43 protein-coding genes (2 of these 43 running past the window's edge) are annotated in these 57,671 nt (G+C 70.1%); 32 read left to right on the forward strand and 11 right to left on the reverse strand.

Annotated elements, in window-relative coordinates; genetic code table 11:
• The 4 genes from dapF to hflX all read left to right on the forward strand — a co-directional run.
• On the forward strand, positions 1-612 hold the 3' portion of the coding sequence (dapF, locus tag AC07AG_RS36275) for a diaminopimelate epimerase (RefSeq protein ID WP_478760725.1). Its footprint begins 267 nt before the window's first position; the window shows 612 of its 879 coding nt (coding positions 268-879); the start codon falls outside the window, past its left edge; the stop codon is at positions 610-612.
• 142 nt (positions 613-754) lie between these two features.
• A complete protein-coding gene (locus tag AC07AG_RS36280; protein WP_478760727.1) occupies positions 755-2,908 on the forward strand; it encodes a RelA/SpoT family protein in 2,154 nt (717 codons plus the stop codon).
• 111 nt (positions 2,909-3,019) lie between these two features.
• Positions 3,020-4,507 (forward strand): M1 family metallopeptidase, encoded by a 1,488-nt coding sequence (locus tag AC07AG_RS36285; protein ID WP_478760728.1) that lies wholly within the window; start codon positions 3,020-3,022, stop codon positions 4,505-4,507.
• A gap of 170 nt (positions 4,508-4,677) precedes the next feature.
• Positions 4,678-6,177 carry a GTPase HflX gene (gene hflX, locus AC07AG_RS36290; protein WP_478760730.1) on the forward strand — a complete coding sequence of 500 codons (1,500 nt, stop codon included), beginning with the start codon at positions 4,678-4,680 and terminating at the stop codon, positions 6,175-6,177.
• A 122-nt stretch (positions 6,178-6,299) separates the two neighbouring features.
• Here hflX and AC07AG_RS36295 read toward each other — a convergent pair whose 3' ends face one another.
• A complete protein-coding gene (locus tag AC07AG_RS36295) occupies positions 6,300-7,526 on the reverse strand; it encodes a trypsin-like serine peptidase (RefSeq protein ID WP_478760732.1) in 1,227 nt (408 codons plus the stop codon).
• Positions 7,527-7,774: 248 nt separating this feature from the next.
• Positions 7,775-9,016, reverse strand: coding sequence for a trypsin-like serine peptidase (locus AC07AG_RS36300; protein ID WP_478760734.1), 1,242 nt, complete (start codon positions 9,014-9,016; stop codon positions 7,775-7,777).
• 583 nt (positions 9,017-9,599) lie between these two features.
• Between AC07AG_RS36300 and AC07AG_RS36305 the strand changes: the two genes are divergently transcribed.
• The 5 genes from AC07AG_RS36305 to AC07AG_RS36325 all read left to right on the forward strand — a co-directional run bounded on the left by AC07AG_RS36305 (position 9,600) and on the right by AC07AG_RS36325 (position 18,304).
• Positions 9,600-11,138, forward strand: coding sequence for a diaminobutyrate--2-oxoglutarate transaminase family protein (locus AC07AG_RS36305; protein WP_478760735.1), 1,539 nt, complete (start codon positions 9,600-9,602; stop codon positions 11,136-11,138).
• A 98-nt stretch (positions 11,139-11,236) separates the two neighbouring features.
• Positions 11,237-13,279: an IucA/IucC family protein gene (locus AC07AG_RS36310; protein ID WP_478760737.1), complete on the forward strand. Its 2,043-nt coding sequence runs from the start codon at positions 11,237-11,239 to the stop codon at positions 13,277-13,279.
• Positions 13,280-13,325: 46 nt separating this feature from the next.
• On the forward strand, positions 13,326-14,210 hold the full coding sequence (locus tag AC07AG_RS36315; RefSeq protein WP_478760739.1) for a GNAT family N-acetyltransferase: 885 nt from the start codon (positions 13,326-13,328) through the stop codon (positions 14,208-14,210).
• A 169-nt stretch (positions 14,211-14,379) separates the two neighbouring features.
• Positions 14,380-16,212 (forward strand): IucA/IucC family protein, encoded by a 1,833-nt coding sequence (locus AC07AG_RS36320; protein WP_478761032.1) that lies wholly within the window; start codon positions 14,380-14,382, stop codon positions 16,210-16,212.
• 40 nt (positions 16,213-16,252) lie between these two features.
• Positions 16,253-18,304 (forward strand): ATP-dependent DNA helicase, encoded by a 2,052-nt coding sequence (locus AC07AG_RS36325; protein WP_478760741.1) that lies wholly within the window; start codon positions 16,253-16,255, stop codon positions 18,302-18,304.
• 100 nt (positions 18,305-18,404) lie between these two features.
• Here the strand turns inward: AC07AG_RS36325 and lexA are convergent, their stop codons facing one another.
• The gene (gene lexA, locus AC07AG_RS36330) at positions 18,405-19,187 is read right to left on the reverse strand and encodes a transcriptional repressor LexA (protein ID WP_249587324.1); all 783 of its coding nucleotides are present in this window, start codon (positions 19,185-19,187) and stop codon (positions 18,405-18,407) included.
• A gap of 494 nt (positions 19,188-19,681) precedes the next feature.
• On the opposite strand from lexA, the gene nrdR reads away from it, so the two are divergent.
• Together nrdR and AC07AG_RS36340 are read left to right on the forward strand one after the other, a co-directional pair.
• Positions 19,682-20,236: a transcriptional regulator NrdR gene (gene nrdR, locus AC07AG_RS36335; protein ID WP_478760742.1), complete on the forward strand. Its 555-nt coding sequence runs from the start codon at positions 19,682-19,684 to the stop codon at positions 20,234-20,236.
• A 135-nt stretch (positions 20,237-20,371) separates the two neighbouring features.
• Positions 20,372-23,269, forward strand: a complete 2,898-nt coding sequence (locus AC07AG_RS36340; RefSeq protein WP_361058608.1) for a vitamin B12-dependent ribonucleotide reductase — start codon at positions 20,372-20,374, stop codon at positions 23,267-23,269.
• Between the two features lie 109 nt (positions 23,270-23,378).
• Here AC07AG_RS36340 and AC07AG_RS36345 read toward each other — a convergent pair whose 3' ends face one another.
• Complete coding sequence (locus tag AC07AG_RS36345; RefSeq protein ID WP_478760744.1) at positions 23,379-23,906, reverse strand: TerD family protein; 528 nt, start codon at positions 23,904-23,906, stop codon at positions 23,379-23,381.
• Positions 23,907-24,090: 184 nt separating this feature from the next.
• On the opposite strand from AC07AG_RS36345, the gene AC07AG_RS36350 reads away from it, so the two are divergent.
• The 5 genes from AC07AG_RS36350 (at position 24,091) to AC07AG_RS36370 (ending at position 29,208) form a co-directional block, all read left to right on the forward strand.
• A complete protein-coding gene (locus AC07AG_RS36350; protein WP_478760745.1) occupies positions 24,091-24,936 on the forward strand; it encodes an arylamine N-acetyltransferase family protein in 846 nt (281 codons plus the stop codon).
• 33 nt (positions 24,937-24,969) lie between these two features.
• Positions 24,970-25,575: a YdbC family protein gene (locus tag AC07AG_RS36355; RefSeq protein ID WP_478760747.1), complete on the forward strand. Its 606-nt coding sequence runs from the start codon at positions 24,970-24,972 to the stop codon at positions 25,573-25,575.
• Between the two features lie 116 nt (positions 25,576-25,691).
• Positions 25,692-26,351, forward strand: coding sequence for a histidine phosphatase family protein (locus AC07AG_RS36360; RefSeq protein WP_478760749.1), 660 nt, complete (start codon positions 25,692-25,694; stop codon positions 26,349-26,351).
• 12 nt (positions 26,352-26,363) lie between these two features.
• On the forward strand, positions 26,364-27,272 hold the full coding sequence (locus AC07AG_RS36365; protein WP_478760751.1) for an ADP-ribosylglycohydrolase family protein: 909 nt from the start codon (positions 26,364-26,366) through the stop codon (positions 27,270-27,272).
• 127 nt (positions 27,273-27,399) lie between these two features.
• On the forward strand, positions 27,400-29,208 hold the full coding sequence (locus AC07AG_RS36370) for a DUF4153 domain-containing protein (protein WP_478761034.1): 1,809 nt from the start codon (positions 27,400-27,402) through the stop codon (positions 29,206-29,208).
• A gap of 173 nt (positions 29,209-29,381) precedes the next feature.
• Here the strand turns inward: AC07AG_RS36370 and AC07AG_RS36375 are convergent, their stop codons facing one another.
• Positions 29,382-30,944, reverse strand: a complete 1,563-nt coding sequence (locus AC07AG_RS36375; RefSeq protein WP_478760752.1) for an MFS transporter — start codon at positions 30,942-30,944, stop codon at positions 29,382-29,384.
• A 123-nt stretch (positions 30,945-31,067) separates the two neighbouring features.
• Here AC07AG_RS36375 and AC07AG_RS36380 point away from each other — a divergent pair, with 123 nt between their 5' ends.
• The 3 genes from AC07AG_RS36380 to AC07AG_RS36390 all read left to right on the forward strand — a co-directional run bounded on the left by AC07AG_RS36380 (position 31,068) and on the right by AC07AG_RS36390 (position 33,180).
• Positions 31,068-31,682, forward strand: a complete 615-nt coding sequence (locus AC07AG_RS36380) for a TetR/AcrR family transcriptional regulator (protein ID WP_478760753.1) — start codon at positions 31,068-31,070, stop codon at positions 31,680-31,682.
• Positions 31,683-31,729: 47 nt separating this feature from the next.
• Positions 31,730-32,431 (forward strand): ribonuclease HII, encoded by a 702-nt coding sequence (locus AC07AG_RS36385; protein WP_478760755.1) that lies wholly within the window; start codon positions 31,730-31,732, stop codon positions 32,429-32,431.
• Positions 32,432-32,508: 77 nt separating this feature from the next.
• Positions 32,509-33,180, forward strand: coding sequence for a hypothetical protein (locus tag AC07AG_RS36390; protein ID WP_478760757.1), 672 nt, complete (start codon positions 32,509-32,511; stop codon positions 33,178-33,180).
• A 225-nt stretch (positions 33,181-33,405) separates the two neighbouring features.
• Here the strand turns inward: AC07AG_RS36390 and AC07AG_RS36395 are convergent, their stop codons facing one another.
• Both AC07AG_RS36395 and AC07AG_RS36400 read right to left on the reverse strand, forming a co-directional pair.
• Entirely contained in the window at positions 33,406-34,044 is a 639-nt protein-coding gene (locus AC07AG_RS36395) for a hypothetical protein (RefSeq protein ID WP_361052388.1), read from the reverse strand.
• A 212-nt stretch (positions 34,045-34,256) separates the two neighbouring features.
• Entirely contained in the window at positions 34,257-36,446 is a 2,190-nt protein-coding gene (locus AC07AG_RS36400) for a RecQ family ATP-dependent DNA helicase (protein ID WP_478760759.1), read from the reverse strand.
• 133 nt (positions 36,447-36,579) lie between these two features.
• Between AC07AG_RS36400 and AC07AG_RS36405 the strand changes: the two genes are divergently transcribed.
• From AC07AG_RS36405 to AC07AG_RS36435, 7 genes are all read left to right on the forward strand, one after another.
• Positions 36,580-38,001: a DUF4192 domain-containing protein gene (locus AC07AG_RS36405; RefSeq protein WP_478760760.1), complete on the forward strand. Its 1,422-nt coding sequence runs from the start codon at positions 36,580-36,582 to the stop codon at positions 37,999-38,001.
• A gap of 369 nt (positions 38,002-38,370) precedes the next feature.
• Positions 38,371-40,275 (forward strand): glycogen debranching N-terminal domain-containing protein, encoded by a 1,905-nt coding sequence (locus AC07AG_RS36410; protein ID WP_478760761.1) that lies wholly within the window; start codon positions 38,371-38,373, stop codon positions 40,273-40,275.
• Between the two features lie 120 nt (positions 40,276-40,395).
• Positions 40,396-41,157, forward strand: coding sequence for an NUDIX hydrolase (locus tag AC07AG_RS36415; protein ID WP_478760762.1), 762 nt, complete (start codon positions 40,396-40,398; stop codon positions 41,155-41,157).
• A 190-nt stretch (positions 41,158-41,347) separates the two neighbouring features.
• Positions 41,348-43,357 carry an ATP-binding cassette domain-containing protein gene (locus tag AC07AG_RS36420; RefSeq protein WP_478760764.1) on the forward strand — a complete coding sequence of 670 codons (2,010 nt, stop codon included), beginning with the start codon at positions 41,348-41,350 and terminating at the stop codon, positions 43,355-43,357.
• A gap of 161 nt (positions 43,358-43,518) precedes the next feature.
• Positions 43,519-44,406, forward strand: coding sequence for a FadR/GntR family transcriptional regulator (locus tag AC07AG_RS36425; protein WP_478760766.1), 888 nt, complete (start codon positions 43,519-43,521; stop codon positions 44,404-44,406).
• A gap of 420 nt (positions 44,407-44,826) precedes the next feature.
• Positions 44,827-46,371, forward strand: coding sequence for an RNA polymerase sigma factor (locus tag AC07AG_RS36430; protein ID WP_383324051.1), 1,545 nt, complete (start codon positions 44,827-44,829; stop codon positions 46,369-46,371).
• A gap of 164 nt (positions 46,372-46,535) precedes the next feature.
• A complete protein-coding gene (locus AC07AG_RS36435; protein ID WP_478760768.1) occupies positions 46,536-47,366 on the forward strand; it encodes a S1 family peptidase in 831 nt (276 codons plus the stop codon).
• 169 nt (positions 47,367-47,535) lie between these two features.
• Here AC07AG_RS36435 and AC07AG_RS36440 read toward each other — a convergent pair whose 3' ends face one another.
• Positions 47,536-47,763 carry a DUF7455 domain-containing protein gene (locus tag AC07AG_RS36440; RefSeq protein ID WP_478760770.1) on the reverse strand — a complete coding sequence of 76 codons (228 nt, stop codon included), beginning with the start codon at positions 47,761-47,763 and terminating at the stop codon, positions 47,536-47,538.
• Positions 47,764-48,203: 440 nt separating this feature from the next.
• On the opposite strand from AC07AG_RS36440, the gene AC07AG_RS36445 reads away from it, so the two are divergent.
• From AC07AG_RS36445 to AC07AG_RS36470, 6 genes are all read left to right on the forward strand, one after another.
• Positions 48,204-50,327 (forward strand): DNA gyrase/topoisomerase IV subunit B, encoded by a 2,124-nt coding sequence (locus AC07AG_RS36445; RefSeq protein ID WP_478760771.1) that lies wholly within the window; start codon positions 48,204-48,206, stop codon positions 50,325-50,327.
• Between the two features lie 249 nt (positions 50,328-50,576).
• On the forward strand, positions 50,577-51,089 hold the full coding sequence (locus tag AC07AG_RS36450; protein ID WP_478760773.1) for a DUF1453 domain-containing protein: 513 nt from the start codon (positions 50,577-50,579) through the stop codon (positions 51,087-51,089).
• Positions 51,086-52,228 carry a sensor histidine kinase gene (locus tag AC07AG_RS36455; RefSeq protein ID WP_478760774.1) on the forward strand — a complete coding sequence of 381 codons (1,143 nt, stop codon included), beginning with the start codon at positions 51,086-51,088 and terminating at the stop codon, positions 52,226-52,228. Before AC07AG_RS36450 ends, AC07AG_RS36455 begins: the two co-directional genes overlap by 4 nt.
• Positions 52,225-52,917 (forward strand): response regulator transcription factor, encoded by a 693-nt coding sequence (locus AC07AG_RS36460; RefSeq protein ID WP_478760776.1) that lies wholly within the window; start codon positions 52,225-52,227, stop codon positions 52,915-52,917. The genes AC07AG_RS36455 and AC07AG_RS36460 overlap by 4 nt, the downstream gene beginning before the upstream one ends.
• A gap of 125 nt (positions 52,918-53,042) precedes the next feature.
• Entirely contained in the window at positions 53,043-53,594 is a 552-nt protein-coding gene (locus AC07AG_RS36465; protein WP_478760778.1) for a DUF485 domain-containing protein, read from the forward strand.
• Positions 53,591-55,183, forward strand: a complete 1,593-nt coding sequence (locus AC07AG_RS36470) for a solute symporter family protein (protein ID WP_478760779.1) — start codon at positions 53,591-53,593, stop codon at positions 55,181-55,183. Before AC07AG_RS36465 ends, AC07AG_RS36470 begins: the two co-directional genes overlap by 4 nt.
• A 19-nt stretch (positions 55,184-55,202) precedes the next feature.
• Here the strand turns inward: AC07AG_RS36470 and AC07AG_RS36475 are convergent, their stop codons facing one another.
• The 3 genes in view from AC07AG_RS36475 to AC07AG_RS36485 are tightly spaced (at most 28 nt apart) and all read right to left on the reverse strand, a layout consistent with a single transcriptional unit that may run on beyond the window.
• Positions 55,203-55,883 carry a response regulator gene (locus AC07AG_RS36475; RefSeq protein ID WP_478761035.1) on the reverse strand — a complete coding sequence of 227 codons (681 nt, stop codon included), beginning with the start codon at positions 55,881-55,883 and terminating at the stop codon, positions 55,203-55,205.
• A gap of 11 nt (positions 55,884-55,894) precedes the next feature.
• Positions 55,895-57,535 carry a sensor histidine kinase gene (locus tag AC07AG_RS36480; RefSeq protein ID WP_478760781.1) on the reverse strand — a complete coding sequence of 547 codons (1,641 nt, stop codon included), beginning with the start codon at positions 57,533-57,535 and terminating at the stop codon, positions 55,895-55,897.
• A 28-nt stretch (positions 57,536-57,563) separates the two neighbouring features.
• On the reverse strand, positions 57,564-57,671 hold the 3' end of the coding sequence (locus AC07AG_RS36485) for a sucrase ferredoxin (protein WP_478760783.1). Its footprint extends 840 nt past the window's final position; the window shows 108 of its 948 coding nt (coding positions 841-948); its start codon lies off the right edge, out of view — the gene reads right to left on this strand; its stop codon occupies positions 57,564-57,566.

Genomic DNA, 57,671 nt, shown 5'->3' on the forward strand with positions numbered 1-57,671 from the left:
CGCGTCTTCGCCCGTTACCTCCAGCGCGCCGGACTGGTGGGCGAGGGTGACCTGGCCATCGCCACCCGGGGCGGCGTGAAGACCGTGCACATCGCCAAGGCCGCGGCCGGCGGCGACATCACCGTCGGCATGGGCAAGGCGCTCCTCCCCGAAGGGGACGTCACCGTGTCCGTGGCCGACCGGCACTGGCCCGCGCGCAACGTGAACATGGGAAACCCGCACGCGGTCGCCTTCGTGGACGACCTGGCCCACGCGGGCAACCTGTACGACCCCCCGCCCTTCAGCCCCGCTGCGGCCTACCCGGACGGCGTGAACGTCGAGTTCGTCGTCGACCGCGGCCCGCGCCACGTCGCCATGCGCGTGCATGAGCGCGGCTCGGGCGAGACCCGCTCGTGCGGCACGGGCGCGTGCGCCGTCGCCGTCGCGGCGGCCCGCAGGGACGGGGCGGACCCTGCTGCCACCGGTTCGCCGGTGACGTACACCGTCGATCTGCCTGGTGGGAGCCTGGTGATCACCGAGCGGCCCGACGGAGAGATCGAGATGACGGGTCCCGCGGTGATCGTCGCCGAAGGCGAGATCGACGCGGAATGGCTCGAAACTGTAAACCCGTGAACTGTCGCTCGAATGGGTGATCCGTTTCACGCTCGGCGAGAGGCGGTCAGCGGCGCGTGATGGGCTCGGTAGCATCAAGCACCGGCCCGGACGGAGCACGCCGTCGTCCGCTCACCGCCGGTCGAAGCAGCCGGAGGTGCCCATGAGTGCGGAGGCCACAAACCCCGCGATGCCTGGTCCCGTGACGCCCGCCGCGCAGCGCAGGCGCGGCCGTCCGCGGCTCGACCTGCGCAGGCTCGGCCGCGCGGCCCTGCTGGGGCCCGCCACCCGGGACCGGCTGCCGGACGCGATCGGCCATGTGGCGGAAGCCCATCGCGCCCACTATCCCGACGCGGATCTGGAGCCGCTGCGGCGAGCGTGGGTCCTCGCGGAGTCCTCCCACCGCGGCCAGATGCGCAAGAGCGGTGAGCCGTACATCACACATCCGCTCGCGGTGACCCTGATCCTCGCCCAGCTGGGCGCCGAGACGACGACCCTGACCGCGTCCCTGCTCCACGACACCGTCGAGGACACGGATGTGACGCTCGATCAGGTGCGCACGGAGTTCGGCGACGACGTCTGCTATCTGGTCGACGGCGTCACGAAGCTGGAGAAGGTCGACTACGGAGCGGCAGCGGAGCCCGAGACCTTCCGCAAGATGCTGGTGGCCACCGGCAACGACGTACGCGTCATGTCGATCAAACTGGCCGACCGCCTGCACAACATGCGCACGCTCGGCGTCATGCGCCCCGAGAAACAGGCGCGGATCGCCAAGGTGACGCGTGACGTGCTCATTCCGCTCGCCGAACGGCTCGGCGTGCAGGCGCTCAAGACCGAGCTGGAGGACCTCGTCTTCGCGATCCTCCACCCGGAGGAGTACTCCCAGGTCCAGGAGTTGATCGCGGCCAACGCGGCGGGCGGCGGAGACCCGCTGGAAGGGACCGCGGACGACGTCCGCGCGGTGCTGCGCGAGGCGGGCATCGCGGCCGAAGTCCTCATCAGGCCACGGCACTTCGTCTCCGTCCACCGGGTGCACCGCAAACGCGGCGAGATGCGCGCGGCGGACTTCGGGCGCCTCCTGGTCCTGGTGAACGAGGACGCGGACTGTTACGGCGTCCTCGGCGAGCTGCACACCTGCTTCACGCCGGTGGTCTCGGAGTTCAAGGACTTCATCGCCGTACCGAAGTTCAACCTCTACCAGTCGCTGCACACGGCAGTGGCCCGCCCGGACGGAGAGGTCGCCGAAGTCCTCATCCGTACGCACCAGATGCACAAGGTCGCCGAAGCCGGCGTCGTCGCGCTGCGCAATCCGTACGCTCCTCCTTCGGAGGAGCAGTCCGGCGCCGGTCCTGACGCCCCTTCCGTGGACGCCTTCGAGGGCGAGCGCGCGGACCCGACCCGGCCCGGCTGGCTCTCCCGGCTGCTCGACTGGCAGGAAGCGGCCCCCGACCCGGACACGTTCTGGTCCACGCTCCGCGAAGACCTCGCCCAGGACCGCGAGATCGCCGTCTTCCGCCCCGACGGCGGCACGCTCGGACTGCCCGCGGGTGCGAGCTGCGTCGACGCCGCCTACGCCCAGTACGGCGAGGACGCCCACGCCTGCATCGGTGCACGTGTCAACGGCCGCCTCGCGACACTGAGCACGGTCCTGCGGGACGGCGACACGGTCCAGCTGCTCATGGGGCAGGACGCGGCGTCCGGGCCCTCCCGCGAGTGGCTCGACCACGCGCGCACCCCCGGCGCCCGTATCGCCATCCGACGCTGGCTCACGACCCATCCCACCCCGGCGTCGGCTCCCGCGGCCTCGACCCCGGAGAAGCCCTCGCCCCCGCCGCAGACCTCCGACTTCCCGCGCCCCGCGGCGGCCAACGCCGTCGTGGACAGGGAAGGCGCGAGCGTCCGCCTCGCCGGCTGTTGTACGCCCGTGCCGCCCGACGAGGTGACCGCCTTCGCCGTGCGCGGCGGCGTCGTCACCGTGCACCGCGTCGAGTGCCCCGCGGTGGGGCGCATGAAGGAAGTGGGGCGCGCCGAGGTGGGAGTGCGCTGGGGAGACAGCGCCGAGTGCCGGGTCACGCTGATCGCCGAGTCGTTCGGGCGGGCGCATCTCCTTGCCGACCTCACCGAAGCCATCGCTCTGGAGGGCGTCGAGATCATGTCGGCGACCGTCGAACCGCCGACCCAGCAGCGCGTGCGCCACACGTACACGCTGCAACTCCCGGACGCGGCCCACCTCCCGGGGCTGATGCGCGCGATGCGCGCGGTGCCCGGGGTGTACGACGTCAGCCGTGCCCAGCATCCGGCGGCGGCGACTTCGTAGCCGCGTGCCAGGGGGCGTCGGCGTCGCCCTGGCCGCCTCCTGGCGACTCGTTCGAGTGGCATGGCGCGCGCCGACACCGATGCGGAAGCTCCGCGCTGATAGCGGTAGTTCATGCTGCTCACCCCCCGGGTCAAGGCCTCGCGGCCGAAGACTCTTCGCATCGCGACCGCGCTCCTGGCCGCGGCCACCTCCGCCACCCTCCTCGCCGCGACCGCGCCGTCACCGGCCAGACCGCTCGGCATCGGCGACCGGCTCTTCCCGCACCTGGGCAATCCCGGGTACGACGTCATGGCGTACGACATCGCCTTCACGTACCGCGGCGACAACAAGAAGCCGCTCGACGCCGTGACGCAGATCGACGCCCGTGCGACCTCACCGCTGAAGCGGGTCAACCTCGACTTCGCCCACGGCAAGGTCCGCTCCGTCGCCGTCAACGGCGCCCCCGCCCGCTTCGAATCCACCGGTGAGGACCTGGTCGTCACGCCGTCGCGGCCGGTGGACCGGGGCGAGCGGATGCGGATCACCGTCCGGCACACCAGTGACCCCAGGCCCACGAAGGACCAGGACGGCGGCTGGGTGCCCACGGCGGACGGCCTCGCCATGGCCAACCAGGCCGACGCCGGGCACCGCGTGTTCCCGTCCAACGACCACCCCGCCGACAAGGCACAGTTCACGTTCCGCATCACCACCCCGAAGGGGCTCACTGCCGTCGCCAACGGCCTGCCCGTCGCCACGGCGCACAGGGGGGCCACCACGACCCGGGCCTTCCGCACCCGCCACCCCATGGCGACGGAACTGGCGCAGGTCTCCATCGGCCGCTCCACCGTGGTGCACCGCCACGGGCCGAACGGCCTCCCCGTACGCGATGTGGTGCCCACCAAGGACCGCAAGGCGATGGAGCGCTGGCTGAAGAAGACGCCGGACCAGATCGACTGGATGGAAGGGAAGGTCGGCCGCTACCCCTTCGAGACGTACGGGCTGCTGATCGCCCAGGCGCGGACCGGCTTCGAGCTCGAGACGCAGACCCTCTCGCTCTTCGAGCGAGACCTGTTCAAGCGGCCCGAGTTCCCCGAGTGGTACGTGGACTCGATCATGGTCCATGAGCTGGCGCACCAGTGGTTCGGCGACAGCGTGAGCCCGAGCTCCTGGTCCGATCTCTGGCTCAACGAAGGGCACGCCACCTGGTACGAGGCGCTCTTCGCCGAGGAGAGGTCGAAGAAGCCCCTCCAGAAGCGGATGCGTGAGGCCTACCGGCAGTCGGACGGCTGGCGTCAGGCGGGCGGACCGCCGGCCGCGCCGAAGGGTCCCGCGCCGGGCCAGAAGATCAGCATCTTCCGGCCGGTCGTGTACGACGGCAGCGCTCTGGTGCTCTACGCGCTGCGCCAGGAGATCGGGCAGCGGGACTTCGACCGCCTGGAGCGGGACTGGGTGCACACCTACCGTGACGGGAACGCGACGACCGCGGACTTCGTGCGGATGGCTTCGTCGACCGCGGGCCGCGACCTGAGCGGTTTCTTCGACGCCTGGCTGTACGGCGCGAAGACGCCGCCGATGCCGGGGCACCCGGACTGGCGTAAGGCCGCTCCCGCCGGGAAATAACCCACGTGACGAGACGGGCCGTTCCGTGCAACCATCTTCAGGTCGGCGCCGCTGCGGGTCCGGGCAAACCCCTCGGGGTGATCTCAGGGCCCCGGCAGGCCGGCCCGGGGAATCTCGGGGCGGCCCCGAGCGTTGTGCACTATGACGAATCCCATCGACGTAAGGATCCAATGACCTCCTCTTCTTCCCCTTCCCAGGACGCGCAGAGCCTCGCGCAGAACTACCCCGAAGGTCTTCGGGCCGATGCCCTGATGGAAGAGGACGTCGCCTGGAGCCACGAGATCGACGGAGAGCGGGACGGCGAACAGTTCGACCGCTCCGAGCGCGCGGCTCTGCGCCGCGTCGCCGGACTCTCCACCGAGCTCGAGGACGTCACCGAAGTCGAGTACCGCCAGCTCCGTCTGGAGCGCGTGGTCCTCGTCGGCGTGTGGACCTCGGGCACAGTGCAGGACGCGGAGAACTCGGTCGCCGAGCTGGCCGCCCTCGCCGAGACGGCGGGTGCGCTGGTGCTCGACGGCGTCATCCAGCGCCGCGACAAGCCCGACCCGGCGACGTACATCGGATCCGGCAAGGCCTTGGAGCTGCGTGACATCGTCCTCGAGACCGGTGCGGACACCGTCGTCTGTGACGGTGAGCTGAGCCCCGGGCAGCTGATTCACCTCGAAGACGTCGTCAAGGTCAAGGTGGTCGACAGGACCGCCCTGATCCTCGACATCTTCGCCCAGCACGCCAAGTCCCGAGAGGGCAAGGCGCAGGTCGCCCTTGCCCAGATGCAGTACATGCTCCCGCGCCTCCGTGGCTGGGGTCAGTCGCTCTCCCGTCAGATGGGCGGCGGCGGATCCAGCGGTGGCGGCGGCATGGCGACACGTGGTCCCGGTGAGACCAAGATCGAGACGGACCGGCGTCGGATCCGCGAGAAGATGGCGAAGATGCGCCGGGAGATCGCGGAGATGAAGACCGGCCGCGAGATCAAGCGCCAGGAGCGCAAGCGCAACAAGGTGCCCTCGGTCGCGATCGCCGGTTACACGAACGCGGGCAAGTCCTCCCTGCTCAACCGCCTCACGGGCGCGGGCGTCCTGGTGGAGAACTCCCTGTTCGCCACCCTCGACCCGACCGTGCGCCGGGCCGAGACGCCGAGCGGCCGGATCTACACCCTGGCCGACACCGTCGGGTTCGTACGGCATCTGCCGCACCACCTCGTCGAGGCGTTCCGCTCCACGATGGAAGAGGTCGGCGAGTCCGACCTGATCCTGCACGTGGTGGACGGTTCGCACCCGGTGCCGGAGGAGCAGCTGGCCGCCGTGCGTGAGGTGATCCGCGATGTGGGCGCGACCGACGTGCCCGAGATCGTGATCGTGAACAAGGCGGACGCCGCCGATCCGCTGGTCCTCCAGCGGCTGCTGCGCAACGAGAAGCACGCGATCGCTGTCTCCGCGCGCACGGGCGCGGGCATCGAAGAGCTGCTCGCGCTGATCGACGCCGAACTGCCGCGGCCCGAGGTCGAGATCGAGGCCCTCGTGCCGTACACGCAGGGCCAGCTCATCTCGCGGGCCCACGCCGAGGGCGAGGTGCTCTCCGAGGAGCACACCGCCGACGGCACGCTGCTCAAGGCGAAGGTGCACGCGGAACTCGCGGCGGATCTCGCGCCGTACGTCCCGGTCGCCGGCTGAACGCAGGACCGGACAGGCGCGGTTCGCGCGGTTCGGTTCGCATGACGAAGGCCCGCTCCCTCTCGTAGGGGGCGGGCCTTCGCCGCGTCATGTGCGAGGTGCGGGGGTCGCCCGCCGTGCGGCTACTTGGAGCCGTACTTCTCGCTCATCATGTCGTAGACCTGCTCGGCGCCCTTGCCCAGCTGCGGTCCTGCCAGCCAGGTGTTCTCGGCCGGGCCGATCGAGGTGTTCGAGACCAGGCGGGTCTTGTCGCCCACCATCCGGAACCAGCCGCCGCCGGACGAGCCACCGGTCATGGTGCAGCCGATGCGGTACATCGTCGGCTGGGCGGAGGTCAGCGAGAGACGGCCCGGCTTGTCGACGCACTTGTGCATGATCTGGCCGTCGAACGGGGGAGCGGCGGGGTAGCCCCAGGCGCCCATCGAGCTCACGCTCTGCGCCGACGGAGTCGAGAAGTCGACGTCCAGCGCGTTGCCGACCGTCTCCTCGAGGGACTTGGAGCCCTGCTCCGGCTTCACGTGCATCACGGCGTAGTCGTACGGCGCACCGGCACCGCCCGAAGCGGCGCCCTGGTCGATCCACTCGGCGGAGGTCGAGACCCAGTCGGCCCAGTACTGGCCGTAGGGGGCGACTTCCTGCGGGGCGGCGTTGCTCAGCTCGGCCTCGGACTTGCCGAGGTCGTTGTAGGCCGGCACGAAGGTGATGTTGCGGTACCAGCCACCGGCGGAACCGGCGTGCACGCAGTGGCCCGCGGTCCACACGAGGTTGGACTTGCCCGGGTTGCGCGGGTCCTTCACGACTGTGCCGGAGCAGACCATCGAGCCCTCGGGGGAGTCGAAGAAGATCTTGCCGACCGGGGCGGCGTTCTCGTGGTACGGCGTCTTCTCGCGCTTGGCCTGGACCGGCGACGGCTCGGGGTCGGTCGCGCCCTGATCGGAGGGGGCGTCCTTCGCCGCGATCGTCTTGTTCGGGTCCTTGGCCTTCTTCATCCGCTCGGGCTTCCAGAGCCCTTCGATGACCGGATTGACGAAGTCCTTGGACTCGCGGAGCCAGTCGTCCTTGTTCCAGTTCTTCCAGGCCCCGTCCTTCCACTTGTCCGGGTCGATGCCATGGTCCTTCAGCTTGTCGGCGATGTCGCCGGGCAGCTTGGCATCGGAGCCGGTGTCGGAGCCTGTGTCGGAACCCTTGTCCGCACCCTGGGAAGTACCGGAATCAGCCTTGTCGCTTGCCTTGTCGTCGCTCGGACCGCAAGCCGTGGCGGTGAGTGCCAGGGTCGCGGCGAGCCCGGTGGCGGCGAGTGCGAGACGTCGCCCGCGACTGCGCGCGAAGGGCGCACGAGTGGAAAGCATGGTGCTGTAACCCCCGTATTGAACGTGTAATTGCTGTAGTTGGCTGCATTTGCCATGTACTTGTCATGTGTCGGCGTGGAAGTTCCACGAGCGTCCCGCCGAACGCGACACCCCACTATGCCTGTGTGATGGGGGACGAATGACGGCGGGGTCGTGAAGGTTTGCGGTGACCCCGCCGTCGTGCATCAGACGCCTGCCGGTCGTCTGCTGACCGGTTGCCGACCGGCTACTGACCGGTTGCTGGTCGTCTACTGGTCGGCGAACTTCTTGCTGACCGCGCCGTAGATGCCCTTGGCTTCCTTGCCGAGCCGCGGACCGGCGAGCCAGCCCGCCGTCACCGGGCCGATGGAGGTGTTGGACACGAGGGCGGGCTTGCCGTCCGAGCCCTCGGCGACCCAACCACCGCCGGACGAACCGCCGGTCATCGTGCAGCCGATGCGATACATCGTCGGGTCGGGCTTGCTGATCGAGAGCCGGCCCGGCTTGTCGGCGCACTGGAACGCCTTCTGGCCGTCGAACGGCGGAGCCGCCGGGTATCCGGTCGCCGTCATGTCGGCGATCTGGGGCACGGCCGGGGCGTTGAAGTCCACCGGGAGGGCCGAACCGACCTGCTCCTCCAGGGACTTGCCCTCGCTGCCCTTCTCGGGCGTCACGTGGATGACCGCGAAGTCGTACGGCGCGCCCGTGCCGCCCGTCGGGCCGCCCTGCTCGATCCACTGGTCGGAGGTCTGTGCCCAGTCGCCCCACCAGACGCCGTGCGGTGCGACTTCTTCCTTGGGGGCGTTCTGCAGCTCGTCGGCCGACTTGCCGCTGTTGTTGTACGAGGGGACGAAGGCGATGTTGCGGTACCAGCCGCCCTTCGCGCCCGCGTGCACGCAGTGGCCCGCGGTCCACACCATGTTGGACTTGCCCGGGTGCGCAGGGTCCTCGACGACCGTGGCCGAGCAGACCATCGAGCCTTCGGGGCCGTCGAAGAACAGCTTGCCCGAGGCGGGGGCGCTGGCGTCGTACGGCGTCTTCAGGGCCGCCGCCTCCACCGGCTCGGGCGTCGGGTCGGTCACGCCCTGGTCACCGGAGATGTCGTTGTCGTCGACACCGCGGTCGGGGTTCTTGTCCGCGTCCCGCATGCGGTCCGAGTCCCACAGGCCGTCGATGATCGGGTTGACGTAGTCACCGGCCTCGCGGAGCCAGTCGTCCTTGTCCCAGTTCTTCCAGGCCCCGTCCTTCCACTTGTCCAGGTCGATGCCGTGCTCCTTGAGCCGGTCCTGGATGTCCTGCGGAATCTTGACCTTGTCGTTGCCGTTGCCGTTGGCGTCGTCGGCGGGCTGGGAGGCGGACGGTTCGTCACCCGCGTTGTCCTCGCTGGGGCCACAGGCCGTCGCGGTCAGAACGAGCGCCGCGCCGATCGCGACAGCGGCCGCCACAGGGGAGGTTCTGCCGCGCGCGCTCCTCCCACGACGGTCGGTCTTGAGCGGGCGTATGGGTCGCATAGAGAGATTCCCCCTGGGCTTCGAGATGGTTCACATGCCGGACACCGCGTGCCGCACGGTGCGTTGCGGCGCCGTGTTCGCGTGGCGCCGCACACCCTGCCGCGGTGGAACGGCACCTCACACTATGCCGGTGCCGTGGGGGACTGCCGACGGAACGGCAACGGTTTCGCTACGACCTTGCTGACCTGGCAATTGTCCGGAGACCTGCCGATTTGGCGGCCCCTTGACCCAGCCGCGTCCGCCTCGACGTGATGAGGTCTGTGGAAGGTCCTGACGTCTTCGTCATCCCCGACCAAGGCGCCCTTGACCTCACCGGGCGTATCGCGTGTCAGAGCTGCCTGTTGGTAACTCTCGTCCACCTGTGACGCGGCCCGGACTCCTGCCGGGTGGTGGCGACCAGGTCCTGGACCGGTAACCGTTCCGCCACGCCAAGGATCTTGCGCCGACCCGTGTTCCTCCGCAGCCCTCGTCGTTGGTACGTACGGGGGACTGGCGGCCTGCGCTCATCTCCCCTGTCAACTCGAAGGCGCGCTGGCCCGGATCGAGGGGGAAGCGCCCGTTCCCAGCGGGAGGACCAACAGTCGTGGCCGTGACCGAGCCGGCGCCCGCGGCGATTTCCGCGGCGCACTCCGCAGCACACGAGGGGATCCTGCGACGCCAGTCGGCGCGCGAGTCGGCTGCGCGCACCTATGCGCGCGCCCTGCCGATCGTGCCCGTGCGGGCGCGCGGTCTGACGATCGAGGGCGCCGACGGGCAGCGCTATCTCGACTGCCTCTCGGGTGCGGGGACCCTGGCCCTCGGGCACAACCATCCGGTCGTGCTCGAAGCGATCAGAAAGGTCCTCGAATCGGGGGCACCGCTGCACGTCCTCGATCTGGCCACACCGGTCAAGGACGCTTTCACCACCGAGCTGTTCCGCACACTGCCCCGCGCACTCGCGGACCGCGCCCGGATCCAGTTCTGCGGCCCCGCAGGCACGGACGCGGTGGAGGCCGCGCTCAAACTCGTGCGCGCGGCGACCGGGCGCGACGGCATGCTCGCCTTCACCGGCGCCTACCACGGGATGACCGCAGGGGCGCTCGACGTGTCCGGCGGCGCACAGGACGTACGCGTCGCGCGCCTGCCCTATCCGCAGGACTACCGCTGCCCGTTCGGCATCGGCGGCGCGGACGGCGCCGAACTCGCGGCCCGCTGGACCGAGAGCCTCCTCGACGACCCCAAGTCGGGCGTACCGCTGCCGGCCGGGATGATCCTCGAACCGGTGCAGGGCGAGGGCGGAGTCATCCCCGCCCCCGACGACTGGCTGCGCCGGATGCGCGCGATCACCGCCGCCCGCTCGATCCCGCTCATCGCGGACGAGGTCCAGACCGGCGTCGGGCGCACCGGCACCTTCTGGGCCGTCGAGCACAGCGGCGTCGTCCCGGACGTGATGGTGCTCTCCAAGGCCATCGGCGGCAGCCTGCCACTGGCCGTCGTGGTCTACCGCGACGACCTCGACGTCTGGCCGCCCGGCGCCCACGCGGGCACCTTCCGCGGCAACCAGCTCGCCATGGCGGCGGGCGCGGCCACCCTTGAGTACGTCCGTGAGAACGGCCTCGCGGAACGCGCGGGAGTCCTGGGCACCCGCATGCTCACCCAGCTGCGCTCCCTGGCCGCCGAACACCCCTGCATCGGCGACGTCCGCGGCAAGGGCCTGATGATCGGCGTCGAACTCGTGGACCCGGCCGCCGCGGACCAATCCGTGCCGGGCCAGCGCTCGGTGAACCACGGGCCGCTTCCGTCGGCGGGCGTCGCGGGCGGCGCGAGCAGCGCGGGTGCATCGGGTGGCGCGGGTGCATCGGGTGGCACGTCGGCCGGTCAGCCCCTGCCTGCCGGAGCCCCCGGAGCCTCCGGCCCGCCGGCCCTTGACCGCTTCCCGCGGCCGCTTCCCCCGGCGCCCGAACTCGCCGCCGCGGTGCAACGGGAATGTCTGCGCCGCGGACTCATCGTCGAGCTGGGCGGACGGCACTCCAGCGTCGTACGCCTCCTTCCTCCTCTCACGATCACGGACGAGCAAGCGGCCGCAATCCTGGACCGCCTCGCCGACGCGATCTCCGCGGCAACGCGTCCGTACCACGGATAGCCACGCCGGACCCGGGCCGTCCCGCGGACGGCCAAGAGACATCAGCACAGCTCCGGCCCGTCGCCCTGGAGCCCGAACGACCTCACAAGGAAGCCCTCTTGAACGCCACCCCCGCATCCGAAGGTCCACCCCACCCCCACGTCCCAGGCGCGTGCGGCAAGCAATCCTCCCTGGTGGCGGAGCCCGGTACGGTCCCCCGGCAGAAGGGAGGCGGCCGGACCGAGCAACTGCGAGGCGCGACCGCCGACCTCCTGGAGCACCCCGATCCGCACACCGCCGCGCAGGTGGCGGCCATCGAGAACCTCCTGCGCTGCTGGGTACGCGAGAACGACTTCCCCGCCCCCGAGCAGGGCGCCCTGCGCATTCCGCTCGACGCCAGCGGCACGGCTCTCCTCGTCCCCGTGTACTACTGGTCGGCCACCGGCTGGCACCGGTTCGGCCTCCCGTACCTGGAGGACGGCCCCCAGACCGCACCCCCGGCCGACGCCGTCACCGTCGCCGCGCTCCTCGGACGCGAGACGGGCCGACCGAGCCAAGCCGCCGAACCGGACGGGCAGGGGGAGAGGCAGCCACAGGAGCGGCCGGACGGGCACGGAGAGGCCGACGCGCACCCCGAGCCCGGCCACACCGGTGCCAGTACCGACGTCAGCGCTGACGTCGGCTCCGGCAGCGACGGCGAGCGGGTCGAGGGAGGGGACCTCGTCGGCCGCGTCGCCGACTCGGTGCGGCGCACCGCCACCTTCATCGCCGACCGCAGGAACAACCCCGGCGACGAGCCCGACCTCTTCCTCGCCGCCGAACAGTCCCTGCTCCTCGGCCACCCACTGCACCCCACCCCGAAGAGTCGCGAGGGACTCTCCGACACCGAATCCCGGCTCTACTCCCCGGAATTGCGTGGCGCCTTCGCGCTGCACTGGCTCGCCGTCGACCCCTCCGTGCTCGCCACGGACTCGGCCTGGACCGAGCGGGGCCGCACCCTCCCGGCCGAGCAGCTCACCGCCCGCCTCGCCGGCCAGGACCTGCCGCTGCCGGAAGGCCACGCCGCGCTGCCCCTGCACCCCTGGCAGATCCGTGAGCTCAGGCACCGCCCCGCGACCGCCGCGCTCCTGGAAGCCGGCCTCCTCCAGGACCTCGGCCCCCACGGAGCACCGTGGTACCCGACCTCGTCCGTGCGCACCCTCTACCGCTCCGGCGCCCCAGCCATGCTGAAGCTCTCCCTCGGCCTGCGCATCACCAACTCCCGTCGTGAGAATCTCCGCAAGGAACTCCACCGCGGCGTCGAGGTCCACCGGCTGCTGCGCAGCGGCCTCGCCGAGCAGTGGCAGACAGCTCACCCGGGCTTCGACGTGATCCGCGACCCGGCCTGGCTCGCCGTGACCGGCCCCGACGGCGCGCCCGTCTCCGGACTCGACGTCATGATCCGGCACAACCCCTTCGGCCCCGGCGACGACGCCACCTGCATCGCCGGACTCGTCTCGCCCAGGCCGTCACCGCACTCCACCGGGCAGGACCGCGCCCCGATGCGCTCCCGGCTCGGCGAGATCGTCACCCGCCTGGCCGGACGGACGGGCCGTCCCCGGGGAGCCGTCGCCACGGAGTGGTTCCTGCGCTACCTGGAGAACGTCGTACGCCCCGTTCTCTGGCTGGACAGCGAGGCGGGTGTCGCCCTGGAGGCCCACCAGCAGAACACGCTCCTGCTGCTCGACTCCGACGGCTGGCCGGTGGGCGGCCGCTACCGCGACAACCAGGGCTACTACTTCCGCGAGTCCCGCCGCGCCGAACTCGAGCGCAGGCTCCCCGGTATCGGCGAACACAGCGACACGTTCGTCTCCGACGAGGTGGCGGACGAGCGCTTCGCCTACTACCTCGGCATCAACAACGTCCTCGGCCTCATCGGAGCGTTCGGCGCCCAACGCCTGGCCGACGAGAAGCTGTTGCTCGCGGGGTTCCGCCGCTTCCTCGGCGACGTCGTCTCCGGCCCAGCTCCTCTGCGTTCGCCGCTGCCCGCCCTGCTTCTCGACTCACCGGTGCTGCGCTGCAAGGCCAACCTGCTGACCCGGCTTCGCGGGCTCGACGAGCTCGTGGGCCCGGTCGACACCCAGTCCGTCTACGTCTCCATCGCCAACCCCCTTCATTCCTGAGGAACATGACCCAGCCTTTCTGACCCTTTCCGAGAGGAGCGACGCCGTGCCTCCGCCTCCCCCCGATGCGAGCACCGACGCCGGAACCGAGACCACCCCCGAGTCCGCCACCGAGTCCTCCAACGCCGACAGAACAGCGGGCAGAGCAGCCGACAGGGCAGCCGACAGAGCGGACGTCCAAGACACCCTGGACCTGCGCCTCCCGGACGAGCTCATCGCCCTGTTCGGCACGACCGGCACGGCTGATGCAGAGGCCGCCCAGGGCGTGCAGGCCGCGCAGGGCGTGGGCGCAGGGCGTGCCGGTGCCGGCGTGCGCACGGCGAACCGTGCCCCGGCACCGTCGGCCGCCTCGTCAGCCGACGATCTGCTCGACAACGTGGCCGACTGGGGCCCCGCGACCACCGCTGCCGGTGTCTTCCAACTCGTACCCGTACGCGTCGAACGCGACCTCCCTCTCATCAGCCGGTGGATGAACGACCCCGCCGTAGCGGCGTTCTGGGATCTGGCCGGCGCCAATGACGTCACTCAGAGGCATCTGCGCGAGCAGATCGACGGAGACGGACGCAGCGTCCCGTGCCTCGGAGTTCTGGACGGCACACCGATGAGCTACTGGGAGGTCTACCGCGCGGACCTCGACGCCCTGGCCCGCCACTACCCGGCCCGCCCGCACGACACCGGTCTTCACCTCCTCATCGGCGGTGTCGCCGACCGCGGCCGGGGGCTCGGCACCTCTCTGCTGAGGGCCGTCGCCGACCTTGTGCTCGATCACCGCGCCGCATGCGCACGCGTCATCGCAGAACCCGACCTGCGCAACACCCCCTCCGTCTCCGCGTTCCTCAGCGCCGGATTCCGATTCGCCGCCGAGGTGGATCTTCCCGACAAACGCGCGGCGCTCATGGTCCGTGACCGGGCCCTGCGCGCAGTGCTCTGACCCGCTCACTCTTGGTACACCGCTCGACCTGATCCGGTTCCCTCCCTCAGGAGTCCCCGTGCCGAATCCGTCCGTCCCTCCGACGTCCCGCGAACCGTCCGCTCTCTACGACCCGCCCGAGCTGACCCCGGACAGGTGGGCGAGCGGCGGGCGCCGTCTCCTCGCCAAGATGGTCGGTGAGTTCGCCTATGAGGAGATCATCAAGCCCGCCCCCGCCGGACCGGGCGACACGGACAGATACAGCCTCGGCCTCGACGGCGGTGACGACGATGGCGAAGACAGCGACAGCAGCGGACACGGCGAAGGCAGCGGAGACGGCGAAGACAGCAGGCATGGCGAAGGCAACAGGCACGGCGACCCCGGGCGGCCGAGAGCGTCCCGCCTCCACTTCCGTGCCCGCCGCGGCTCGTACGGCAGTTGGCACGTCGACCCGGCCAGCCTGGCCCTGGCCGAGGGCGAAGGGCCGCCGCTCCCCTTCAGCGACCCCCTCCGCTTCCTCACCGGGGCCCGCCGCACCCTGGGAATCGACGGCGCCACGCTCGGCCACCTCATCCGCGAGCTGACCGTCACGCTCTCCGCCGACGCCCGGCTCGACCAGACCGCCCTCAGCGCATCGCAGCTCGCCGACCTCGGCTACGCGGAACTCGAAGGGCATCAGACCGGCCACCCCTGGCTCGTCCTCAACAAGGGCCGCATCGGCTTCTCCGCGAGCGACGCCGCGCGCTGGGCGCCCGAGGCCCGCCGCACCGCGCGGCTTCCCTGGATCGCGGTCCACACCGATCTCGCCGCCTACCGAGGCGTCGTCGGCCTGGACACGGCGGAGCGGCTCTACTCACGTGAGCTCACGCCCGCCACCCGGGAGTCCTTCGCGGACATACTCAGGGCACGCGGCCTCGACCCGCACGCCTATCTCTACCTGCCGGTCCATCCGTGGCAGTGGGACGACGTCGTCCTGCCCCTCTTCGCCCCTTCCGTCGCCGCGGGGACGATCGTGCCCCTCACCACCGACGGCGATCTGCGGCTGCCCCAGCAGTCCATTCGTACGTTCCTGAACGTGTCCCGTCCCGACCGGCACACCGTGAAGCTGCCGCTCTCGGTCCTCAACACCCTGGTGTGGCGCGGACTCCCGACCGAGCGCACCCTGGCCGCCCCCGCCGTCACCGCCTGGATGCACGCCCTGCGCGAAGCGGACCCCTTCCTGCGTGACGAATGCCGGGTGATCCTGCTCGGCGAGGTCGCGTCGGTGACCGTCGCCCACCCGCTGTACGACGACCTTCCCGAGGTCCCTTACCAGTACAAGGAACTGCTCGGTGCGATCTGGCGTGAACCGATCACCCGGTATCTCGCTCCCGATGAGCGCGCCCGCACGCTTGCCTCCTTGTTGCACACCGACCCGCAGGGCAAGGCCTTCGTCGCCGAGTTGGTCGAGCGCTCAGGCCTGGCCCCCGAGGTCTGGCTGCGGCACCTCTTCGCGGCGCTGCTGCCTCCGCTCCTGCAGTTCCTCTACCGGTACGGCACCGTGTTCTCCCCTCACGGGGAGAACGCCATCGTCGTCTTCGACGACAAGGACGTGCCCGTCCGGCTCGCGGTGAAGGACTTCGTCGACGACATCAACGTCAGCGCCGAGGCCCTTCCGGAGCACGCGTCGATGCCGGACGACGTCCGCGACGTACTGCTCACCGAACGCCCCGACTTCCTCACGCAGTTCATCCACGCCGGGCTCTTCGTGGGCGTCTTCCGCTACCTCGCCCCGCTCTGCCACGAGCAGCTGGGCATCCCGGAGAGCGACTTCTGGTCCCTCGTCCGCGCCGAGATCCTGCGCCATCAGGCGCGCGCCCCGCAGCTCAAGGAGCGGTACGAGATGTTCGACCTGCTGACCCCGCGCATCGAGCGGCTCTGTCTGAACCGGAACCGCCTTCACCTCGACGGATACCGCGACCGCCCCGAGCGCCCGCACGCAGCTGTGCACGGGAGCGTGCCGAACCCCCTCCACCGGCCTTGATCGAGGGATTGTCAGTGGAGACCCGTAGGGTAGTCGCGCTATGACAAAGCCCTCCCTTCCCGAGCTCCTGCACGCCGCCGTCACCGCCGTCGGCGGCACAGAGCGCCCTGGCCAGGTGACCATGGCCGAGACCGTCGCCGAGGCGATCGACGACGGCTCCCACCTGCTGATCCAGGCCGGTACCGGCACGGGCAAGTCCCTCGGCTATCTGGTGCCCGCCCTCGCGCACGGCGAGCGCGTCGTGGTCGCGACGGCCACACTGGCGCTGCAGCGCCAGCTCGTGGAGCGTGACCTGCCGCGCACGGTGGACGCCCTGCATCCGCTGCTGCGCCGCCGCCCCCAGTTCGCCATGCTCAAGGGCCGCTCGAACTACCTGTGTCTGCACCGTCTCCATGAGGGAGTGCCGCAGGAAGAGGAGGAGGGCCCCGGTCTCTTCGACCAGTTCGAGGCCGCTGCCCCCACCAGCAAGCTCGGCCAGGACCTGCTGCGGATGCGCGACTGGGCGGACGAGACCGAGACGGGGGACCGGGACGCCCTCACGCCCGGCGTCTCCGACCGCGCCTGGTCCCAGGTGTCCGTCTCCTCCAGGGAGTGCCTGGGCGCGACGAAGTGCGCGTACGGAGCGGAGTGCTTCGCCGAGGCGGCGCGTGAGCGGGCCAAGCTCTCCGATGTCGTGGTCACGAATCACGCGCTGCTTGCGATCGACGCCATCGAGGGCGCTCCGGTCCTTCCCCAGCACGAGGTGCTGATCGTGGACGAGGCCCATGAGCTGGTCTCCCGGGTCACCGGCGTCGCCACCGGAGAGCTCACCCCGGGCCAGGTCAACCGCGCTGTGCGCCGAGCCGCCAAGCTCGTCAACGAAAAGGCGGCCGATCAGCTCCAGACCGCGTCCGAGAGCTTCGAGCGGGTGATGGAGCTGGCCCTGCCCGGCCGCATCGAGGAGGTCCCCGAGGACCTCGGGTACGCGCTGATGGCTCTGCGTGACGCCGCACGCACGGTCATCTCGGCGCTCGGCTCGACCCGCGACAAGTCGGTCCAGGACGAGGACGCCGTACGCAAACAGGCCCTCGCCTCCGTCGAGTCGATCCACGACGTGGCGGAGCGCATCGCGAACGGCTCCGAGTGGGACGTCGTCTGGTACGAGCGCCACGACCGCTTCGGAGCCTCCCTGCGGGTGGCGCCCATGTCCGTTTCGGGCCTGCTCCGCGAGAAGCTCTTCAGCGACCGCTCCGTGGTCCTCACGTCGGCCACCCTCAAGCTCGGCGGCGACTTCAACGGAGTGGGGGCTTCCTTGGGGCTCGCTCCCGAGGGCACCGAGTCCGAAGACGCCCCGGTGTGGAAGGGCCTCGACGTCGGCTCGCCCTTCGACTACCGCAAGCAGGGAATTCTGTACGTCGCCCAGCACCTGGCAAGGCCGGGCCGTGAGGGCACGCGCAGCGACATGATCGACGAGCTCGCGGAGCTCATCGAGGCGGCGGGCGGCCGCACGCTCGGCCTCTTCTCGTCCATGCGTGCCGCTCAGAACGCCGCCGAGGAGCTCCGCAGCCGGCTCGACGTGCCCATCCTGCTGCAGGGCGAGGAGACGCTGGGCGAGCTGATCAAGAACTTCGCCGCGGACGAGCAGACCTGTCTGTTCGGGACGCTTTCGCTGTGGCAGGGCGTCGATGTGCCGGGTGTCAGCTGCCAGTTGGTGGTCATGGACAAGATCCCCTTCCCGCGTCCCGACGACCCGCTGATGAGCGCCCGACAGAAGGCGGTGGACGACAACGGAGGCAACGGCTTCATGGCCATCGCCGCGACGCACGCGGCGCTCCTGATGGCGCAGGGCGCGGGACGCCTCGTGCGGGCTTCAGAGGACCGTGGAGTGGTCGCCGTCCTGGACCCACGGCTCGCGACCGCGCGCTACGGCAGCTATCTCCGGGCCTCGCTTCCCGACTTCTGGTACACGACGGACCGTAATCAGGTGCGCCGCTCCTTGTCCGCGATCGACGTGGCGGCCAAGGCCGGACCCAAGGCTGCCGCTGAGGACAAGGCCGCTGACGACAAGGCCGTCGAGGAGCAGGCCACCGAGGAGTCGGCCGCCGAGGCTTAGGGCTTCGGCGCGGGCGAGCGCGGCCCTCGTACCGCCCCCGGACGCAGCAGGGCCCCGGAACCGGCGCAGTTGGTTCCGGGGCCCGGTCAGGGGCGGAGGCTCACACCCGCCGCAGCACCGCCACCACCTTGCCGAGGATCGTCGCCTCGTCACCGGGGATGGGCTGATACGCGGAGTTGTGAGGCAGTAGCCACACGTGTCCGTCCTCGCGCTTGAACCGCTTGACCGTCGCTTCCCCGTCGAGCATGGCGGCGACGATGTCGCCGTTCTCCGCGACGGGCTGGCGGCGCACCGTCACCCAGTCGCCGTCACAGATCGCGGCCTCGATCATCGAGTCACCGACGACCTTGAGGACGAACAGCTCACCGTCTCCGACCAGCTGCCTGGGGAGCGGGAAGACGTCCTCCACCGACTCCTCGGCGAGGATCGGACCACCGGCCGCGATGCGGCCGACCAGCGGGACGTACGAAGCGGCGGGCTTGCCTGCCGTGTCCGTGGGCTGGCTGCTCGGCTGGTCCGAGCCGCGCACCTCGTACGCACGCGGGCGGTGCGGGTCGCGGCGCAGGAAGCCCTTGCGCTCCAAGGCCATCAGCTGATGGGCCACCGACGAGGTGCTGGAGAGGCCCACCGCCTGCCCGATCTCCCGCATCGACGGCGGGTAGCCCCGCCGCTGCACCGAGTCCCTGATGACCTCGATGACCCGGCGCTGCCGGTCGGTGAGCCCCGAGCTGTCGGCGCGGATACCAGGAGGTCGGCCCGGTAGGGAGCGTGTGGGCTTGGGGCCCTCCTGGTTCGTGCTTGCGTCATTCATGGCATGCACCGGCTCGAGTCGGCTCTGGCGGTCCTGGGCAGTGATGGTGGCGCTGTCTGCGGTGGTGGTCACGTCTGTCGGCCCCTCTCGAGATGTTCTCCCTAGTTAGCCAACGGTAGTTGCTTTCGAAAGGTTGCGCCAAACACACGTTCGAGTGAAAAATCGCAGAATGCCTGCCGGGATCATGCGTCTGGGTGTATGGCTAACGTTCGAGCCGAATGGCATTTCGGTTCATTACGGTACGCTTCACCGCCGAGGTCGTGGCCCCCTCGGTGGGGCTCCCATACTGCCACTCATCGCCCGGTCAACCCGGCACCGCCCCCTTCTCGTGCGGCGCGCGGGGTGGGCTCGTAACCTTCACGGCGAGCCGTGGGTGTGCGACACGCGATGGGGTCGAATTTACGGCCAAACCCCAGATCTAGTGGTTGGATTGCAACCACGGCCCAGAAGTTGTGGTCCCCGGTCTTTCCAGGCCTCGGGCATCGCCTATGCTTGGGGCTGCTTCGAGGGCCTCATGGGCCTGTTGAGGCCTATGAGTCGTGTCTTGAAGGAGGGTTGGGAGTTCCATGCACTGCCCCTTCTGCAGGCACCCCGACAGTCGCGTAGTCGACAGTCGCACCACCGACGACGGCACGTCGATCCGCAGGCGCCGTCAGTGTCCCGACTGCTCCCGCCGTTTCACGACGGTGGAGACGTGTTCGCTGATGGTGGTCAAGCGCTCCGGCGTGACCGAGCCTTTCAGCCGTACGAAGGTGATCAACGGCGTACGCAAGGCGTGCCAGGGGCGGCCGGTGACCGAGGATGCCCTCGCCCTGCTCGGCCAGCGGGTCGAAGAGGCGGTGCGGGCCACCGGAAGCGCGGAACTGACCACGCACGACGTGGGTCTGGCCATACTCGGTCCGCTGCAGGAGCTGGACCTCGTGGCCTACCTGCGCTTCGCGTCCGTGTATCGGGCGTTCGACTCGCTCGAGGACTTCGAGGCTGCCATCGGGGAGCTGAGGGACCAGCGGGAAAAGCGGCTCGACGATGAGCCGCAGGGCGCCGGCGGCGAGCACGGCGCGAAAGACTGCGGGCCCGGAGGGACTGTCGAAGTCCCGGTGCCCGCCACTGCCGCCGACTGACCGGCTGAACGGCCGACGGCGGCACACACAGACCTGTTGCGGTGACCTTCGCGGGTTTCCGCGGCACCAGACAACACCGTGTCACGGGAAGAACGTGGCACTTCAGGGCGTTTTAGCCTGATACAGGGAGGCGGCATGACCGAGACGACGAGCGGCCCGGCACGAGGTTCCCGCGCCAAGGGATCCAAGGCCAGCAAGGGTCTGCGTATCGAGCGCATCCATACGACGCCCGGCGTGCATCCGTACGACGAGGTGGTCTGGGAGCGCCGAGACGTCGTCATGACCAACTGGCGCGACGGCTCGGTCAACTTCGAGCAGCGTGGCGTCGAGTTCCCCGACTTCTGGTCGGTGAACGCGGTCAACATCGTCACCAGCAAGTATTTCCGCGGGGCCGTTGGCACCCCGCAGCGCGAGACCGGCCTCAAGCAGCTGATCGACCGCATCGTGAAGACGTACCGGAAGGCAGGCGAGGACTACAGCTACTTCGCCTCGCCCGCCGACGCCGAGATCTTCGAGCACGAGCTGGCGTACGCCCTCCTGCACCAGATCTTCAGCTTCAACTCGCCGGTCTGGTTCAACGTCGGCACGCCCCAGCCGCAGCAGGTCTCCGCCTGCTTCATCCTGGCCGTGGACGACTCCATGGACTCGATCCTGGACTGGTACAAGGAAGAGGGGATGATCTTCAAGGGCGGCTCCGGCGCCGGCCTGAACCTCTCCCGCATCCGCTCCTCCAAGGAGCTCCTGTCCTCGGGCGGCAACGCCTCGGGTCCGGTCTCCTTCATGCGCGGTGCCGACGCCTCCGCAGGAACGATCAAGTCGGGTGGCGCCACGCGCCGCGCGGCCAAGATGGTCATCCTCGATGTCGACCACCCCGACATCGAGGGCTTCATCGAGACCAAGGTGAAGGAAGAGGAGAAGATCCGCGCCCTGCGTGACGCGGGCTTCGACATGGACCTGGGCGGCGACGACATCACGTCCGTCCAGTACCAGAACGCCAACAACTCGGTCCGCGTGAACGACACGTTCATGAAGGCGGTCGAGGAGGGCGGCAAGTTCGGCCTCACGTCCCGCATGACGGGTGACGTCATCGAGGAGGTCGACGCCAAGTCGCTCTTCCGCAAGATGGCCGAGGCCGCCTGGGCCTGTGCCGACCCCGGCATCCAGTACGACGACACCATCAACGCCTGGCACACCTGCCCGGAGTCCGGCCGGATCAACGGCTCGAACCCGTGCAGCGAGTACATGCACCTGGACAACACGTCCTGCAACCTCGCCTCGCTGAACCTGATGAAGTTCCTCAAGGACGACGGCCTGGGCACCCAGTCCTTCGACGCCGAGCGCTTCTCCAAGGTCGTCGAGCTGGTCATCACCGCGATGGACATCTCGATCTGCTTCGCGGACTTCCCGACGCAGAAGATCGGCGAGAACACCCGCGCCTTCCGCCAGCTGGGCATCGGCTACGCCAACCTCGGCGCCCTGCTGATGGCCACCGGTCACGCGTACGACTCGGACGGCGGCCGCTCCCTGGCCGGCGCCATCACCTCGCTGATGACGGGCACGTCGTACAAGCGCTCGGCCGAGCTCGCCGCGGTCGTCGGTCCCTACGACGGCTACGCGAAGAACGCCACGCCGCACAAGCGCGTCATGAAGCAGCACTCGGACGCCAACGCCACGGCGCCCCGCGTCGACGACCTGGACACGCCGATCTGGGCCGCCGCCACGGAGGCCTGGCAGGACGTGCTCCGCCTCGGTGAGAAGAACGGTTTCCGTAACTCTCAGGCGTCCGTCATCGCCCCGACCGGCACCATCGGTCTCGCGATGTCCTGCGACACCACGGGCCTGGAGCCCGACCTGGCCCTGGTCAAGTTCAAGAAGCTCGTCGGCGGCGGCTCGATGCAGATCGTCAACGGCACCGTGCCGCAGGCCCTGCGTCGCCTGGGCTACCAGGAGGAGCAGATCGAGGCGATCGTCGCCCACATCGCCGAGAACGGCAATGTGATCGACGCCCCGGGTCTCAAGACCGAGCACTACGAGGTCTTCGACTGCGCGATGGGCGAGCGCTCCATCTCCGCGATGGGTCACGTCCGGATGATGGCGGCCATCCAGCCGTGGATCTCCGGCGCGCTCTCCAAGACGGTCAACCTCCCGGAGACGGCCACCGTCGAGGACGTCGAAGAGGTCTACTACGAGGCCTGGAAGATGGGCGTCAAGGCGCTCGCCATCTACCGCGACAACTGCAAGGTCGGCCAGCCTCTCTCCGCCAAGAAGAAGGGCGACGGGAACGCCGAGGTCACCGAGAAGGCCGAGGACACGATCCGTGCCGCGGTCGAGAAGGTGGTCGAGTACCGCCCCGTCCGCAAGCGCCTTCCCAAGGGTCGCCCGGGGATCACCACCTCCTTCACCGTGGGTGGCGCCGAGGGCTACATGACCGCCAACTCCTACCCGGACGACGGTCTCGGCGAGGTCTTCCTGAAGATGTCCAAGCAGGGTTCGACCCTCGCGGGCATGATGGACGCCTTCTCGATCGCCGTCTCCGTGGGCCTGCAGTACGGCGTTCCGCTGGAGACGTACGTCTCGAAGTTCACGAACATGCGCTTCGAGCCGGCCGGCATGACGGACGACCCGGACGTGCGGATGGCGCAGTCGATCGTCGACTACATCTTCCGCCGCCTGGCGCTGGACTTCCTGCCCTTCGAGACGCGCTCCGCCCTCGGCATCCACTCGGCCGAGGAGCGTCAGCGTCACCTGGAGACCGGTTCGTACGAGCCCTCCATGGACGAGTCCGAGGTCGACGTCGAGGGTCTGGCCCAGTCGGCCCCGCGGCAGCCCGAGGTCCTGAAGTCGGTCGCCGTGCCGAAGGTCGAGGCCGAGAAGCCCGCTCCGCAGCAGGCGCACACCAGCGCCGAGCTCGTGGAGATGCAGCTGGGCATCCAGGCCGACGCGCCGCTGTGCTTCTCCTGCGGGACGAAGATGCAGCGTGCCGGCTCCTGCTACATCTGCGAGGGCTGCGGCTCGACCAGCGGTTGCAGCTGATTGCCGCACCGGCCTGACCTCCGGGCACTGACCGGGAGTGAAGCCTGAACGCCAAGGGCGGTGGCGCCGAGAAATCGGTGCTGCCGCCCTTGGCGTTTCTCGTGAGCCGTCAGAACTCGGTCCCCATCACCGAAGCGAAGGACGTCGGGTCGGCGTCGAACCCGCGGATGAACTCGTGGAAGGACCATGCACCCGACTCGCCCCGGGTGAACTCGGCGATCGTCGCGGCCGTATGCCCGGAGACCGCGGAGAGGTCGCTCTGTGCGAGGTCCCGGTGTCCTTCACGGATGCGCACCGCGGTGTTCGCGATGTCGCCGAACACCTTGTGCCCCTCGTGAGGCTGTATGGCCACACCGACCACCACGCGCGCGTACGTCGCCGCGAGCCGGTCGAGCTCCAGGGTCATGACCTCGTCGAAGCCGAAGCCCTGCCCTGTCTTGCTGTCCCTGTTGAGGGTGATCGTCCCGTCGGGGGCGCGGCTGTCGAAGTGCACCAGGTACACCGGGCTGTCGTACGGGGCGTCCGCGGTGTAGGTCGCGGCGATGATGTCGAGATCATGCGGCGGTGTGCCGACAGGGCTCGGATCCCACTTGAGCCCCACCTCGACCTTCTTGATCCCCTTGCTGACACTGCTCACGGAGTTCCCCCTCCTGCTGGTCCCGGCTGACGCTCACGCACAAGGCATGTCCACACGGCACGCCCTACAGACACGCTACGACGGATGACTGACATCGCTGAAGTTTCGTGGTCGGCAGGGCCGTTGGGCCCGCCGCGGGCATTTCCGGTGGCGCACGTGCACAGGCGCGACGATCATTGGACCCATGACATGGAACGGGGAAGAACTGGACATCGAGGCCTACTTGGCCAGGATCGGTCACGCAGGAGAGGCGAAGCCCGACTTCGAGACACTCCGTGCGCTCCATCGGGCGCATGTGGCGGCGATCCCCTTCGAGAACCTGGAGATGATGCTCGGCCGGCCCGTGCCGCTGGACCTGGCCGCGCTGCAGGACAAACTGGTGCGGCAGCGCAGAGGTGGCTACTGCTACGAGCAGAACCTCCTGTTCGCGGCGGTTCTGGAGCGGATCGGCTTCGCCGTCACGGGACTTGGCGCGCGGGTCAGGGCGGGCGCCTCGTCGCGTCGCGCGGTGACGCACATGCTCCTGAAGGTCGAGGCGGACGGGCGGCAGTGGCACTGTGACGTCGGTTTCGGCGCCGAAGGGCTGCTCGAACCGATCCCCATGGGGGGCGAGGGCGACGTACAAGAAGAGGTATGGCAAGACGTACGACAAGGAGAGTGGCGGTTCGGGATCGTCCAGGAAGCAAGCGGTGCGCGGGTGTTGCGGACCGAGCATGCGGACGGCTGGTTCGATCTCTATGAATACACCCTGGAAGAACGCCTTCCCGTCGACTACGTAGTGATGAACCACTACACATCGACCCACCCCAGGTCGTCGTTCATCCGCCGCCCGGTGATCCAGAGGGCCGCTCCGGAGGTGCGCCGCACCTTGGTCGGTGAGCACCTGACGGTGACGCGACCGGACGGCACATCGGACGAACGCGACGTATCCGCCGCCGAGTTGGGAGAGGTCCTCGTCCGGGAGTTCGGTATTGAACTGAACGCCGACGATTGCGCCGCGCTGATCCGGGCGCACTACGCCGGAGCGTGACCCGGGCCACGCTCGGCGCCGTACGATGGCGCGGTGCTGGTCAAGTGGATTCGCTGCACCGTGGTGGACCGACGGGGGTTCGAGCGGGGACAGCGAAAGTGGGCGGGGCTTCTGGGGGAGCCGGGGTTCCGGGGACAGGGCGGAGGGTGGAGCCGTGAGCGGCCGGGCGTGGCGCACGTCTTCGGCTTCTGGGAGAGCAGGGCCTTCTACGACTCCTTCATGGCGCGCTCCCATGACCGGCTCGCCGCCACGCAGGCAGGCACCTTCAAGGACATCCAGATCAAGCTGTTCGACCACCGTTTCGACGTGAAGACGGGCTTCGAGCCGCGCTTCGCGGACGCCGACGTGGTGCGGGTGGCGCACTGCCGGGTCCATGAGGCGCGGGTGGAGCACTTCGCGCTGATGCAGGAGAAGGTCTGGAACCCGGCGATGGCGGGCTCTCCGGGGATGGTGCGCGGGCTCTTCGGAGAGGCGCCCGGACACGAGTTCCTCGTCCTCTCGATGTGGTTGTCGGCCGCCGAGCACGGCAAGTACCGCAGGGAGCGGGTGGAGCGCCTCTCGCTGCGCGCCCAGACCGAGGCGGATGTCGCGGCGCTGGCCGGTGACATCGTGGAACTGGAGCCGTCGTGGACGGTGTGACGTCGCGCAGGATGACCTGCCGTGGCGCCGGCGGGGGTGGCGGCCGTCTACGCCGGATGGAGCCCGGACGGACGGCCGGTTGAGCCGCCCGGGAAGGGCCGATCTAGGGTTTCCTTATGGCACGTCCGCGGCGCATCTTCCTTGTCCGGCACGGCGAGTCGGCCGGAAACGCCGACGACACCGTGTACGAACGCGAGCCCGACCACGCGCTGGCGCTCACCGAGAAGGGGTGGCGGCAGGCGGACGAGACGGGCGAGCAGCTACGGGACGCAGTCGGCCAGGAGCGGGTGAGCGTGTACGTCTCGCCCTATCGCCGCACCCACGAGACCTTCCGGGCCCTGCGGCTCGACCCCGACCTCGTGCGCGTGCGTGAGGAGCCGCGGCTGCGGGAGCAGGACTGGGGGAACTGGCAGGACAGGGACGACGTCAGGCTGCAGAAGGCGTACCGCGACGCGTACGGACACTTCTTCTACCGCTTCGCCCAGGGCGAGTCGGGGGCCGACGTGTACGACAGGGTGGGGGCGTTCCTGGAGAGCCTGTACCGGAGCTTCGAGGCCCCGGACCATCCGCCGAACGTCCTCCTGGTCACCCACGGCTTGACCATGCGGCTTTTCTGCATGCGCTGGTTCCACTGGTCGGTGGCGGACTTCGAGTCGTTGTCCAACCCCGGAAACGGCGAGATGCGGACGCTGGTGCTCGGCGACGACGGCAAGTACACACTGGACCGGCCGTTCGAACGCTGGCGCGAACCCGAACCGTACGGCGTCACCGGATAGAGTGGCAGAGCGATGACCGCTGACTCCTCTCCCGACCGGCGCCTGGCCCGCGCTCTGGCCAGCCTGCGTGGACTGGCGGTGGGGGACGCGCTGGGCTCTCAGTTCTTCGTGCCCGCGAACTACCCGCTGCTGAAGCGACGGGAAGCGCCCCCAGGCCCCTGGCAGTGGACCGACGACACCGAGATGGCCTGCTCCGTGTTCACGGTCCTGGTCCGCCACGACCGGATCGACCAGGACGCGCTCGCCCTCTCCTTCGCCGAGCACCATGACTTCGACCGTGGCTACGGCCCCGCCGTGAACCGGCTGCTCAGGCAGGTCCGGGAGGGCGGGGACTGGCGGGAGCTTGCCTCCGCGCTGTTCAAGGGGCAGGGCTCCTGGGGCAACGGAGCGGCCATGCGGATCGCGCCGCTGGGCGCCTGGTACGCGGACGATCCGGAGCAGGCGACGCACCAGGCGGAGATCTCCGCGTACCCCACGCATCAGCACCGTGAGGCGGTCGTGGGGGCCATGGCGGTGGCCGCAGCCTCGGCGCTGGCCGCCGACCCCGCGGGACCGCCCGCGCCGAAGGCGCTGCTCGACGGTGTCATCGACCTGGTGCCCCGCAGCGCCGTGGGAGCGGGTCTGCGCCGGGCCCGGGACATGCTCGACTACGGAGACGCCGCGACGGTCGCCGCGGTCCTCGGCTGCGGTCGTCGAACGACCGCTCATGACACGGTGCCCTTCGCGCTGTGGTCGGCCGCTCGTGGCCTCGGCGCCTATGAGCAGACCATCTGGTCCACCGCTCAGGTGGGTGGCGACATGGACACGACCTGCGCCATCGTGGGCGGAGTGGTCGCTTCCGGCGCGGGCGGTGCGCCCTCCGCGGAGTGGCTGGAGCGGACCGAGGCGTTGCCCGGCTGGGTGCCGGTCGCGGCGGGCTGACTCCGGGGTTCCGGTGTGACTGTCACGGTCATGCCACAGCATGGCCGATGCGGCGGCCGTCGACGGTCTCGCGGCTACTGTTACCGCCAGGCCGCGAGTTGATCATGACTTGCGTGTCCTCGACGAGATGCCGGTCGCCCGGCGGCCCCGCCACGCGTGCGTGCCGTCCGCTGCACGTGCGGACCGGCCGGGAGGGGGTCCCGTGTCCGATACACCGTCCACGCCAGAGCCGTCAGATGCGGCAGATCTGCGAAAGGATCCGCCACAAGATCGCCCGGTGGATCCACCGAGAGATCCGCGGGGAGAGCCATCCGAGGCACCTGAGGAGTTCGCGGAGTCCGAGGAGCCCGAGGATTTCGAGGCACCTGAGGAGCCCGAGGACGCAGCAGCGCCCCGGCCGCGTGCCGCGGAGGGGAGACCGCAGCCTCGCGCCGACTGGGCGTACCCGGCGGGCGCGTACAAGCACGAGCCGTTCCTGGCCGACCTGCGATCGGATCCGCCCGCTCCGGTCCGGACGGGCACGCTCGGCGCGGTGCTCGCGACCGGCCTGCTGAGCATGCTGCTGCTCGGCGACGGGCTTGCACTCAACCTGCTGATCGCCGCCGTGCCCGCCGCGCTCGCCGCGTACTTCGCCGCCGAACAGGCTGGTCGCAGACCCCGGCCCTGGACGCTGGCCTGGGCGATCGGTGGCCTCGCGCTCCTTGCCGTGCCCGCGCTGCGGGACGCGGGCTGGCCCTCGTTCCTCGCCATCATCTCCGCCGTCGCGCTCGGCTCGCTCGCCCTGCACGGCTGCCGCACCTGGCCCGGAATCCTGCTCGGCCCGCTCGGTCTCTTCGACGCCGTGCTCTCCGGCCTTGGCTGGGGCTGGCGCGGGGTGCGGGGCCGCGCGAGCGGGTCCAGGAGCGGGCCCGTCCTGCGGGCGGTCGCGGTGACCGCCGTGCTGCTGCTGGTCTTCGGCGCGCTGTTCGCCGGGGCCGACGCCGCATTCGCGGGGCTGCTGGGCGATCTGATGCCCGATGCTTCCGTTTCCGACGGGCCGTGGCGTGTGCTGCTCTTCGCGGCCGGTGTCGTCGGAGCGCTCGCAGCGGCGCACACCGCTGCCTCGCCCGTGCGCTGGGACCGCCTCGTCGTGGGTCCTGGCCGGGAGCGGGGCCGCGTCGAGTGGGCGCTGCCGCTGATCGTCCTGAACTTGCTGTTCGCCGCGTTCAACGTGGTGCAGCTGGCCGTGCTCTTCGGTGGGTACGACAAGGTCCTCGAGAAGACCGACCTCTCGTACGCCGCGTATGCGCGCCAGGGGTTCTGGCAGCTGCTGCTCGCCACGCTGCTCACCCTGGTCGTCATCGTCCTCGCCCTGCGCTGGGCGCCGCGTGACGGCTCACGCGACCGTGGTCTGGTACGGGCCGTGCTCGGCACGCTCTGCGCCCTCACGCTCGTCGTGGTGGCGTCGGCGGTGCGGCGCATGGACATGTACGTCGACGCGTACGGCCTGACCCGGCTCAGGGTGTCGGTCGTGGCCGTGGAGCTCTGGCTCGGCGTGGTCATCGTGCTGATCATGGCGGCGGGGGTGTGGGGCGCCCGGTGGCTGCCGCGCGCCGTCGCCGCGAGTGCCGCGGCCGGAGTGCTGGCCTTCGGGCTCCTCTCGCCCGACGGACTCATCGCCGAGCGCAATGTCCAGCGCTACGAGGACACCGGGAAGTTCGACCTGGAGTACGCGCGAGGCCTGTCCGCGGATGCCGCACCGGCCGTCGACGGGCTGCCGGAGCCGCTGCGCTCCTGCGCCCTTGAAGGCATCGCGAACGGCCTCGGGTCCGAGCGTGCCCCTTGGTACGCCACCAGCCTGGGGGAGGCGCGGGCCAGGGAGATCATCGAGGAACGGCCGTCCGAGGCAAGCGTGCTGGACTGCGACCGTGCAGGCCTGGAGGCCTCACGCCGCTGAGGTGCGCTCTCGCGAGCCGGTCGCGAGCCGGTGGCGAGCGGGGTGGCGAGTCGGCGGCGTGGCGTGGGCGGCTTCGCTTGGGCGCGGGTGTGTGGCCGTCCACCCTCGGGTGAGTGCCGGGCCGCCCCCCCCGAGGTGGACGGCCCGGCACGTACGCTCCCGTCGTCGCGCAGTCAGCCGCTCGCGGGACCGGCCGCGCTCGCCGTGCCGGACAGTGCGTCCAGGTCGCTCTTGCGCACCCGGATCACCACCACGGCCACGACCAGGGCGAGCAGGGCCATCGCGACGGCCGGTATGAAGGCCGTCGATATCCCCTGGGACAGGACTTCGTGGCCCCAGGGCGCCGGCAGCTCGCCGGTCTTGGCGAATTCGGCCTTCTGTTCCGGCGATCCGTTCGCCATGAAGTCCGCCATCTGTTCCTTGCCCTCGTCCCGGCTCGCCGTGCCGAACACCGTGGTGAGGATGGAGAGGCCGAGTGAACCGCCCACCTGCTGCGTCGCGTTGAGCAGGCCTGATGCCGCGCCCGCCTCGTGCGGGGCGACTCCGGAGACGGCCGTCAATGTAAGGGTCACGAAGTTCAGACCCATGCCGAAGCCGAACAGCATCATCGGGCCGAGCACTCCGCTCACATACGTGCTGTCCGGGCTGACAAAGGTCTGCCAGCCCAGTCCGAGGGCGACGAGGGCCGAGCCGGTCACCATGAACGGCTTGGGACCAAGGACCGGAAGCAGCCGCTGGGAGATGCCCGCGCCCGCCACGATCGCGACCGTGACCGGCAGGAAGGCGAGACCGGCCTCGATCGGTGTGTAGCCCAGTACGTTCTGGACGAAGAGCACGATGAAGAAGAACATGCCGAACATCGCCGCGGCCAGGCTCAGCATGATCACGTACGAGCCCGAGCGGTTGCGGTCGGCGAACATCCTCAGCGGAGTGATCGGTTCCTTCGCCCGGGTCTCGATCAGGGCGAAGGCCAGGAGCAGCACGATCGCCGCGCCGAACGACCCCAGGGTGAGGCTGTCGCGCCAGCCGTTCTCGGCCGCCCGGATGAATCCGTAGACGAGGGAGGCCATGCCGAGGGTCGACGTGAGGGCACCCGCGATGTCGAAGCGGCCCGGATGGCGCTCGGACTCGCTGATGTAGAGCGGGGCGAGGAAGGCGATCAGGATGCCGATGGGTACGTTCACGAACAGCACCCAGCGCCAGTCGAGCCACTCCGTGAGCATGCCGCCGGTCAGGAGGCCGATGGCGCCGCCGCCCGCCGATACGGCCGCGAAGACACCGAACGCGCGGTTGCGCTCGGGGCCTTCGGGAAAGGTCGTGGTGATGAGTGCCAGGGAGGTGGGTGATGCGATCGCGCCACCCACGCCCTGCAGGGCACGCGCCGCAAGCAACTGCCAGGGTTCCTGAGCGAATCCACCCAGGAGCGAGGCGAGGGTGAAGACCAGGATGCCGGTCATGAAGACCCGGCGGCGGCCGAGGATGTCACCGGCGCGGCCACCGAGAAGCAGCAGGCCACCGAAGGTGAGGGTGTAAGCGCTGACGACCCAAGTGAGGTCGGTGGTGGAGAATTTGAGAGCGTCCTGAATGTGCGGGAGCGCGATGTTCACAATCGTCGCGTCGAGGACCACCATGAGCTGGCAGGCCGCGATGACGGTCAGGGCGATACCGGGTCGGCCTTCTCGGCGGGCGGCGCCGGGCCTCGGTCCTTGATCTTTGCCTAACTGAGAGGTTGTCACTATGGGTCCCCCACAAGTGCGTTAGTGAACGTCACCGTTCACTGTCTCCTCAACGGTAGCGACTCCCTATTAGTGAACGCAACCGTTCACTGACGCTGCCTCGAACCCAACGGAGTGAATTCCATGGCTACTTCGCGCTGGAGCGCCGCTACCGCTCAGACGGCCTCCCTGCGTCGGCGGGGCCCTGTCCTCGAACGTGCGATCCTCGAGGCCACGCTTGAACAGCTCAGCACCGTCGGCTGGAACGGCCTGACGATGGAAGGTGTGGCCGCGGGCGCGCAGACCGGCAAGGCCGCGGTCTATCGCCGCTGGCCGTCCAAAGAGGACCTCGTCGTGGACGCGCTGCAGGCGGGTCTGCCGAAACTGGACTCCGCGCCGGACTGCGGCGGGGTCAGGGAGGATCTCCTTCAGTTGTGCCGGCAGATGCGCGAGGCGATGTTCTCGCGGCCTGGATTCGCTCTCCGTGCCGTGCTTCACGAGTGCGACACGGTGGCGGCCGAGCGATTCCACGGGGTGATCTTCGACGGGGTCATCGCGCCGAGCGTGGAGCTGATCAAAGAGGTCGTACGCCGTGGAGTCGAGCGCGGAGAGGTGCGCCCCGAAGCCATGGGGCCCTACGTATGCGATGTCATTCCGGCGATGATGATGTACCGCTCCAAGGTGTGCGGGAGCGAATGGGGGGACGAGGAGTTCACCGAACTGATCGATCAGGTCATGGTTCCGCTGCTGCGTCGGTAGGCCTGGGTGTCGCGGGTGGCTTCGGGCGGCGTACGCTATGTGGCGCCATGCCGTACGAACCACCCACCCACACCGTCGAGCGCTCCCTTCGCGCTACCACCGGAGCGAAGATCGTTGCCGGAGTCGACGAAGTCGGGCGCGGAGCGTGGGCGGGACCGGTCACCGTCTGTGCGGCGGTCACGGGACTGCGCAGGCCGCCCGAAGGGCTCACCGATTCCAAGCTGATCACTCCCAAGCGGCGCACCACGCTCGCAGGGGAGCTGGAGAGCTGGGTCACGGCCTATGCCCTGGGGCATTCCTCGCCCGAGGAGATCGACACCATGGGGATGACCGCCGCGCTGCGGCTCGCCGCGGTGCGCGCCCTGGAGGCGCTGCCGGTGCGTCCGGAAGCCGTGATCCTCGATGGGAAGCACGACTATCTCGGGACTCCTTGGCAGGTTCGTACGGTGATCAAGGGCGATCAATCCTGTGTGGCCGTCGCCGCGGCGTCGGTGATCGCCAAGGTTCGGCGCGACAAAATGATGGCCGAACTGGGTATCGAACATGCAGACTTCGGTTTTGCGGCCAACGCCGGCTATCCGTCGCCGGTGCACAAGGCCGCGCTGGCGGAGCGGGGGCCCACCCCGTACCACCGGATGTCGTGGGCGTATCTTGATGCGCTGCCCCAGTGGCGGCATCTCAAGAAGGCCCGCAGCTGGGCGGATGGAAGCGTTCCGGAAATCGAGGGCCAGCTCGGCTTCGACTTCTGACGCTTTCGGCAGTTCCACTCGCACTCATGTGCCACCCGCTGATGCCACGCGCATCGGCATTTGATAGACAACAACGCATGCCTCTCAGTCCCGAGGAGCCTCAGATTCACGAGAGTGCCCAGGGTCCCCGCGTGACCCCGGCCAGTGGCCGCATCACGCCGACCCCCCGCCCCGTACCCGGCCCGCGTCCTGCGGCTGTGCCGCGTCCTGGCCGACCGGGCCCCGCCCGGCCGACGCCGCCGGCGCAGCGCACGCCGCGTGAGCCGGCCGCCAAGCCCGGACTGTCCGCCCAGGCTGCTTCCGGACCCGCCACCGCTCCTGCCGCACCCGCGGGTGCCGCCACGGATGCCGGTGCTTCGGTTCCGCAGATCCAGCTGATCCCGGCTTCCGTCGAGGGGGCGCTCGACGCCGCCGAGGAAGCCGTCGACCTGCTGCTCGACTCGGGCCGTGCTCCGGGTGAGGTCCTGGTGGTCACCACCGGAGACCCGCACCCGTGGGCCACGCACGAGCTGTCGTTCGGCGATGCCTCCTACTGGGCTCAGCACGACGCGGGCGACGACGTCTTCTATGCGGACGCCGCCGCCCTGGACCGTGCCGTGTCCCGCCCCGTGGTCGTCGTCGCCATCAACGGCGGCAGCGAGGAGACCGCGGTCGGCGCGCTGCCGACGGCGCTCACCCGGGCCGGAGCCCTGCTGATCGTCTGCGGTGACCCGCAGCGGATCAACGCGATGCTGGGCGCGGGCGTCTGACGTTCACCGTCTGACACCTGCGCTCCGGCTGCCGCTGTCCGACGTCCGTTGTCCGGCAGTCCCTGCCGAGGCAGGGTGTCGGGTGGTCGGCGTCGGGTGGCCGGTGTCCGTGGCATGGCCGGGTGAGCCTCGATCCGCGTGCGTTGCGCACCGCGCGACGCGCAAGCGGCGACGCCCGCCGGCCCATGCCTGTGGCCCGCCTTGCGGCGGGGGACGGCGGACGCCTCAGCGTGCCGCCGCTCGGCGCAGTACGTCGGACGCGGCACCGCCGGTGCGCGGTGGCGGCGGATCGGTTTCGGCGAAGGCCTCAGGGCTCGAGCCGGAGCTGGGCCGACGGCCGCCGCGGTTCTCGCCGAGCACCTGCCAGCCGTCACGGGTCAGCGTGATGTAGGCGCCGCACCGTAGCCCGTGCAGTGTGCAGGCGTCCCGAAGGCCCCACATCCACGCCCCGTCCTCCTGCGTCCAACGCGCGTCACCGTCACGGCAGTAGAGCAGGACGGCGGTGCGCACCGGGGTGCGGCGCCGCAGGTCGTGCGGGATGACCCGGCGCAGCTGCGCGAGCAGCGCGTTGCGGAAGACCCACCCGTCCGCCGCGCTCGGCCGCCGGGTGAACGAAGCGCTCGCCCGAAGCCGTTCCTCCGGATCGAGAACCGCGACGACGGCTGTCGCGGGCGTCGGACGATGCCGGGCATGCAGGCCGCTGACGACCTCACGCGGATTGCGCAGCAGGGGAATTCCCGCGGCTGACCACTCCGCGGGCTCAAGCATCCGGGCCAGTCCGTTGGCGGAATCGGCGGACATCTCAGCCGACGTCGAAGACTCCGACATCGATGCCGCAGCGGACGGAGGAAATCCGAAGGTCACGGTCCTCCCTTCGGCTACGCGCCCAGAGGGCGGGGTGGACTGGGGGAGCGCACCGCGGCACAGACCTGCCGGGCCACGGAAAGCCGCGCGGGAGCGGTACCAATTCTTCCCGTCGTACTGCCTTGCGGCAACGAGCAATTGGGACTGCCGACCGGTATCTGGCGATGCGCCGCCTATATCCCTGCCCATGGCGCCCCGCATCGACGCCTCCGTCAGCCTTGCACGGCCAGGACCAGCGGCAACACCCCCTTGGCTCCGGCCCGGCGGAGCATGCGCGCGGCCACCGCCAGGGTCCAGCCGCTGTCCGTCAGATCGTCGACGAGCAGAACGGGACCGCCCGCTTCCTGGAGCGCCGCGGCCAGTTCGGGAGGCACGGTCAGCGTTCCGTCGAGGGCGCGCAGGCGCTGGGCGCTGTTGCTCCTCGGCACATGTGCCGTATCGGCTCCGGCGGCGTACTCGATGGAGCCGAGCAGGGGCAGGCGGCCGATCTCGGCGATCCGGGCGCCCAGCGACTGGATCAGCTGAGGCCTGGTGTGCGACGACATGGTCACGACGCCTGCCGGCCGGGTCTGGGCGTCGGCGCCGCCTGATGCCCACCCGCCGGGACCCTTCGCCCAGTCCGCGAGGACGCCGACCACGGCCTTGGCCACGTCGTCGGGCACCGGCCCGTCAGGGGCCTGCGGGGCGAGCATCGGCCGGAGCCGGTTGCCCCATCCGATGTCCGAGAGACGCCCCAGGGCCCGGCCTTGGGAGGCCTGTTCCCCCACGGGGATACGTCCCTTGAGGTCGACGCCGACCGCGGCGAGCCCGGTCGGCCACATCCTCCGCGGCTCCACATCGACACCCGCGCGGACCAACTCGCCCTGTGCCGTGTCCAGTGCCCCGGAGGACACGGCGTCGGTGAAGCGCGCGCCCGCGCAGTTGTCGCAGCGCCCGCAGGGCGTCGCCGCCTCGTCGTCCAGCTGCCGCCGCAGGAACTCCATCCGGCAGCCGGTCGTCGTGGCGTAATCACGCATCGCCTGCTGTTCCGCCTGACGCTGCTTGGCGACCCAGGCATAGCGCTCGGCGTCGTACGCCCAGGGCATCCCCGTGGAGGTCCAGCCGCCCTTGACGCGCCGGACCGCGCCGTCCACATCGAGGACCTTGAGCATCGTCTCGAGCCGTGACCTGCGCAGCTCGACCAGCGGCTCCAGCGCGGGCAGCGACAGCGGCCTGCCCGCCTGCGCAAGGACGTCCAGGGTGCGTCGGACCTGCTCCTCGGGCGGGAAGGCGAGCGAGGCGAAGTAGTTCCAGATCGCCTCGTCCTCCTTGCCCGGAAGGAGCAGCACCTCCGCGTGATCGACGCCGCGGCCCGCACGGCCGACCTGTTGGTAGTACGCGATCGGGGAGGAGGGGGAGCCGAGATGCACCACGAAGCCGAGGTCGGGCTTGTCGAAGCCCATCCCCAGGGCGGAGGTGGCGACCAGGGCCTTCACGCGGTTGGCGAGCAGATCCTCCTCGGCCTGCTGACGGTCCGCGTTCTCCGTCTTTCCGGTGTACGAGGTGACGGTGTGCCCGCACTGCCGCAAGAAGGCGGTGATCTCCTCGGCGGCGGCCACGGTGAGCGTATAGATGATCCCGGAGCCCGGCAGCTCGGCCAGGTGGTCGGCGAGCCAGGCCAACCGGTGTGCGGCGTTGGGAAGTTGGAGCACGCTCAGGCTCAGGCTCTCGCGGTCCAGGGGGCCGCGCAGTACGAGCGCGTCCGAGCTGCCGCCGGTGCCCAGCTGCTCGGCCACGTCGGCCGTCACACGTGCGTTGGCCGTCGCGGTGGTGGCCAGGACGGGGACGCCCGGCGGCAGGTCGGCGAGCATGGTGCGCAGCCGTCGGTAGTCGGGCCGGAAGTCATGGCCCCAGTCCGAGATGCAGTGCGCCTCGTCGACCACGAGCAGGCCGGTCGCCGCGGCGAGCTTGGGCAGGACCTGGTCGCGGAAGTCCGGGTTGTTCAGCCGCTCCGGACTGACGAGGAGGACGTCCACGTCGCCGGAAGCCACCTCGGCCTGGATGGTCTCCCACTCCTCCGTGTTCGAGGAGTTGATCGTGCGGGCGCTGATTCCGGCTCGCGCCGCCGACTCCACCTGGTTGCGCATGAGCGCGAGCAGTGGGGAGACGATCACGGTGGGACCGCTGCCCCGCTCCCGCAGCAGCGCGGTGGCGACGAAGTACACGGCGGACTTTCCCCAGCCCGTGCGCTGCACGACCAGAGCCCGGCGCTTGTCGGCGACCAGCGCTTCGATCGCGCGCCACTGGTCCTCGCGCAGTCGTGGACCGTCCGACGGTGGCACTTCGCCGCTTGCGGGCGCGGGGCCGCCGACGAGGCGGGCGAGTACGGAATCGGCCGCCGTGCGCAGATCTTCGTTGCTCATGCCCCCATGCAACCCGATGGGTCTGACATTAGGCGAACGAGTCCGCCGAGCTGTGGATAACTCTTGGCGTGCCCCTGACTGCAGTTATCCACAGGGGAAACCGGAACATTGTGATCCGCGGGAGAGTCGGCGCATGGCGAACCACAGCGAACAAAACGACCCGATCGACTCCACCGACCGAATCGACTCCACCGACTCCACCGATCCCCTCGACTCCGTCAAGTCCCTCGACCCCATCGACGAGACCATGGTCACCTTGCGCACCCCGGCCGAGCTCGCGGATGCCCTGCCGTACCTGCTCGGGTTCCGGCCCGAGGAGAGCGTCGTCCTCATCGCACTGCACGGCGAACGGGGGCGGTTCGGTGGGCGGGTGCGCCTCGGTATCCCCGGGCGCGCGGAGGACTGGCCACCCATCGCGGAGCAGCTCGCGCAGTGTCTGGTGGGCGGCTGCGAGCGGCGCGGAGCCCGGCCCGACGGCATTGTCGCCTTCCTGTGCGCGGAGCCCGTCGGCGCCGAATCCGGGCAGCAGGTCATGGAGCGCCTGCGACCGCTGGCGCAAGTGCTCCGCACCGCTTGCGGAAGCCTCGACGTGCCCGTGTTCGAGGTCGTGTGCATCTCTGCGGGAAGTTTCTGGACCTACTGCTGCCCGAACAAGCAGTGCTGCCCACCTGAGGGCGTGCCGCTGCCGCGGCCCGGCACATCGGTCCTGGCCGCGGCCACGGCCTACGCCGGTGTCCAAGTGGGCGTCACTCCACGGGAGATGCGGGCGCGTCTCACCCCATGGGAGTCCGCCGCCGTGACGGACCAGGAGGCGGCACTCGACGCCGCGGGACTGGCGCTCGTGCACCGGATCCTGAAGGAGGACGGGCATGCCGAGGTCGCCGCTGACACGCTCGACCTGGCCCGCAGGATCATGGCGCGGATGACTTCCGCGCCGCCGGTCAGCGACAGGCTGGAGGCGGATCTCCAGGACGACGACCTCCTCGCGCACGACGAGGCCGCGGCGCTCATCCTCGGCCTGCAGGACCGTACGACGCGTGATCAGGCCGCGGAATGGATGGAGGGCGACGCCGCGCCACCGGCACTTCGCCTCTGGAGGGCCCTGGCCCGCCGCTGCGTCGGCGCCTACGGGGAGCATGCCGCCGCGCCGCTGTCCCTCGCGGGCTGGGTCGCCTGGTCCCTCGGAGACGCGACGGAGGGGCAGGAAGCCCTGGACATGGCGTTGAGCGCCGATCCCGGTTACACCTTCGCGCAGCTCCTGCGCCATGCCTGCGCCGGAGGCCTGGACCCCGAGCCGATCCGCCGCTGCCTCCGCAGGGAGCGAACCGACCGCGGCGCGACGGCGGTTCAGCCCGAACTGCCGCTCGTGGCAGAGCCCGTGGATCCCGCAGCAGAGCCCGCGGACCCTGCAGCAGAGCCGGTGGATGCCGCCTCACGGCGCCGCCGCCCCGCGCGCCCGAAGGGCGGCACTGGGCCGCGGGCCACCGACAGGCCGAGCACCGGGCCGCAGAACCGCCGGCGCACCATCCGGCGCGCGGCGAGGAACGACACATGAACGCGGGAGTCCGGCACCGGAGGACAGGGCAGAGACGGGCGCCAGCCGCTGCGCCGTACGCGCAAGACGGGGGCCGGCCGGGTGGCTTCCCGCCCCGTGGGCGTGACTTGGGGCGGGGCAGGTCCGTTCACCTGAGTGGCGGTACCCGTGCCTGGGTGGAGCCGCCGTACGCCCTCCCACTCCTCGCCGCGCGGACAGCGCAGAAGAAGCCGCCTCATGCCCCTGCCCGCCCCGTCTCCTGTCTCCGGCAGAGGTCCCCAGCGGCCCACGCCGACTCCATCGCGCCTGTCCGGCGCACAGGCCCCGCCTCCCGCGCCGCGGCGCCCCGCACAGCTGCCGCCCGCGCACGCCACACTGATCTGTGTCGCCATGCCCGCATTGGCGATCTCCACGGACCAGGGGCAGTTGACCGGCCGCGGGCTCGAGGGGTTCTACCGCGCGGGGCGCAGGCTGCTGTCCCGCTGCGAAGTGCGGGTGGCGGGGCGCGAGCCGGTCGCCGTGCAGGCGCGGATGCTCTCGGCCGACCGTGCCCGCTTCGTCGCGACGCTGCGTCCGTCCGCGGACGGCGGCCCGGACCCGGACGTCATCGTGGAGCGGACCCGATACGCGGACGGCATGGAGCGGATCATCCTGCGCAGCGCCTCGGCTCGCCCCCTTCGGCTGCCTGTGGAGGTGTCGCTCGGCACGGATCTGGCGGAGCTCGGTGCGGTCGCGTCCGGCACCACCGGCCCCGAACTGCCCGCCAGTGTCCACGACTCCGGCATGCGATGGTCATCGCCCGCGGGCCACTGCGCGGTCACCGCGCATCCGGCGCCCGCGGACGCGCTGGCCTCGGCGGGGCTGCTGCGCTGGGAGGTGGAGCTGCCGCCGGGCGGCACCTGGAGCCTGGAGCTGCGGGTGCGGCCGGAGGGGGCGGGTCCGGTGAGGGTGGTCGGGCACGGGACGTCGCAGTCCCTCGCCACGGCGCGGGCCGCCGGCGACGACCCCAGGGCCCGGGCCCTGCTGGACCGATCCGTGGAGGATCTGCAGGCGTTGCTGCTGCGGGACCCCGAGCACCCGACCGACGTGCACCTGGCCGCGGGGGCGCCATGGCGCTGCGGTCTCGCACCGGCCGAGGCGCTCGCGGCCGCCCGGATGGCCTTGCCGCTCGGCACCCGCATCGCCGCAGGGACGCTGCGCACACTCGCCCGCCGTCAATTGGTGGGCAAGGGGCCGCGGGCGGGCATGATCCCCGGGCCGTTGCGGAACACGGGACCGCATCTGCCGCCCGGGTGCACGGGAGTCGAGGCCACGCTGCTCTTCCCGGCGCTGCTGACGGAGGCATGGCGGTGGGGGCTGCCGGCGCAGGAGACCGAGGAGTTGCTGCCGGCGGCCGAGCGCTGCCTGCGGTGGCTGCTCGCCGCGGCCGACGACGGAGGGCGCCTGCCGGACCCGTATCCAGATGGCCCCGCGCGCTGCGAGACCCAGGCCCATGCCCACCGGGCCGCGCTGCTGGGCGCCGACCTGCTCGACACGCACGGCCGTTCGGGCGGCACCGACCTGCGGCAGTGGGCGGAGCGGCTGCGGGGCATGTTCCGGGAGGAATTCTGGGTGGAGGACCGGGCGGGTGGCAGGCCCGCCGCGGCTCGCCTGGCCGACGGCCGCCCCGTGCCGCTGCTCACCGGCGGCGCCGCCCACCTCCTCGACACAGGTCTGCTCGGGTCGGGCGTGCTCGCGCCGGGCCTTCTCGACAAGGTGCGGACCGAGCAGCTCGCCCGGCTCCTCGGCGGGCCCGCCATGGACTCGGGGTGGGGGCTGCGGAGCCTGGGCGTCAAGGAAGCCGCGTACAACCCTTTCGGACATCGTGGCGGGGCGGTCCGTGTCCATGAGACGGCGGTCGCCGTCTCGGGTCTGGCCGCCGCCGGATACGAGAAGGAGGCGAGCGCACTATTGCGCGGGGTGATGGCGGCGGCCGAGACGTTCGGCCACCGGCTGCCTGAGATGTACGCGGGGGAGCAGCGCACGGAGGGCAGTGCTCCGTTGCCGCATCCCGCTGCATGTCGCCCGGCGGCCACGGCCGCGGCCGCCGGGGTGCAGCTCCTCACGGCGCTCGCCGGGATCCGTCCCGACGCCCCGTCGGGCACGGTGACGCTGAGGCCGGTCCGCAGCGCACCCCTGGGGGAGCTGGGGCTGACGGCGCTGCGCGTCGCGGGGGCCCCGTTCTCCGTACGTGTCAGCAGGCTCGGTCTCGCCATGGTCGAGGAGGCGGCCGACGGGCTGCAGCTGGGGGTGTGACCCACGGGAGGAGTGGCTGCGGCCGATGTGGCGTGAACCTGACCCCGGCCCCGGGGAATCGAGCCGGGATCGGATGCCGGAGGAGCTGTTTATCGTCAGGCAGACGACTATGATCGCGGCATGTCGCCCTACGACCCGTCGGCCTTCCCGCCCTTTGCTGTCACCGTCGATCTGGTCGTGCTGACCGTGCGCCGCCACGCGCTCTGCGCGCTTGCCGTACGCCGGGGCGAGGCGCCGTTCCAGGGCCGTTGGGCGCTCCCCGGCGGATTTGTGCGCGACGACGAGGATCTGTCGGCCGCCGCCGCGCGGGAGCTGGTCGAGGAGACGGGGCTGTGCGCCCATGCTCCGGACACCCCGGTCCAGGTGAACGGCGCGCACCTGGAGCAGCTCGCCACGTACGGCGATCCCAAGCGCGATCCGCGGATGCGGGTCGTCAGCGTCGCCCATCTCGCGCTGGCTCCCGATCTGCCCGCACCACGGGCCGGCGGTGATGCGCACAGCGCGCGTTGGGCGCCGGTCGAGGCGCTGCTCCACCAGGGCGGTTACGGCCGCGAGGACGAGCAGGCGGCGCCGCTCGCCTTCGACCACGCGCAGATCCTGGCCGACGGTGTGGAGCGCGCCCGTTCGAAGATCGAGTACTCCTCGCTGGCGACGGCCTTCTGCCCGCCCGAGTTCACCGTCGGTGAGCTGCGCCGGGTGTACGAGGCCGTGTGGGGCGTCGTGCTCGACCCGCGAAACTTCCACCGCAAGGTGACCGGCACGCCGGGCTTCCTCGTCCCCACCGGGGGTACCACCACTCGCCAGGGCGGCCGCCCCGCCCAGCTCTTCCGCGCGGGCGGCGCGACGCTGCTCAACCCGCCGATGCTGCGCCCCGAGGTCTGAGGCCCGCGCCACGGACCACGCGCTGGTCACCTGTCGGTCCGGCCGTCTGATGGACACCCGCGGCCCACACCCTGACCGAAATGACGGAAATATCGCGTTATCTTGCTGATGTACCCACGGGGTTCGTCCGTCCCCGACCCGGCGGACGAACCCTGGCCGCCGAGCGATCGCACATCCCGCGAGAGAAGCGATGATCCAGGCCATCGGACTGACCAGCAATCCCCGCCAGGAGCTGCCGCCCGCCGTCGACGACGTGTCCTTCGAGGCGCGAACAGGCCGTGTCACGGCGCTGCTCGGCGCGCAGGGCGCCGGCAAGACGACGGCGCTGAGGCTCATGCTCGAAATCCAACAGGGCCGAGGAGTCACCTACTTCAGAGGGCGTCCGCTGCACCGCATCACCCATCCGTCGCGCGAGGTGGGCGTCCTGCTGGGCGAGGTTCCGGGACACCCCGGCCGCACGGTCCGCGGGCAACTGCGCATGCTCTGCGCCGCCGCCGGTGTGCCCGTCCAGAGAGCCGACGACGTACTCGAAGTCGTCGGTCTCGTCAGCCTCCGCGATCAGCGGCTCGGCACGCTCTCGCGCGGCATGGACCGCCGTCTCGGCCTGGCCAGCGCGCTGCTCGCCGACCCGCACACCCTCGTCCTCGACGGTCCCGCCGACGGGCTCTCGGCCCGGGAGGGCGGGTGGCTGCACGGCATTCTGCGCGCGCACGCCGCGCAGGGGGGAACCGTCCTGTTCTCCACGGCCGACGCCAAGGAGGCCGCACGGACCGCGGACCGGGTCGTCACGCTGGAAGCGGGCCGCCTGGTCGCCGACCAGGACGCCGGGGAATTCGCCCGCACCCGGCTGCGCCCCCGGGTCGCGGTGCGCAGTCCGCACGCCGCGCGCCTCGGCGCGCTGCTGTCCAAAGAGGCTCGTGCCGGTCAGCGCTCCATCGAGGTGGTGAAGGAGGACGGCAACCGGCTTTCGGTGTACGGCAGCAATTGCGCCGACATCGGGGAGACGGCGTTCCGCCACGGAATCCTCGTCCATCAACTCGCCGACGAGATCGGGGATGCGGGGCCCGCTGCCGCGGAGCCGACGCCCCCGGCGCCCTCTCCCGTGCCCGAACCCGGAATCGAAGCCTCTGGTGAGCAGCAGGCCGCGGCAGGGGGCGCGCTGCCCGAGCCCGAGCCCGAGCCCGAGTCCGAGATCGAGATCGGGACCGAGGTGGAGGCCGAGATCGGGTCCGAGGCGGAGGTGGAGGCCGAGCCCGGGACCATGCCCACGACGAAGAACCTCATCCCGCTCGCCACCACGGACCCGCTCGCCACCACGGACCGGCTCGCCACCGCTGATCCGTTCGCCGCCACGAACCCGGCCGCTGTCACCGCCCCGCGGTCTCCCGCGGCTCCATCTCCCTTGCCGCCCCCCATCTCGGTCCGGCCCGCCCGCAGCCCCCTTCGCCCCTTGCGCTACGAGCTGCGCCGCGCCGCCGGTGTCGGCACCGGGTACCTCACCACGGCCGCCGTGCTCGCCGTCTCCGCCGTCCTCTGCGTCTTCCTCGCCAGGAGCGGTCACACGCCGCAGCCGCTCCTGCTCGCGGCCTGGCCCCAGGAACTCCCCTTGCCGCCCGCAGCGCTTGGCGCCGGGCTGCTCGGCGCCCTCGCCTTCGGTGAGGAGTTCCGCCATCCCGCCCTTGCCGCCGACCGGGGCACCGTCCCCCGCCGCCTGGGGCTGCTCTCAGCCAAGTTGCTCGTGGCGGCGGTCACCGCGCTCCTGCTGAGCCTGCTCGTCCTGGCCTCCGACGCCGCACTGCTCCACCTGGTATACGGAGAGGAGGTCGCGAAGGTTCCCGCTGACTGGCTTTCACTGGGCGCGAGTTGGATCGCTCTGGTGGCGGGGTGCGCCTGGGCGGGGGTGCTCGCCGGAGGCGTCTTCCGGTCCACGACCGCCGGCCTCGCCGCGGTTCTCGCGGTGCCGATCGTCGTCGTACCCCTCGTACAGAAGGCCTTGGAGGGACCGTCTGTGCGATCGGCGGCGGGGCTGCCGGGGAGGCTGCGCGATCTCGCGCTGGTGCAGTGGCCGTTCGGTGTCGAGCGGTATCTGGCCGGCGGAGTCCGGATGGTCGCCCAACCTGTGGGCAGCGCCCTGATGTTGTCCGTGACCGCTCTGCTCTGCGCATATCTGCTCACGGGGATGCGCGGCAGAGCCCGATAGCGACCGTCCGGCGCTTCTGTTCCCGTGCTGCGCACAACTCCCCGGAGAACGCCCATTTCTTTCCGATAAGGCGTCAATTGCGGCGGGGTAAGCGATCACCCTTTCGTGTGCTTTTCACCAAAGACCTCAAGGGAGTTGGGAGCCACGCCGACAAAGGATCCGTGAGTACCCTTGCGCACACCATGATGACCGCCGCCCGCTCCGCAGACTCCGGCCTCGCCGGCCCGGGCGAACTCGACCGCTACCCCTACGCCGAGGCCCCCGGTGCCGACCGTGTCGTCGCGCCCTCGTGGGACAGCGCCGACCACGATCTCGGCCGCGTGGGCCGGCGTACCGCGGGCAGCCGCGGCCGCGGGCTGCACGGCCAACTCGTCCAGCAGCTCGGCCAGATGATCGTCTCCGGCGATCTGGGTGCCGACCGCCCGCTGGTGCCCGAGGAGATCGGCCAGCGTTTCGAGGTCTCCCGCACCGTCGTCCGGGAATCACTGCGCGTACTTGAAGCCAAGGGACTGGTCAGCGCCAGGCCCAATGTCGGGACGCGCGTGCGGCCCGTCAGCGACTGGAACCTCCTTGACCCGGACATCATCGAGTGGCGTGCGTTCGGGCCGCAGCGCGACGACCAGCGCCGCGAACTCAGCGAGCTGCGCTGGACGATCGAGCCGCTCGCCGCCCGGCTCGCCGCGGGCCACGGCCGCGAGGAGGTGCAGCAGCGGCTCGCCGACATGGTCGAGATCATGGGCCACGCCCTAAGCCAGGGCGACGGGATCACCTTCTCCCGTGCCGACGCGGAGTTCCACTCGCTGCTCATCCAGCTCGCGAGCAACCGCATGCTGGAGCACCTGTCCGGCATCGTCTCGGCGGCGCTCCAGGTGTCGGGCGGCCCGGTCACCGGCTGCGACCGTCCCACCGAGGCGTCCCTGGTCCACCACTCGCGGATCGTCGACGCCCTCGGGGCGGGCGACGGACCCGGTGCCGAGGCCGCCATGCGCCAGCTGCTCACCGTCCACCCTGAGGTGGAGCGCGTCGTGCCCGCCCCTCGCGAGCACTGACGGGCCTGGTCTGCGTCCGTACGGCCCGCTCATGCGCCTCGCGGCCCGACCTCATCACTCCGTTGGCGCGGTACCGTCGCCGGGCTTCTGCGGGTTCCTCGGGGATCCGGCAGGGACCCGGCGACGCGGCCGTTGCCGTCTGGAGGGCCATTACGGCCTAGGTCTGGACGGTTCTGACCGTATCTAGCTGCTTTTGAGCGCTTACGGGGTGTGACTCGGGCCACGTAGATTGGGCGTAACGCTCGTCGGGGCAGCGCGATGACCTAAGAGGTGATAGCCGAGGAGGGAATACAGCAGTCGTTCGCGGCGCTGTGTAGCTCCCCGGCCCCGCCTGCGCCGTCGGCCCATACCCAGTCGTCGGTCGTCGGTCCTGGTCCACAATGGACGGGGCCGGAAGCCGTTTTCCAACGTTCCGAGAGGTTGTTCGTGTCGGCCAGCACATCCCGTACGCTCCCGCCGGAGATCGCCGAATCCGTCTCTGTCATGGCGCTCATCGAGCGGGGAAAGGCTGATGGGCAGATCGCCGGCGATGACGTGCGTCGTGCCTTCGAAGCTGACCAGATTCCGGCCACTCAGTGGAAGAACGTTCTGCGCAGCCTCAACCAGATCCTCGAGGAAGAGGGTGTGACGCTGATGGTCAGTGCCGCGGAGCCGAAACGCCCCCGCAAGAGCGTCGCAGCGAAGAGCCCGGCCAAGCGCACCGCGACCAAGACCGTCGCGGTCAAGACGGCCACGGCTAAGCAGGCCACCGCGACCGCCGCCCCCGAGGCGTCGGCCGCAGATGTCGCAGCTGAGGACGCGCCCGCGAAGAAGGTCGCAGCCAAGAAGACGACGGCCAAGAAGGCCGTCGCCAAGAAGACCGTCGCCAAGAAGGCGACGGCAAAGAAGTCGTCCAAGCAGGACGACGAGATGGTGGACGACGAGGCCACCGAGGAGACCCCGGCCAAGGGCAAGCCCGGTGAGGGCGAGTCCACGGAAGAGGGCCCTCAGGCAGGCTTCGTACTGTCCGACGAGGACGAGGACGACGCCCCGGCCCAGCAGGTCGCCGCGGCCGGCGCCACCGCCGACCCCGTCAAGGACTACCTGAAGCAGATCGGCAAGGTCCCGCTCCTCAACGCGGAGCAGGAGGTCGAGCTCGCCAAGCGCATCGAGGCCGGCCTGTTCGCCGAGGACAAGCTGGCGAACGCCGACAAGCTCGCGCCGAAGCTCAAGCGCGAGCTGGAGATCATCGCCGAGGACGGGCGCCGCGCCAAGAACCACCTCCTGGAGGCCAACCTCCGTCTGGTGGTCTCGCTGGCCAAGCGCTACACCGGCCGCGGCATGCTCTTCCTGGACCTCATCCAGGAGGGCAACCTCGGTCTGATCCGCGCGGTCGAGAAGTTCGACTACACCAAGGGCTACAAGTTCTCCACGTACGCCACTTGGTGGATCCGTCAGGCGATCACCCGCGCCATGGCCGACCAGGCCCGCACCATCCGTATCCCGGTGCACATGGTCGAGGTCATCAACAAGCTCGCGCGCGTGCAGCGCCAGATGCTCCAGGACCTGGGCCGTGAGCCCACCCCGGAGGAGCTGGCCAAGGAACTCGACATGACCCCGGAGAAGGTCATCGAGGTCCAGAAGTACGGCCGTGAGCCGATCTCCCTCCACACCCCCCTGGGTGAGGACGGCGACAGCGAGTTCGGTGACCTCATCGAGGACTCCGAAGCGGTCGTTCCGGCCGACGCGGTCAGCTTCACGCTCCTTCAGGAGCAGCTGCACTCCGTGCTCGACACCCTGTCCGAGCGTGAGGCGGGCGTGGTCTCCATGCGCTTCGGTCTCACTGACGGCCAGCCGAAGACCCTCGACGAGATCGGCAAGGTCTACGGAGTGACGCGTGAGCGCATCCGTCAGATCGAGTCGAAGACGATGTCGAAGCTGCGTCACCCGTCGCGTTCGCAGGTCCTGCGCGACTACCTCGACTAGTCACCAGCGCTCCACAAGGAAGACCCGAGGCCTCACGTGAGGCTTCGGGTCTTCTGTTTGTCCGATGTGTTCGCCCTGGCAGCGGACGCGCGTGGCGCGGGTGCGGGGTGCGCCGCGCTGGATCACTGTGGGTGTGCCATGGCAACCCAGAGTGAGGAGATCGCATGCCTCGTCCTTTCGCCCGAACATTTACGGCGGCATTGGCCCTTGTCGCCCCGGTGGGGGTGCTGCCGCTGGCCTTTCCGGCCCCCGCGGTGGCCGACAGCGTCGTCATCGGGGGCAGTCCCGTCCGAGTGGCCGACAGTCCCTGGGTGGTGGCGCTGTCCAGCCGTGACCGGTTCGGGGGTACGCGCTCGGGACAGTTCTGCGGAGGCGTGGTGGTCGGGCGCTCGACGGTCCTCACGGCTGCGCACTGTCTGGGTGAGGAAGTCCTGGGAGTGCCGCTGCGCGAGATGAGGGACCTGAAGGTGATCGTGGGACGGCAGGATCTGGGCACGTCCAAGGGGCGTGAGATTCCGGTACGTGAGGCATCGGTCAATCCGGAGTACGACAGCTTCTCGAACTCCGGTGACGTCGCGGTGCTGTCGCTGGCGAGCCCGCTCCCGAAGGGCTACGCGATCCCCATGGCCGGGGAGGGCGATCAGGCGTACGAACCCGGCACGCGTGCGGCTGTCTACGGGTGGGGTGACACAACGGGAGCGGGTGATTACGCGCGTACGTTGCGCTCCGCGCAGGTGCGAGTACTCCCTGATGCGACATGCGGGGAGGCCTACCCGGGAAATTCTGACGGAACGTACGCGGCCGCATCCATGCTGTGCGCGGGGGAACTTGAGGGCGGGCGGGACGCCTGCCAGGGGGACAGCGGCGGTCCGCTTGTCGCGCGCGGGCGGCTCATCGGCCTGGTGTCGTGGGGGAGCGGCTGTGGGCGAGCCGGGAGTCCAGGGGTCTATACGCGGATCTCTGGCGTCGCGCAGGACATGTCTCTGCGCGGCTGAAATTACGGGAGTTGTCCGCGCGGCGGGTGTGCGTCGCCGCTGGAGACCGCCGAGGAGGCGCCTGGGTGCCCGTCTAACGAGAGCGGGCGGCCGCCCCTGGGGTTGGCAGGGTCGGCCGCCCGGTCACCGGCCTGGCGTGCGCCGGATGGCTCGTCGTGGGTGCGAGGTGTCAGTGTTCCTCGTCGTTGGTCTCCGGGGCGGCCGTCAGCCGCTCCGTCTCGTCCTGTATCTCAGCGGCGATCTTCTTGAGTTCCGGCTCGAACTTGCGGCCGTGGTGGGCGCAGAAGAGCAGTTCACCGCCGCTCAACAGGACGACGCGCAGGTATGCCTGGGCGCCGCAGCGGTCGCAGCGATCAGCGGCCGTCAGGGGGCTCGCGGGGGTCAGAACAGTAGTCACGTCGCCTCTTCTCTAGCTCGACGAGCTGTCGTACCAGGGTCAACATCCAACCAGGCCGAAAACGTTCCCGCTCGTGGCTTTTCCTCGAAGTTTTTTCCGAGGCGGCTGTCTGCTGCCGGTTGGCGGCGAATGTGCCGTATTACGTCTCTTACGTGTCTTACGGTTTCGCGCTGGATGTCAGGTCGGTCGTCCGCCGGTTGGGTTGCCGGTTGTTCATGAGGACGTGCCCGGAGCCTAAATGGTTCATGCCTGGAAGGGAACGTGACGTGCGCTTCACTCCATCGAGGGATCGAACAAGCGTACGGTGCTGGACTAGTGTGAGTTGAGACGAGGGTGGCGTGACAACGGCTCTACCAGGCCTCGGTACCCTCTGAGCGGCAACCGAAGCCGGGTCCTTACCCCAAAGGACCCCTTTTGAAATTCAGCGAGGAGCGAACCGCGTGACCGCCGAGACGTCCGTGCCGTCCACAGCGTTGCTGACCGGAGCAGACCGGGACGGTTCCAACTACACCGCGCGGCACCTGCTCGTCCTGGAGGGGCTCGAAGCCGTTCGTAAGCGTCCGGGCATGTACATCGGGTCGACGGACAGCCGTGGCCTGCTGCACTGCCTCTGGGAGATCATCGACAACTCCGTCGATGAGGCCCTGGGCGGCTACTGCGACCACATCGAAGTCATCCTCCACGACGACGCCTCCGTAGAGGTCCGGGACAACGGCCGAGGCATCCCGGTGGATGTCGAGCCCAAGACCGGCCTCTCCGGAGTCGAGGTCGTCATGACGAAGCTCCACGCGGGCGGCAAGTTCGGCGGTGGCTCGTACGCCGCCTCCGGCGGCCTGCACGGCGTGGGTGCCTCCGTGGTGAACGCCCTGTCCGCGCGCCTCGACGTAGAGGTGGACCGCGCGGGGCACACCCACGCGATCAGCTTCCGTCGCGGTGTCCCCGGAGCCTTCGCCAAGCCCGGCCCCGACGCCGACTTCGACTCGTCGGCCAAGCTGCGCAAGGCCAAGAAGATCCCCAAGACTCGTACGGGTACGCGTGTGCGGTACTGGGCCGATCGCCAGATTTTCCTGAAGGACGCCAAGCTCAATCTGGAGACGTTGCATCAGCGTGCGCGGCAGACGGCGTTCCTGGTGCCGGGTCTGACGATTGTGGTGCGTGATGAGTACGGTCTGGGCGAGGGCGGCTCCAAGGGTGAGGAGTCCTTCCGTTTCGACGGTGGCATCAGCGAGTTCTGTGAGTATCTGGCGCAGGACAAGGCCGTCTGCGACGTCCTGCGGCTGTCCGGGCAGGGCAGTTTCAAGGAGACCGTGCCGGTCCTGGACGACCACGGCCAGATGACGCCCACCGAGGTCACCCGTGATCTCGTCGTGGATGTGGCGATGCGCTGGGGCACGGGCTATGACACGACGCTGCGGTCCTTTGTGAACATCATCGCCACGCCCAAGGGCGGTACTCATGTGTCGGGCTTCGAGCGTTCGCTGACGAAGACGATGAATGAGGTGCTGCGCTCGCAGAAGGTGTTGCGGGTGGCTGAGGACGACATCGTCAAGGATGACGCTCTGGAGGGGCTGACCGCGGTGGTCACGGTGCGGCTTGCCGAGCCGCAGTTCGAGGGGCAGACCAAGGAGGTGCTGGGCACCTCGGCGGCCAACCGGATTGTCGCCAATGTCATCGCCAAGGAGCTCAAGGCGTTTTTGACGTCGACCAAGCGTGATGCGAAGGCGCAGGCGCGGGCGGTGATGGACAAGGCGGTGGCGGCGGCTCGCACGCGTATCGCGGCCCGTCAGCACAAGGATGCCCAGCGCCGTAAGACGGCCCTGGAGTCGTCGTCGCTGCCGGCGAAGCTGGCGGATTGCCGCAGTGATGATGTGGAGCGCAGCGAGCTGTTCATCGTGGAGGGTGATTCGGCGCTGGGTACGGCCAAGCTGGCGCGGAACTCGGAGTTCCAGGCTCTCCTGCCGATTCGCGGGAAGATTCTCAACGTTCAGAAGGCGTCCGTGACGGACATGCTGAAGAACGCCGAGTGCGGCGCGATCATCCAGGTCATAGGGGCGGGGTCGGGGCGGACCTTCGACATCGATGCGGCTCGCTACGGGAAGATCATTCTTCTGGTGGATGCCGATGTGGACGGTGCGCACATCCGGATTCTGCTGCTGACGCTGTTCCAGCGTTATATGCGTCCGATGGTGGAGGCGGGCCGGGTTTTCGCGGCGGTGCCGCCGTTGCACCGGATCGAGCTGGTGCAGCCGAAGAAGGGCCAGGACAAGTACGTGTACACGTACTCGGACAACGAGTTGCGTGAGACGTTGCTGGAGTATCAGCGCAAGGGGATCCGGTTCAAGGATTCCATCCAGCGTTACAAGGGTCTGGGTGAGATGGACGCGGACCAGCTCGCGGAGACGACGATGGATCCGCGTTATCGCACGCTGCGGCGGGTCAACATCGGTGACCTGGACGCCGCCGAGCAGGTCTTCGATCTCCTGATGGGCAACGACGTCGCACCCCGCAAGGAATTCATCACCAGCTCAGCGGCCACACTCGACCGTTCGCGCATCGACGCGTAGCCCTCGCGCGACGCCGGCGTGTTCCGCTCTTGTGGACGCGCCGGCTCGCGTGATCCAGCTCGCGTGGCCCGGCTCGCGTGACACTGCTCCGTTCCGCGATGCGGGACGCACTCCACCCGTGGGTGGAGCCCTCGGCTCCACCCACCTTCCACCCCTGCTCCGATGTTCTGACCAGGTCTTTTCCGTAGCGTCGAAGGCGTCGATCCTCCTCGGATCGGCTCCGCACTTCCTCGTCCCACGGAGGCCGTCATGTCTGGGCTCGCCAATGTTCTGGTGGTCTGCGCCGTCGTCGCGTTGGTGATCGTGCGTCAGTTCAAGGCGCAGCAGATCACCGCGGACAGGCGCTGGTGGGTCATACCAGCTGTGCTGGTCTTCCTTGCCGTGCGCGAGCCCGACGTGCTGGATCCCCACCACCAGGCGGCGGCCATCGCCCTGCTCGGTGCGGAGCTGCTGGTCGGTCTGGCCATCGGCTTCGGCTGGGCGCGGACCACGCATGTGTGGACAGCGCCGGACGGTGCCGTGTGGGGCAAGGGGACCAAGGCCACCGCCATCGTCTGGGGCGTCGGGATCGGGCTGCGGCTCGGTCTCTTCGGTATCGGTGCGCTGGTGGGGGTGCGGCAGGGCAGTGCCGCTCTGATGCTGGCTCTCGCGGCCACGCTCCTGGTGCGCAGCGGCATGCTGGCGCAGCGGGCCGGCCTGCTCCGCCCGGCGTACGGTGTTGCGGACGCGGCGTTCGAGCCGATGCGGAAGGACCCCGTGTGATCTCGGACCGGTGGATGAGATGGCCCTCCCGGGAAGTGCTCACCAGGGAAGGGCAGAGCCTCGCGCGGCTGTGGTTCGTCAGGGTCCTGCGGGTGGTGATCGCGGGCAGCCTGCTGTGGAACGCGTTCCATCACGACAGGGGCTGGCGCCTGGCGGCCGGGGTCGGCCTGGTCGTGCTCTGCGCCGGGCTCGCCTGGGCGTTCTTCCGCGCCTCGTTCGACCATCGGCTGTGGCTCTCCGTCACTCTGCTGGTCCTGCTGATGGGGTGCGGGTATGCCGCCCAGATGGGCGACTGGAAGGTGCTGGCGCTCGTCCTCTGGTGCGGTACGGCAGTCCTGTCCCTGGAGCGGTTGCCGCTGCTGGTGGCCGCGGTCTGTGTGCCCTTGGCGATGGCCGCGTTCGCGGCGTACAACAACGACAACTGGCTCGTCACGGGCCTCATCGTCGTCGGGCTCGCCCTGGCCGGGTACACCCTGCGGCTCGACGCCGACGCGCGGGGCAACGCCCAGCGGCTGCTGGCCCAGGAGCGGGCGGCCCGCACCGCGGAGGCCGAGACGGCCGCGCTGGCGGAGCGGGCCCGCATTGCCCGGGAGATCCACGACGTGCTCGCGCACAGCCTCTCCGCGCAGCTCGTCCACCTGGAGGCGGCGCGTCTGCTGATCGAGGGGGAGGCGACACGCGACCAGATTCTTGAACGCGTGGTGGCGGCGCGGTCCATGGCCCGCGAAGGGCTCGAGGAGACCCGGCAGGCACTCTCCGCGCTGCGCGGCGAGATGACGCCGGTCGAGGACTTCTTGCGCGAACTGGTCGCCTCGGAAAGGGCGTCGGTGTCCGTGACGGGGGCGCGGCGCGCTCTGCCCGCCGAGGCGTCACAGGCGGTGCGCCGCGTCGCGCAGGAGGCCCTGACGAACGTCCGCAAGCATGCGCCGGGCGCCAAGGTGTTCGTGCGTCTCGCGTACGAAGAGGGTGAAGTGACACTGGACATACGGGATTCGGGCGGGGCGCCGGGCGAACTCGCCGCCTCCGGAGCCGGGTACGGTCTGCTCGGAATGCGGGAGCGGGCCGAGCTGCTGGGTGGCTCCCTGACGGCCGGGCCTGGTGAGGAAGGCTTCATCGTGACGCTGAAGGTGCCCACATGACGACGGAGGGCGGCGCCAAGGCGCCGGCACGGGTGATCGTGGTCGACGATCAGACCGTGGTGCGCGAGGGCATCGTGATGCTGCTGGGGCTGTTGCCCGGTATCGAGGTCGTCGGTTCCGGGGGTGACGGCGAGGAGGCCGTTCAGCTCGTCGCCGAGCTCGCCCCGGATGTCGTCCTGATGGACCTGCGCATGCCTCGGGTCGACGGCGCGGAGGCCACCCGCCGCATCCGTGCCGAGTACCCGGGAACGCAGGTCGTCGTGCTGACGACCTTCGCCGACGACGACTCCCTGTTCCCCGCGCTGAGAGCCGGCGCGCGCGGCTATCTGACCAAGGACGCCGGTGGGGACGAGATCGTGCGGGCGGTGGAGGACGTGCTCTCGGGCGAAGCGGGACTCTCGCCGCAGATCCAACGGCGCTTGCTGGAGCGGCTTTCGGAGTCCGAGCTGCCCGCGCCCGCACCGGAGCCGCCCGACGGCCTCACCCCGCGCGAGACCGAGGTGCTCGTCCTGATCGCCGAGGGGATGACGAACCAGGAGATCGCCCGCGCGATGCACGTCTCCACCGCGACGGTGAAGACGCACATCAACAACCTCTTCGCTAAGACGGGCCTCAAGGACCGCGCGCAGGCGGTCCGTTACGCCTACGGACACGGACTCGCCAAGCCCCCGAGCGCCCGGCCCGGCTGAGCGGGTCTTTGATGAGGTCCCTTCACCTGATGGGGTGAAGTGAAGGGAGAGAAGAGTCAGGGATCTTCCCGTTCTGTCCATCCTTGGGCACGCGGCCGAACAAGGCTGCGGACAAGGAGAGTTCGGTGGAGAAGCACGACGGGCGCGATGCCGGGCAGGCGCGGACCGGTGATCCGAGGGATCCCTGGTACGACGCGCTTGCGTCCGGCTGGGGCGAGTTGGACGGCACGGGTGCGCCGGCGCCCGTGGTGCCGCCCCGAGCCGCGCCGGAGCGGATCGCGAGTGCGGCCGACATCTATCTGGAGGTCCAGCGCAGTGCTGCCTTCCAGGAGGTGCGCGGCCGGTATCGGCGGTTCGTCGTCCCCGGGGTGGCCGTCTTCTTCACCTGGTACGTCGCGTATGTAGTGGCCGCGACGACGGCGCCCGGTCTCATGGCGCGGCCCGTCAGCGGATCCGTGAATGTCGCGATGCTCGCGGGGCTCGGGCAGTTCCTCTCGACCTTCCTGCTGACCTGGGCTTATGCCCGGCATGCCCGGCTGAGGAGGGATCGCGCGGCGCTCGATCTGCGCTGGGCCGTCTTCGAGCAGAAGCGGGAGCAGGACCAGAAACGGGTCCAGGAGCAGCGGGAGCACGACCAGCGGAGCGAGCAGGAACCGGCCCGGGGGAGTGAGCGATGACCGGGGACCACCAGACGCTGGCACTCCTGTTGTTCGGCGTGTTCGTGGCCGTCACGCTCGCCATCACAACGTGGGTGAGCCGCAACCGGCATGGCTCGGCGGAGGAGTTCTACGCGGGCGGGCGGCTCTTCTCGCCCATGGAGAACGGTTTCGCCATCGCGGGCGACTACATGTCGGCCGCCTCCTTCCTCGGCATCTCCGGGTTGATCGCGCTCTTCGGGTACGACGGGCTGCTCTACTCAGTGGGCTTCCTCGTCGCCTGGCTTGTAGTGCTGTTCCTGGTGGCCGAACTGGTGCGCAACTGCGGCCGGTTCACCCTCGCCGACGTCGTCGCCGCCCGGATGAAGGAGCGGCCCGTGCGCATCGCGGCGGGAACTTCCTCCGTGACCGTGTCCGTTCTCTATCTGGTGGCGCAGATGGTGGGGGCGGGCTCACTGGTCGCGCTGCTGCTGGGCGGGACGAGCGGGGCGGCGCAGGCCTGGACGGTGATCGGCGTCGGCGCGCTCATGGTCATCTATGTGTCGTTGGGAGGGATGCGGGCCACCACCTGGATCCAGATCGTCAAGGCGGTCCTGCTGATGTGCGGCGCGATCGCGCTGACCGTGCTCGTTCTGGTGCGTTTCCACGGCGACTTCGACGAGTTGCTGCGGACCGCGGCCGACCGCAGCGGACACGGCAGCCAGTTCCTCGCGCCCGGTCTGAAGTACGGCGGGGACTGGACCTCGCGCCTGGACTTCATCAGCCTCGGGCTCGCGCTCGTCCTCGGCACGGCCGGGCTGCCGCACATCCTCTCCCGCTTCTACACGGTGCCGACCGCGCGCGCCGCCCGTCGCTCCGTCGTGTGGTCCATCGGTCTCATCGGCAGCTTCTACCTGATGACGATCGTGCTCGGCTTCGGCGCCGCCGCGATCGTGGGCTCCGATGCGGTACGGGGATCGAATGCCGCGGGGAACACGGCAGTTCCGCTCCTCGCGCTCGATCTGGGCGGCGGCGCGGACTCCACAGGCGGAACGGTTCTGTTCGCGATCGTCGCCGCGATCGCCTTCGCCACGATCCTCGCCGTCGTCGCCGGGATCACGCTCGCCTCCTCGGCGTCCGTGGCCCACGACCTGTACGCCTCGCTGCGCCGCAAGCACACGAAGCCGCGCAGCGAGGTGGCGGTGGCGCGTCTTGCCGCGGCCGGGATCGGTGTGGTCGCGATCGGCCTGGGGCTGCTGGCCCGGGATCTCAACGTGGCGTTCCTGGTGGGCCTCGCCTTCGCGGTCGCCGCGTCCGCGAATCTGCCCGTGCTGCTCTACTCGCTGTTCTGGCGGAACTTCACCACGCGGGGAGCGGTCTGGTCGGTCTACGGCGGCCTGGTGCCCTCCCTGGTGCTCGTCGTGCTGTCACCCGTGGTCTCCGGAGGGCCGAGCTCCCTCTTCCCCGGGATGGACTTCCAGTACTTCCCTCTGGAGAACCCGGGGCTCGTCTCCATCCCGCTGGGCTTCCTCGCCGGATGGCTGGGCACCGTCACCTCGTCGGAGCCCGCCGACGAGGCCAAGCACGCGGAGACCGAAGTGCGTTCGCTCACCGGGGCGGGAGCGGCGTGAGCGCCCTCCACGGCCAGGGCTAGGACGCGCTGGACGCCCACTCGTAGCGGTGCTCCGGGCGGCCCGTGTCGCCGTACTTCAGGCTGAGCCGGACCCGGCCCGAGCGCTCCAGGAGCTTCAGATACCGCTGGGCGGTCTGGCGGCTCAGCCGGGTGCGGTCCGCCAACTCCTGGGCGGACAGCGGCCCTTCAGCGCCCATCAGCGCCCGGCGGACCAGCTCGGCCGTGGTGGGGGAGTGCCCTTTGGGCAGCTCGGGCGCCGGAGTCGCCGAGAGGGCGCCGAAGATCCGGTCGACCTCGGCCTGCTCGGCCTCGCCCCCGCCGTCCAGGGTGCGGCGCAAGGTCGCGTACGCGTCGAGCTTGGCGCGAAGGCCCGCGTACGAGAACGGCTTGACCAGGTACTGCAGGGCGCCGTGGCGCATCGCGGCCTGGACGGTGGCGACATCGCGCGCGGCGGTCACCATGATCACATCGGTCTGGTGGCCGCGCTCACGCAACGTACGGACCACCGCGAGACCCGTCTCGTCCGGCAGATAGTGGTCGAGGAGCACCAGGTCGACAGGGAGTTCCTCGATCAGCCGCAGGGCCTCGGCGGCGCTGTGGGCCTTCGCGGCCACCCGGAAGCCCGGGACCTTCGCCACGTAGGCGGCGTTCACGTCCGCGACCCGGACGTCGTCGTCCACGACGAGCACCTCGATCATCGTGTTTCCGATCATCGTGTCTCCTCCGTGGGGGCCAGTTCGGCCTGTGCGAGCGCTTCGGGCAGGACGACGGTGAACTCGGCGCCCCCGTCGGGCGACGCGTCGGCCCGCGCGCTGCCGCCCTGCCGCTCGGCGAGCCTGCGGACCAGGGCGAGCCCGATGCCGCGCTTGCCGTGCGCCGGGGGCTCCTTGGTGGACCAGCCCTCCGTGAAGATCGTCTCGCGTTGCTCGGGCGGTACGCCAGGGCCCGTGTCGCTCACCTGGAGGACGACGGCGCGCCCTTCGGTGCGCACATCGACCTCCACGCACGCGTGGAGCGTGCCAGCCGCCGCGTCGAGCGCGTTGTCGACCAGGTTGCCGACGATGGTGACGAGGCCTCCCGGGTCGATCAGCCGGTCGGGCAGTGCCGTGTCGCGCGGCACGGCGAGGACGACGCCACGTTCCGCGGCGACCGTGGCCTTGCCCACCAGGAGCGCGGCGAGCAGCGGATCGCCGATCTTCTCCGTGATCTGCTCGGCGGTCACCCGGTGGGCGCCCGCCACCTCGCCGACGAACTCCGCGGCTTCCTCGTACATCTCCAGTTCCAGGAGGCCGAGCAGCGTGTGCATGCGGTTGGCGTGTTCGTGGTCCTGGGCGCGCAGGGCGTCGATGAGGCCGCGGGTGGAGTCCAGCTCGCGGCCCAGCTGTTCCAGTTCGGTGCGGTCGCGCAGGGTGGCGACGGCGCCTCCGTCGTCCGTGGGCATGCGGTTGGCGACCAGGACGCGCTGGCCGCGGACGGTCAGCAGATCGGTGCCCGTGACCCGTCCGGCGAGCACGTCGGTCGTACGGCCCGGACCGAGCGCGGTGTCGAGCGGCTGCCCGATGGCTTCCGTACCGAGGCCGAGAAGGCGCTGGGCCTCGTCGTTGAGCAGGCGGACGCGGCCTGCGCGATCCAGGGCGACGACACCCTCACGGATGCTGTGCAGCATGGCCTCGCGTTCCGCAAGGAGTGCCGAGATATCGGAGAAGGCCAGGTCACGCGTCTGTCGCTGCACTCTGCGCGAGATCAGATAGGCGGCGAGGGCGCCGACGGCGAGCGCCCCGCCTGCGTACGCGAAGAGCCCGGGGATCGCGTGGATCAGCCGGGCGCGGACACTGTCGTACTCGATGCCCACGGAAACGGCGCCCACGATGTCCCCGTCGATGTCCCGCAGCGGCACCTTGCCGCGGGCCGAGCGGCCCAGGGTGCCGTCGTCGATCTCCATGACCTCGTCCCCGGCGAGTGCGTCGCTGGGGTCGGTCGAGACGACCCGGCCGATCTCGTCGTGGTCGGTGTGGGACCAGCGAACGCCGCTCTTGTTCATGATCACGACGTACTCGGCGCCGCTGGCGCGCCGGATCCGTTCCGCTTCCGCCTGCACGGGCCCGTCGACCGTCGGCTTCGAGGAGCGCAGGTCGTCGGCGATGTGCGGCTGGGCGGCCGTGGTCTGCGCGATGGCGAGCGCGCGGCGCATCGCCTGGTCGTCCAGCTGATCGCTGAGCGGCGCGAGGAAGAGCCCCGTGGCGAGCACGGCGACCCCGGCGGCGATCGCCAGCTGCATCAGCAGCACCTGCGAGAAGACGCGCCGCGGCAGGCCGAGGCGGAGTCTTCGGGCAGGGGAGGTCGGGCTCATGTGTACGAACGGTACGGCGACCTGTGGGCTACTCCGAAGTCACTGTGGTGGGGATCTCCTGTACGGCGTCGTACGTGATCCGCCGGACCGCCACGACATCCATGCGCGCCGGGGCCACCAGCGCCGCCCCGCAGCT

The sequence above is a fragment of the Streptomyces sp. NPDC044044 genome (assembly GCF_056434405.1).

Coding starts and splice junctions, on each gene's coding strand:
- AC07AG_RS36280 (WP_478760727.1), top strand. CDS start 755: ATGAGTGCGGAGGCCACAAACCCCGCGATGCCTGGTCCCGTGACGCCC.
- AC07AG_RS36285 (WP_478760728.1), top strand. CDS start 3,020: ATGCTGCTCACCCCCCGGGTCAAGGCCTCGCGGCCGAAGACTCTTCGC.
- hflX (WP_478760730.1), top strand. CDS start 4,678: ATGACCTCCTCTTCTTCCCCTTCCCAGGACGCGCAGAGCCTCGCGCAG.
- AC07AG_RS36295 (WP_478760732.1), bottom strand. CDS start 7,526: ATGCTTTCCACTCGTGCGCCCTTCGCGCGCAGTCGCGGGCGACGTCTC.
- AC07AG_RS36300 (WP_478760734.1), bottom strand. CDS start 9,016: ATGCGACCCATACGCCCGCTCAAGACCGACCGTCGTGGGAGGAGCGCG.
- AC07AG_RS36320 (WP_478761032.1), top strand. CDS start 14,380: ATGGTCGGTGAGTTCGCCTATGAGGAGATCATCAAGCCCGCCCCCGCC.
- AC07AG_RS36325 (WP_478760741.1), top strand. CDS start 16,253: ATGACAAAGCCCTCCCTTCCCGAGCTCCTGCACGCCGCCGTCACCGCC.
- nrdR (WP_478760742.1), top strand. CDS start 19,682: ATGCACTGCCCCTTCTGCAGGCACCCCGACAGTCGCGTAGTCGACAGT.
- AC07AG_RS36340 (WP_361058608.1), top strand. CDS start 20,372: ATGACCGAGACGACGAGCGGCCCGGCACGAGGTTCCCGCGCCAAGGGA.
- AC07AG_RS36350 (WP_478760745.1), top strand. CDS start 24,091: ATGACATGGAACGGGGAAGAACTGGACATCGAGGCCTACTTGGCCAGG.
- AC07AG_RS36360 (WP_478760749.1), top strand. CDS start 25,692: ATGGCACGTCCGCGGCGCATCTTCCTTGTCCGGCACGGCGAGTCGGCC.
- AC07AG_RS36365 (WP_478760751.1), top strand. CDS start 26,364: ATGACCGCTGACTCCTCTCCCGACCGGCGCCTGGCCCGCGCTCTGGCC.
- AC07AG_RS36370 (WP_478761034.1), top strand. CDS start 27,400: ATGCCGGTCGCCCGGCGGCCCCGCCACGCGTGCGTGCCGTCCGCTGCA.
- AC07AG_RS36380 (WP_478760753.1), top strand. CDS start 31,068: ATGGCTACTTCGCGCTGGAGCGCCGCTACCGCTCAGACGGCCTCCCTG.
- AC07AG_RS36385 (WP_478760755.1), top strand. CDS start 31,730: ATGCCGTACGAACCACCCACCCACACCGTCGAGCGCTCCCTTCGCGCT.
- AC07AG_RS36390 (WP_478760757.1), top strand. CDS start 32,509: ATGCCTCTCAGTCCCGAGGAGCCTCAGATTCACGAGAGTGCCCAGGGT.
- AC07AG_RS36400 (WP_478760759.1), bottom strand. CDS start 36,446: ATGAGCAACGAAGATCTGCGCACGGCGGCCGATTCCGTACTCGCCCGC.
- AC07AG_RS36405 (WP_478760760.1), top strand. CDS start 36,580: ATGGCGAACCACAGCGAACAAAACGACCCGATCGACTCCACCGACCGA.
- AC07AG_RS36410 (WP_478760761.1), top strand. CDS start 38,371: ATGCCCGCATTGGCGATCTCCACGGACCAGGGGCAGTTGACCGGCCGC.
- AC07AG_RS36415 (WP_478760762.1), top strand. CDS start 40,396: ATGTCGCCCTACGACCCGTCGGCCTTCCCGCCCTTTGCTGTCACCGTC.
- AC07AG_RS36420 (WP_478760764.1), top strand. CDS start 41,348: ATGATCCAGGCCATCGGACTGACCAGCAATCCCCGCCAGGAGCTGCCG.
- AC07AG_RS36435 (WP_478760768.1), top strand. CDS start 46,536: ATGCCTCGTCCTTTCGCCCGAACATTTACGGCGGCATTGGCCCTTGTC.
- AC07AG_RS36450 (WP_478760773.1), top strand. CDS start 50,577: ATGTCTGGGCTCGCCAATGTTCTGGTGGTCTGCGCCGTCGTCGCGTTG.
- AC07AG_RS36460 (WP_478760776.1), top strand. CDS start 52,225: ATGACGACGGAGGGCGGCGCCAAGGCGCCGGCACGGGTGATCGTGGTC.
- AC07AG_RS36470 (WP_478760779.1), top strand. CDS start 53,591: ATGACCGGGGACCACCAGACGCTGGCACTCCTGTTGTTCGGCGTGTTC.
- AC07AG_RS36475 (WP_478761035.1), bottom strand. CDS start 55,883: ATGATCGAGGTGCTCGTCGTGGACGACGACGTCCGGGTCGCGGACGTG.
- AC07AG_RS36480 (WP_478760781.1), bottom strand. CDS start 57,535: ATGAGCCCGACCTCCCCTGCCCGAAGACTCCGCCTCGGCCTGCCGCGG.